Origin of the sequence: Thermoflexus hugenholtzii JAD2, from assembly GCF_900187885.1 — a bacterium.
Lineage (GTDB): Bacteria > Chloroflexota > Anaerolineae > Thermoflexales > Thermoflexaceae > Thermoflexus > Thermoflexus hugenholtzii.
Window position 1 is genome coordinate 1 of record NZ_FYEK01000002.1, and the last position, 57,671, is coordinate 57,671.

Here is a 57,671-nt window from a genome sequence, read left to right on the forward strand (position 1 = left end):
CTGGGGGCCGGCGTGGGCGGCGGGGCGGCGGTCGGGGTGGGCGTCGGCGTGGCCGCCGGCGCGCACGCGGCGATCAGGAGGACCACAACAGCCATCCACGACAGGGCGGAACCGATTGCGCGTTTCATGGCGACCTCCTCTTTCACAGGATATCCGCTCGCCAGCATATCGGGAACCGATCAACGGGATGGGAAAGGGATCCCAAGGCCCGGCGAAGGGAACGCGAAAGATCTTTAAAGCGGTGGCCCACAGGATTCGCGCTCGATCAGCGTCCCCTGGAGCAGGATATGTTTCGGGGAGGGACGGCCCTCCAGGATCTCGAGCAGCATCTCCGCCGCCAGCCGCCCCAGCTGCCGGCGGGGCTGGGCCACGGTGGTCAGCGTCGGGGTCACGTATGTGCCTTCCTCCAGCCCATCGAAGCCGATGATGGAGAGGTCCCCGGGCACCCGCAGGCCGGCCCGCAGCGCCGCCTTCAGGGCGCCGATGGCCGTGAGGTCGTTGTAGCAGAACACCGCCGTGGGGCGGGGATCGGCCTCCAACAGCCGGCGCATGGCCGCCTCCCCGCCCTCCACCCGCCCGTCCCCTTTCACTATCCATTCCGGGCGGACGGATAGCCCGGCCTCCCGCAACGCCTGCCGGTAGCCGCGGTAACGGTCCTGGTTGCTGCGGCCGCCCCGGCGGCTGCCGATGTAGGCGATGGCCCGGTGGCCCAGGCGGATCAGGTAAGCCGCGGCCAGGTAGCCGCCGTGGACGTTGTCGGTGGCCACCGAGTAGATGTAGGGACCGGTCTGGTGGCTGTTGATCAGCACGATAGGGATCCGCAGGGCCTCCAGCATGGGGAGGTAGCGGCTGCCCAGGCGGGAGGCGGCCACGATGATGCCGTCCACCTGCTTGGCCGCCAAGAGCTCCACGATGGCGCGCTCCTTCTCCGGGTCCTCGTGGGAGAGGCTGAGGAGGATCCCGTAGCCGCGGGCCTGGGCGACCATCTCGATGCCCTGGACCACCTCCGTATGGAAGGGGTCGCTGAGGCGGGTGACCACCACGCCAAGGGTCTGGGTGCGGCGGCCCTGGAGGGCCCGGGCCACGGGGTTCGGCCGGTAGCCCATGGCCTCGGCGATCGCCTGGATCCGCGCCCGGGTCTCCGGGCGGATCTCCTCGCTGCCCCGCAGGGCCCGGGAGACCGTGGTGTGGCTCACCCCCGCCGCCCGGGCGATGTCCTTGATCGTCACGCGCATGGCGGGCGCACACGTGTGCGAAATTTAGCCCGATTATAAAGAGATCGTGTTCGCCTGTCAAGGGGGCGAATTCCCACCCCGGGGCTTTTCGGTTCTCCGGATGGGGGCCAATCTGGGCGCTGGGGATCGATCCTGGATCAAGGGCTTCCGGGTATGTGTGCCTGATTCAGGAGGATTCGACGGGCTATTCCTAAACTCTAAGGGGCATCGCCGGAGACTCCACTCCCTACCCACTGAACCTCCCGCCCCCTGAGGCCCACGCCGTCGACCCCTTCGCCCTCTTCCCCGAGCAGCCCTGGAAAACCTTCATCCCCTCCCTATGAATCCTCCCTCCGCGCATTTTGACAGCCGCGCGCGGCGCGCTATCATGAGCCCAGAAGCGACGTGGGGAGTCCGCGGGCAAGCGGGCTGAGAGGGCGCCTTGCCGGAGGTCATCCGGCCCCGGCGCCGACCCATCGAACCTGATCCGGGTCATACCGGCGGAGGGACTGTCGCTGCCTGGCCCCCTGCCCGCCCGTCCGTCGGCGGGCGTTTGGCATCCCCCACGCCGCTTCTCCCAACTCCATCCTTCTCAGGAGGCCTGCCATGCTGCTGCGCAAGCCGTGGACGGAGCTCCTCCCCCGTATCCAGGCGCCCCCCGAGTGGGGCATCGAGCCGGTGCCGGCAGAGGCGCGCCGGCTGGGCTTCCTCGACTACGCCGTGCTGTGGGGAGACCTCGGCGTGGGGTTGCTGGTGATGGCCGCCGGCGCGCTGCTGGTGCCCGGGCTGGGGCTGCCCCAGGCGCTGCTGGCCATCGTCGTCGGGACCCTGCTGGGGAACCTGCTGCTGGCGGCGACGGGCTACATCGGCAGCCGCACCGGCGCCCCCACGATGGTGCTGCTCCGCCCCGCCCTGGGACGCCTCGGCTCCTATCTCCCCACCGCCCTCAACGTGCTGCAGCTGATCGGCTGGGGAGCCTTCGAGATCCTCATCATGGCCCAGGCCGCCAACTTCATCAGCGCCCGCTTCCTCGGCTTCTCCAGCTACCCCTTCTGGGCCATCGCCTTCGCCCTCTGGTGCACCCTGATGGCCGTCGGGGGGCCGCTGGTGGTGGTGCGCCAGTGGCTGGAGAAGTTCGCCGTCTGGCTGGTGCTGCTGACCACCCTCTGGCTCACCGCTCACCTGCTGACCCGGGGGACCTCGCGGCGCTGTGGCGGCAGCCCGGGACCGGGGAGATGCCCTTCTGGCGCGCCGTGGACCTGGTGGCGGCGATGCCCATCTCCTGGATGCCCCTGGTGGCGGATTACAACCGCTTCGCCCGGCGGGCCGGCCCCGCCTTCTGGGGCACCTACATCGGGTATTTCATCGCCAACGTCTGGTTCTACGGCCTCGGCGCCTGGCTCCTCCTGACCGCCCAGACCCACGACCTCGTCCAGGCCATCGGGGTCTTGGCCATCGGCTGGATCGTGCTGCCCATCATCCTGGTGGACGAGACGGACAACGCCTTCGCGGACATCTATTCGGCGGCGGTCTCCCTGCAGAACATCTGGCCTCGGGTTCGGCAGGCCCTCTTCGCGGTCCTCATCGGCGCGATCTGCCTGATCCTAGCCCTCACGGTGCCCCTGGCCCAATATGAGAACTTCCTGCTCCTCATCGGCACCTTCTTCGTGCCCCTCTTCGGGGTCCTGGCGGCGGACTACTTCGTCCTCCGCCGGTCCTACACGGAGGCCGACCTGTATCAGCCCCTCACCTTCCGATGGGAGGGTGTGATTGCCTGGGCGCTGGGCGTGGTCACCTATCAGGCCCTCACCCATCTCGCCCCCTCCATCGGCGCCACCTTCCCCGCCTTCGGGGTTTCCTTCCTGGCTTACCTGGGGATCGCGGGGGCGCTCCGCGGGATCGGCCGCGTCCGGCCGGAGCGCGCGTGAGACATCGAATCCGGGGGAGGGAATGGCCTCTATGGCAACATGGCCTGCTGTTTCCTCCCCCTTCCGAATCTGCACTCACGTTTGGATCGCGAAAGGGGAAGGAGGACTCGATGACACGAGCCCGCGCGTTGTGGGAAGCCCATCTGGACCTGGTTCGGCGCTGCGAGGCGCATCCCTTCGTGCAGGGGATCGCCTCGGGGGAGCTGCCGCGGGAGCGTTTCGTCTTCTACGTGGAGCAGGACGCCTTCTTCCTGGAGGCCTTCGCCCGGGCTTACGCCCTGGGTTTGGCCAAGGCCCCGGATCGGGAGACGATGGACGCCTTCCGCGAGCTGCTCCAGGGCGTCTTTGAGGAGCTGCGGCTGCATGAGGGCTACGCCGCGCGCTGGGGGGCGAACCTCCGCCCGGAGCCGGCGCCGGCCACCCAAGCCTACACGGATTTCCTGCTGCGGGTGGCGGCCCTGGAGCCGGTGGGGCATCTGGTGGCGGCGATGACCCCGTGCATGCGCCTCTACGCCCATCTGGGAACCTTCCTCCGGCCGCGGACGAACCCGAACAGCCCCTACCGGGAGTGGGTGGAGACGTATTCCAGCGCGGAGTTCGAAGCGCTGGCCCGTCGCCTGGAGGCACTGTTGGACCGGCTGCCCGGCGAAGAGAAAGCGCAGCGCGCCCTTTACCGGGCCGCGCTGCGCTTCGAGCTGGCCTTCTTCGAGGCCGCTTGGCAGGCAACCGATCGCTCCGGGTGAGGCCTGTGGGCTACGGGTTCAGCAGATACCGCCGCCGGATCCAGGCGCTGAGGCCGTCCATGGCCAGGACCAGGAACAGCACGGTGAGCAGCACGGTGGTCAGGCGGGCGTAGGCCATGGTGCTGAGGTAGATCTGCATGTAGAACCCGATGCCCCCCGCCCCCACCAGGCCCAGCACCGTGGAGGCGCGGATGTTGTATTCCAGCATGAAGAGCAGCTGGCTGAGGATGGCGTTGGCGCTCTCCGGCCACAACACGTAGCGGATCAGATGCCGGCGCTTCGCCCCCACGCCGCGCATCGCCTCCAGGATCTCCGGGTCGATCCCTTCGAAGAGCTCGGCGTAGAGCTTGGCCAGGTAACCCACCGTGTAGAAGGCCAGCGCCAGGGTCCCGGCCAGGGGGCCCAGGCCGACCACGATGACCATCAGCACTGCCCACAAGAGCGAGGGCACGGTGCGGATGGCGGCCATCAGCAGGCGGGCCGCGGCCACCACCGCGGCTGGGAACAGGGTGCGGGAGCCCAAAGCCCCCAGCGGGAACGAAAACAGGAACCCCAGCAACGTCCCCGCCAGGGCCATCTCCAGGGTCTCCAGCAGGCCCCCCCCGATCGTCGGCAGGATCCCCAGGTCCGGCGGGAACATCTCCCGCGCGAAGCGGGCCAGGTTCAGGCCGCCCTGGAGCAGACGGCCGGCCTCAAAGAAGCCCATGCGGTAAAGCAGCGCGGCCAGCACCGCCAGCATCCCTAGCCCGAACCCGAACTCCCGCCACGGGCCCATCGCCCAGCCCACCGTCATCCGTCGCTCCATCCGCTCCGCCTTCATCCCCATCGGTTCACGACCTCCTCCTTCCAAATAGGGCGCGGGTTCACGCCCGCGGATCGACGGCGATGAGGGAAGGGACAGCGGGAACCGGCGATGGCTCCGAGGGGGCTTCGATGAGCTCCCGGAGGGCCGGCCAGGAGAGGGCTGCGGCGGCGCTCTCGTGGACGATGCGGCCCTCTTTGAGCACCGCCACGTGATCAGCGAACTCCTGGACCAGCTGGATCTCATGGAGGTTCAGGATCACCGTGAGGCCGCGCTCCCGGGCCAGCTCCCGCACCCGCCCCAGCACCTGGGCCGCCCGCGGCAGATCCAGGTCGGAGACGAACTCGTCCGCCAGGATCACCTGGGGGTCCTGCATCAGGGTGCGGGCGATGGCCACCCGCTGGCGCTCGCCGCCGCTGAGGCGGATCACTTTCTCGCCGGCTTTCTCCGCCAGCCCCAGGGCGTCTAAGAGGGCATACGCCCGCTCAATCTCAGCCCGGGGGAAGAAGCCCAGGGCCGTCCTCCATCCGTCGTGGCGGGCCAGGGCCCCCATCAGCACGTTCTCCAGGGCGGTCAGGCCGCGCACCAGGCCGAGCTGCTGGGGGATGTACCCCACCATCCGCCGCATCGCGGGGGGCAGGCTTTCATGCAGGGGATGGCCCAGCACGAAGACCCGGCCGCGCGGGATCGGGAGCAGGCCGGCCAGGATCCGCATCAAGGTGGTCTTCCCCGCCCCCGAGGGGCCCATGATGGCCCAGAACCCTCCCGGGGGCACCCGCAGGGACACCCCCCTCAGGATCCAGGCCCCCGGTCGATAGGCGAACCAGAGGTCCTCCGCGGCGATGGCCGGGGCCTCCAGTGGGGCTTCCCCAGGCAAAGAGGACCGGGATGGCGTCATCGGCGTCACCTCGCTTCGGGATGGCAGGAACCCGCAGGGCACCCTCTCACTTTCCTCCGCCCTTACCGACCTCCACGCGCTCTGAGAAGGCGATATGCGTGCGCTGCAGATACGCCCGCAGCGCGCCCAGATGGGTCTGGGCGTCGGTCTTCTGGAAGCCCACGAAGAGGCCGGAGATGAACCGGCGCATGAGGCTGCGGTGCTCCGGCGCGCCCAACCCCATCAAGGCCTCCACCACGCGGGTCCGCAACGGCTCGGAGAGGGCCGAGCTCACCACCACCACGTGGGAGGGAAGCGGCCCTTGTTCCTCCAAGATCCGCGTGTGGTCAAGGACTTCATGATACAGTTTCTCGGGCACATCGCCGGCGATCACCGTGACATCCACCTGGCCGGCCTTTAAAGCCTCCCAGCACTGGCCGTAGCCCCCGGCGAACAGCACCTGGCCGAAGAACGCCTTGGGATCCACCTCCTGTCCCTCCGCCGGTTCGGGGAGGAGGCCCCGCTCGATCAACCGGGCCATAGGCCCGATGTAGCCGGAGGTGGAGATCGGGCTGGGGAAGCACGCCCGCTTCCCCTTGAGCTCCGCTAAGGATTGATAAGGGCTGTCCTGGGGGACCACCCAGTAGGAGTAATAATACGTGGCCTCGGTCTTCTGAGCGCCGTGGAACACCTCTCGCACCTCCGCCAGGACCACCTGGGCGCCGGCGCGCTCGACGGCGAGCAGGCCCGCGAAGGGCCCCATGAAGGCCACGTGGGCCTGACCGAACCGCAGGGCCTCCACCACCCCGGCCTGGCTCAGCGGGACATAGATCTCCACATCCACATCCGGGCCCAGCCGCTGCTCCAGATCCTGCTCCAGCGGACGAGCCTGCTCCAGCATCTCGGAGACGGCAAAGGTCGGTTGCACCGCCACCACCAGCCGCGTCCGGGCCGCCGGCCGCGGTGCGCAGGCCATCAGGAACAGGCCGATCAGCCATGCCCATCGAAGCGCTGTCCGCATGTTATTTACCCCCCCCCAGAATGGGATGACCAGCGAAACTTTACCCCGCATCCCATCCCGCTGTCAATAGAAAAGGGTTTATCAACGAATTTTCAGGATTATTTTCACGCAAAATAACCTGGGTTAACCTCCGGACAGAGGGGGTCGGGTTTCCTGGACGGAGGGTGCAGGATATGATGTAGGGAAATCGATGCGCAGGTATTCCGGAAGCCGATTGAGGGACGAATGGGCCCATCCGCGGAGGCCTCGAGGGATCGCGGGGGGATCGCCCGTCAGGTCGTGCGGGGATCAGCCTACAGCGTGGCGGCCTCCCTGGCCACCATGTCCCTGGGGTTCCTCCGGACCTTGTTGCTCTTGCGCTTCCTGGGGCCGGAGGCTTTCGGGGTGATGGGGATGGCCATGGTCTACGCCGCCGCGGCCCTCCAGCTGGTGGACTGGGGGCTGGACCAGGGGGTGTTGCACCGGCAGGCGCGGGATCGGCCCACGCTGGCGACCTATGGATGGCTCCGGATGGGCACGGTGGCGACGGCGGCGCTGGCCCTCTTCCTCGCCGCCCCGATCCTGGGCGCCCTCTACCCTCGGATGCCGGAGCTGCCCGCGGTCCTGCGGGGGATGAGCCTGGTGGTGCTGCTCCAGGGCCTCTCTTTCATCCAGGAGACGATGATGAGCCGGGACATGCGGTTCGACCGGCGGGCGCTGGTGGATGTGGCGGCCGCGGCAACGATGACCGTGGTGGCCCCCTACCTGGCCTGGCGGGGATGGGGCGTCTGGGCGCTGGTGGCTGAACAGGCCAGCGGCATCGGGGTGCGGGCGTTGCTCACCTGGGGGCCCCTCCGGATGTGGCGCCCGCACCGGGGCTGGGATCCAGAGATCGCCCGCTGGTTTGTGCGGTTCGGCGGGCCCCTCTGGCTCTCCGGGAACATTCAATTCCTGCTGGAGCGCTTCGATGACTTCTGGGTGGGCACCGCGTTAGGGCAGGAGGCGCTGGGGTTGTATGCCCGGGCCTTTGAGTTCGCCCAATATCCGAGGCGGGTGGTGGCTGGCCCCCTGGTCCTGGTGCTCACCCCGGCCTTCGCGCGCCTCCAGGGCGATCGCCGTCGGCTCTCCCAGGCCTTTTACCGCGGCGCGTATGTGTTGCTGCGAGCCAGCCTGCTGCTCAGCGGGGCGATGGCCATCGCGTTGCCCGAGCTGTTGCAGCTGCTGAACCCCCGGTGGCTGCCGATGGTGCGGACCTTCCGCCTGATGCTGGTGTATGCGATGCTGGAGGGATGGGTGGCCCTGGCCGGCGGGCTGCTGGTGGCCACGGGGCATCCGGCGGCGATGGGTCGCATGGCCCTCGCCCGCCTGGCCTTCTTCCTGCCGGGCGTGGTGGTCGGGGCGTGGGCCGGAGGGATCGACGGCGTGGCCCTCGCCGCCGACGGCATGATGGCGCTAAGCGCCCTCATGCTCCACCGCCCCCTCCGGGAAACCGTGGACTTCTCCATATGGCCCCTGATGGGTGGGCCTTTGTTGGCATGGGCAAGCGCCGGCGGCATTGGATTGCTCATCGAAGCGTTATCGGTCCCTTCCTCGCCGCTGGTGCGCATGCTTTTAAAGGGCATGCTCTTTATCGGGATCTACGTCGGATGGCTGCTGGCCTTCGAGAAAGGAACATGGCGTGAGGCGGCCTCGTGGATACTGATGACCCGACAGCGTTCAGCGGGTCTTCTCCAACGCCCGCCTCAGCACCCGGATTAAGGGGAAAGACATATGAATAAAAGGTTGAGGCGATCTCATGTTTTTGATCTCATTATCATGACCGTGGTCCTGACCTTCTGGGTTGGCCGATGGATCTGGCTGATGATCGACATCCATCGTGGGAGGCCGGACCGGTTGATGGATTTCGCGACTTACTATGTGGCCGCCCGGGCGCTGTGGGAGGGAAAGGATCTCTATCAGATAGACGGGAGCCAGTGGTTCGCCTTAGGCAAGGAAAGCGGCATCCCCACTGCGCTGGGGATCTATGTATATCCGCCTCTGTTCGCCCTTCTGATGACCCTTCTTGCGTGGCTGCCGTTTTCGGCGGCAGCGATGGTCTGGGGCGCGATTACCTGGGCCTCATTCTTGGGGAGCGCATATTTGTTCGCCCGCTGGGTCCGGTTGCCTACATGGCCCTTCCTTCTCTGCGCTCTCTTGTTTCTCCCCGTGAGCGTGACGATGAACTACGGGCAGTCCAATGGGATCCTGCTCTTCCTGATCCTTCTCGCATGGCTCTCCTTACACGCTCCCTCCGCATGGACCCAAGGCTGGGGCGCAGTGGCGCTCTCCATCGCGATTTGGGTCAAAATGTGGCCGGCGCTGCTGGGCCTCTACTTTTGTCTGAGCCGAAAATTTCTTCGACCGCTGCTCTGGACTGGGATCGCGTTTTTGGGGCTGGGGGGGCTTCAGGCGCTGATCCTGGGCTCTGAGCGCTGGATGCGTTTCCTGCGCGTCGGCTTCCCAGATTTGCTACGCCTGCTGATGTTGCAGCCTCCCCATAATCCCCTCTGGCGCTCGTTCAGCGGCCCCTTGTTCGATTCAGCTCGTCCCCACACAATGCCCCTTGCCGCACTTCCCTTCGTCCTGCTGGTGACATGGCTGCTCCTCCGCAGGTCTCACCTCGGCTCCGCCTACGACCTAAGCCTCGTCCTGAGCCCCATCCCCCTCATTGCTCGCTTCCAGGAATATCATCATCTCGTCCTGTTGCTGATCCCTCTCTGGACCTTGATCGCGGAGGGAGCCAAGGGAACACTCCCCAGGCTTTCGTGGGTGTTGGCCATGGGAGGAGGAATGATCGTGAACGCCCACTGGATCCTCGGATGGTTGGTCGTCCGGCGGGGCTTGGGAATAGGGGCCCCTCTTTACACATCCTATACCCTCCCCTTGTTGGGAACCTTCCTGATCTGGATGGCGCTCACGTGGTCCCGCCTCGCACGGCAGATGGAGGCACCTATCATAAAGAGGATCCGTGATGAAGCCGATGCGCCCGCGTCTGGCGATGGTGAGTGAGGAGATCCGAGGAGATCTGATCGAGCCGCTGCGGTGGGTGACCCGGGTGGAGCTCCTTCACTTCTACCGTCACGCTTCCTATGGGGACCTGGATCCGGAGGCGCTGGCGGATCCCTCCTTGCGCCGCTACCGGGGTCCGGCGGACCTGCTTCGGGCCCTGGCCCGGGCCCGCCCGGACCTCCTGCAGGGGGTGGACCCCTTCGCGCTGCGCCTGATGCCCATCCTGTATACGGTCTTCGCCGTCTCCCGGATCCTCGGACGCCCCCTCCTCCTGGTGACCCTGGAGAACCGTCCCCTCCCGATCAAATACGGCCAGGGCGCTCGCCTCCTGCGTCCGCTGCTGCGCCCGGTCTTCCGATGGGCCCGCCGCATCGTGGTGCTCAACGAGGGTGCCCGCGCCAACGTGCGGTGGATCGGTCCTTTCGAAGGGAAGACCGAGCGGCGCATGTATGGGACATGGGGCGTGGACCTCGAGCGGTTCACCCCGGAGCGCGATGGTCGGGAGCCCGATTTCGGCCCCGGTCCGGTCCTCCTCTTCGTGGGGCGGCTGGTGGAGGAGAAAGGGGTGCGGGATCTGATGCAGGCCTTTCCCCGGGTTCGCGCCCGCTTCCCCCAGGCCGGCTTAGTGCTGATCGGGGGCGGCCCCCTGCGGGCGGAGCTGGAGGCCCTGAGCCGGCGCCCGCCGTGGGCCGGCGCGGTGCGCATGCTGGGCCCGGTGCGACATCAGGAGCTCCCCCCTTATTTCCGGGCAGCCGACCTCGTGATCAGCCCCTCTCGGACCACCCGCAAGTGGGCGGAGCAGGTAGGGATGGTCAACCTGCAGGCGATGGCCTGCGGGGTGCCGGTCATCACCACCCGCAGCGGGGCGATCCCGGAGTATGTCCCTGATGGAGTGGCCGGTCGGCTGGTCCCGGAGGGGGATCCGGAGGCCCTGGCCGACGCGATCCTCGCTTTGCTGGAAGACGACGCGTTGCGGCATCGTCTGGGTCGCCAGGGACGGACCTACGCCCTGGCCCATTACGACGCGCGCCAACACGTCGCCGCCGCGGAGGCGCTATGGCTGGCGCTGGCCTCTCCCGAAGCGATGCCCTGAAAGCAGAGCGCCGGCGGGAGCAAGGCCTCCTGCTCCTCTTCGCCCTGTGCGTGCTCACCTTCGTCGCCTCCATCCCGCTGCCCCGGGCCGATGGCCATCTCATCGGCTCCGATGGGGCTTTCTATTACGCTTACCTCCCCTCGCTCCTTCTGGACGGCGATCTGGACTTCCGGAACCAGTATGAGCGGTCGTTGCCCCCCGATCATCCGGCCCGCTCCCGGATCAGCCCCACCGGGATCGTCCCCAACCCGTATCCGATGGGCCCTGCCCTCCTCTGGAGCCCCTTCTTTCTCGTCGCCCACGGCCTGACGCAGGCGCTGCGCGCTGGAGGGACGTCGCTGCCCGCCGACGGCTACGGCCCGCTCTATGAGGGGGTGACGCTGCTCGCCAGCATGTTGTATGGCTTTATGGCCCTTTGGATGCTGTATCGCCTCGCCGCCCGCTGGTTCGATCCCTCCGCGGCATGGGCCGCAGTGGTTCTCCTGTGGTTTGCCGGCAACGCGGTCTACTACATGGTCGCCGAGCCGTCCATGGCGCACATGACGGCCATGTTCGCCGCCGCGCTCTTTTTCCGCTGCTGGCTGATCGCCCGGGCGCGGGATCGCGGGGGAGACTGGCTCGGGCTGGGGGCGGCGGGGGGACTGATGCTCCTGGTGCGCCCGGCGGACGCGATCTTCCTCATTGGCCCCTTCGTGGACCGTCTCCTCGGGCGGCCGCTCCGGGAGGCGCTGCGCGGGCTCCCGGCGCGCGCCCTCGCCTTCGCCGGGGCCGCCATCCTGGTCTTCCTTCCCCAGGCCCTGGCATGGGGATGGATGTATGGAGATCTGCGGCAGAGCAGCTATCTTTACGGGGCGACGGAGCCGCTGTTCCGCTGGACCTCGCCGCGCATGCTGGAGGTCTTGTTCTCCAGCTGGCACGGCCTCTTCACCTGGCATCCCATCTACGCCTTCGCCGTGCTGGGGCTGGCGTGGGCCGCGCGGCGGGATCGCCCCCTGGCCCTCGCGCTGGCCGCCGGCTTCCTCGCCCAGGTCTACCTGATCGGGGCCTGGCGCGACTGGACCCAGGGGGACGCCTTCGGGGGGCGGATGTTCCTGAGCGCGATGCCCGCCTTCGTGTTCGGGCTCTCGGCCTTGCTGGAGGCCCTGCGGCGCCGCGGTTGGCTTCGGCCAGCGCTGGCGATTGGGCTGCTCCTCATCCTCTGGAATGGCCTGTTCATGGTGCAGTATCGCTTCGGCTTCATCCCGATGTCCGCCTCTCTGACCTTCCGCCAGCTGGTGATCGAGAAGTTCCTCCTCCCCCTGGAGCTCCTGCGGCGTCTGCGCTGAGGCGGCCTACGCCAGCTCGAACTCCATCGTGACCTCCCAGCTCTCCCCCGGCGAGAGCGCCAGATCCCAGAGGGCGGTCAGGCTGGTCCCCTCGTAGACCCGCTCGAAGCCCGCCTCAGAGTTGGAGACGGCCTCCACGGGGAACTGCCACCAGCGGGCCGGCCGATCCAGGCGGATCAGGATCCGCCCCCACCATTCGTTCACGATGGCCAGCTCGTCTGCCTCGGGGAGCTCCTCGAGGGTGGCGAAGGGCCGCAGCTCCCCATCCGGCCACACCGTGTAGGCCTTGTCGCTGTCCCCGCCGGACATCCCCCAGTTGATCTCCACGCCGAAGCGGGCGCGGATGGCGGAAAGGCCCCGGGGCGTCGCCCGATAGGTGACGCGGAGGAGCGGCCGGTCGGGGAGGACCTCCAGGGTCTTCTCCAGGCGCAACGGCCTCGCCCCCCCCGGCTCCCACACGTGGCCGTCCCGGCGCAGAACGATGCGAGGGACGGGTTCCGTCTCCAGGGCGATCCGCTCGTAGGGCTGGTTCACGAAGTCTCCCCACTCCGCATGCTGCGCGCGGTAGAAGTCCATCAGGGAAGTCTCCGGGGCCACCACGTGATCGATCAGCCCGGTCCGCCGATACCAGTCCACGATCAGGCGCTCCTCCAGGCCGTATTCCTTCACCCGAACCCGATGGGTGTGAATGCTTTCCAGACGGCCCTCCTCTCCGGTTCGGACGATCTCCCCCCGGGCGGCCGCCTCCAGGAGCACCTGATGGTAGCCCTCGCGATGCCGGGTCATCCCGTTGAGCAGGTTCAGGGCGGCGTCCCGCCGGTCCCACTCCAGCAGCTGTCCGCCCAGATGAGGGCTGATCAGCAACCACTGGTGGGGCGTGCCGATCACCACCTCCTCCCGGGTGTCGGCGTCGAAATCCACCGGCTCCACATACGCCCAGGGACCCGGCCCGTAACGGACCTCATCGGCGATGGCCTCGGCGGTGATCAGATGCTGATAGTTGGCCTCCCGGATGTGGAACAGGTAGATCCCTCCGAACACCCCGTGCCAGTAGGGGCAGTTGCACTGACCCGCCCAGACATGATCGAGGGCCTCCGCCCGCCGCTCTGGGTCCGGGATGCGGTGGGCCTTCCGGCTGACCCAGAGCATCTTCTTGTGCATCTGGTTGACTTCGGGATATTTGGCCAGGAAGACCCGCCAGAACCCGCCCCGGATGAAGCGCAGCAGATCGTCGCGCCCCTCCGCCTGCAGCTGATGCTTAAGGGCGGTGAGGGCGGCGGAGGCTTCGGGGGGCAGGGCCCATTCGGTCATCTCATCGTAAGAGGCGGTGGGCAGATAGACCCGGCCCAAGGGAGGGAAGCGGGCGGCGTATTCGCCCGGCGGGATGGGGATCAGCCAGTCGGCGTTCTCCTCCAGAGCGGTGAAGAACTCTTCGATCCATCCCCGATCCCAGCAATGGATATCGGTCCCCGGCCAGAGCCCGAATTTCTCCCCATCGTCCCCCATCACGGCGACGCGGGGCGGGGCGCCAGGGGGCAGGGGCCGCTCCGCCTGCTCCCGCAGCCAGGCGATCACCTCCCGAACCGGCGCCCAGGGGATGGTGTAGCGCAGGTGTTTGGAGGTGCCGAAGATCTTGAGGGGGAAGCCCAGCTCCTCCGTGATGTAATATCCGAACAGATCGTCATCGCTCAGCCCCACCCATTTGAAGTGGGTGTCATCCACAATGGTGTAGGCGATGCCGGCCTGGGCCAGAGCGCGAGGAAGGTGGGGCTCCCAGACCCGCTCCGCCAGCCAGAACCCGGTGGGCTCCGCCCCGAAATCGGCCCGCACGGATTCGATGTGCTTGCGGATCTGCCCCTCTTTGTCTTCATCGGGGATCACCGCCAGGATCGGCTCGTAATAGGCCCCGGCCATGATCTCCACCTGCCCCCGGGCCACCAGGCGACGGATCCGGAGAAGGAGCTCCGGCCGGTGCTCCTGCAGCCAGTCTCGCAGCGGGCCAGTGTAATGCAGGGCCACCCGGACCCCTGGGTGGCGCTCCAGGGCGGCGATCATAGGCTCATACGCCCGGCGATAGGCCTCCTCGAACACCCAGTCGAAGTTCCCCACCGGTTGGTGGTTGTGGAACGCCAGCGCAAGGTAGATCGTCCCCATTGTGTATCCCTCCGCCGTCGGGACGGGCTCCCCGCTCCAGGGCCCGACGCCGCTGCCTCCGCCCCCGCCGCACAGTCCCGGAAAGCCCTATCCCGATCGGAATGAGATGGATAAAGCGCTTTACTAAATGCGATAGATTAAATCCGGCGGGGATGTTTGGCAAAGGGGGTGGGGAAGCTTCACAGGGGGGCGATGACCCCGACGGTGGTCCCGCTGGGGAGGTGGAGGTCGGGGAAGTCCTCGGGGGTGACGTCGCCGGCGATGATGCAGTTGCGGCCGATGCGGGCGTTCGGGGGGATGATCGCGTTCTTGCCCACCAGGGTCAGCCCGGAGGAGAGGTCCCCCAGGCGGTTGGGGCTGTAATCCATCCCGTAGCCCAGGTGGGCCTCGGCGCCCACCACCACGTTCTTGTCCACAATGCAGCGGTCTACCACCGCCCCGGGCTCGATGACCGTGTCGGTCATGATCACCGAGTAGCGGACCACGGCGCCGCGTTTGACCCGCACGCCCGGGGAGAGGACGCTGTATTCCACCGTGCCCTCAATGATACAGCCGTCGGAGATCAGGCTGTGGGCGACGTGGGCGCCGGTGCGGATGTTGACCGGCGGCCGCTCCTCGCTGCGGGTGTGGATCACCCATTCCCGATCGTGGAGATCCAAGGGTGGGTTGTCCGCCAGCAAATCCATGTGGGCCTCCCAGTAGGCCTGCACGGTCCCCACGTCCACCCAGTAGCCGCTGAACCGATAAGCGTAAACCCGGTAGGCCTCGATCATGCGGGGGATGATGTCCTTGCCGAAGTCGTGGGTGCTCTCCGGGTTGCGGGCGTCCTCCGTGAGCACCTCGCGCAGCACCTCCGGCCGGAAGACGTAGATCCCCATGGAAGCCAGGGTGCTCCGGGGACGGATGGGTTTCTCCTCGAAACGGATCACCCGTCCCTCCTCATCGGTCTCCAGGATGCCGAAGCGGGAGGCCTCCTCCAGAGGCACGGGGAGGACGGCGATGGTGAGATCGGCGTTCTTCTCCGTGTGGAGGCGGAGCATGGGGTTGTAGTTCATCTTGTAAACGTGGTCGCCGGCCAGGATCAACACGTGGGTGGGCCGGTGGTGCTCGATGAAATCCAGGTTCTGATAGATCGCGTCCGCCGTCCCCTGATACCAGTCGGAGTCCGCCCGCCCCAGATAGGGGGTGAGGATCCAGACCCCGCGATGGAACCCGTTGAGATCCCATGGGGCGCCGCTGCCGATGTGCTCGTGGAGGGAGCGGGGTCGGAACTGGGTGCAGACACCCACCAGGTAGATGCCAGAGTTCACGCAATTGGAGAGGGTGAAATCGATGATGCGGTATTTTCCGGCGAACGGAACCGCGGGCTTGGCCCGCTTCTGGGTGAGAATGCTCAGGCGGGTGCCCTTGCCCCCCGCCAGGATCATCGCCACCGTGCGCATCCCCTATCCCCTTGATCCGAATCCTGACCGGAGTCCGCCGCGATCTCCCCGCTCGCGACGCGAGGCAACCGCTTCATCTGCAGCCCGGAGCGACCTGCTCCCTCCTGCCCAACAAACCTCCCTGGCATTAGGGATTATGCCACGCGAGCGCCCGCCGGTAAAGGTCCTCGTAGGCCCGGGCGGAGGCGGACCAGGAGAAATCCCGATTCATGGCCCGCCGCTGGGCTGCCCGCCAAGCCGGGCGATCCGCGTAAAGAGCCAGGGCGCGGTCCACCGCGGTGAGGAAGGCCTCCACCGAGAACGGCGAGAACACGAAGCCCGTGCCGGCTTCTTGATCGATGTCCAGGACGGTGTCGGCCAAGCCGCCCACCGCGTGGACCAGGGGGAGGGCGCCGTAGCGCATGGCGATCATCTGGCCCAGGCCGCAGGGCTCGAACTTCGAGGGCATCAGGAACACATCCGCGCCGCCGTAGAGCAGGCGGGCCAGACGCTCGTCGTGGGCCAGCCGCACCCCGGCCTGTCCGGGGAATCGATCGGGCCACGCCGCGAGGGCCGCCTCATATTCCGGCATCCCGGTCCCCAGGACCGCCATCTGGATCCCACGGGCGAACAGGGCCTCGGCGGCCTCCAGGAGCAAGGGGAGGCCCTTCTGTTCGATCAGACGCCCGATGAAAGCGAAGAGCGCGGTCTCCTCCCGCACGGGCAAACCGAAGGCCTCCTGGGCGGCCCGTTTGTTCTCCATCCGCCGCTCCAGGGTCTCCGCGTCGAACCGAGCGGCCAGGGCCGGATCCGTGCGGGGATCCCAGGCCTCCGGGTCCAGGCCGTTCAGGATGCCGACCAAGCGATCAGCCCGTCGCCGGAGCAGGGGCTCCAGGCCGAAGCCGAACTCGGGGGTGAGGATCTCCCGGGCGTAGCGGGGGCTCACGGTGTTGACCGCGTCGGCGTGGGCGATGCCCCGGGCCAGCCAGTTGATGTGGCCGGGCGGCTCCACCTCCAGCCGATCCACATGTTCGGAGATCCCTCCGAAGGCCAGCAGGGCATCCCCGGTGATCCCCTGATACGCCATGTTGTGGATGGTGAAGACCGTAGCGATGGGGCGGTAGAAGCGATCCCGTCGGCCGACGGTGGCCAGCCAGAGGAACAGGAACCCGGTGTGCCAGTCGTTGCCGTGGAGGATCTCCGGCTGCCAGTCGAGGTGGCGCAGCAGGGCCAGGGCCGCCCGGCAGAAGAAGATGAACCGCTGGGGATCATCCGGGTATCCATACACCCGGTCCCGGCCGAAATATCCCTCATCCCAGAGGAAGTATGTGGGGACTCCTGTGGTCTCACTCACCTCGACCTCGACCACCCGGATCTCCCCGGCGAGGCCCAGGGGGACCGGGAGGGGGGGGCGCAGGGGACGAAGGTCGTAAGCGGATCCCGGGATGGCCCGGTAGCGAGGGAGGACCACCCGGACGTCGTGGCCCATCGCCCGCAACGCCCGGGGAAGTCCATATCCGACATCGGCCAGCCCGCCGACTTTGATGAAGGGAGCCGCCTCCGCGATCACGTACAGGATGCGCATGTCGGCCTCCCGGCGCGCGAGCGGGAGAAGCCCGCGAAGGAGGGTTCTGTCGCTTTCATTATGCCACAAGCCATAAGCGGATCCGCGGGCTTCCGCTCCGTTCGACCGCGGTAGGGCTGAACGCAGCTCCCTGCCCGGAGCGCTGGAAAACCCTGTCCCCTCCCCTCTGGGCGGGAAACGTCCCAGGCCGATCGATTTGGACGGATTCAGCGCTTGAAATAGAATAAAAAGCAACCGTCAAGACCCCGCCCTCGCCACCATCGCCGCCCATCGGATCCGGACCGAAGGGGGTTCCCGATGCGCGTGGTTTTCCCATTTACGGCGATCGTCGACCAGGAACGGATGAAGCGGGCCCTGGTGCTCTGCGCCATCTATCCCCAGATCGGCGGGGTGCTGATCCGGGGGGAGCGGGGCACTGCCAAGTCCACCGCCGCCCGCGCCCTGGCCGCCCTCCTGCCTGAGATCGACGTGGTCGCGGATTGCCCTTTCTCCTGCGACCCGCACCAGCCTGCCGCCTGGTGCACCCTCTGCCGGGAGCGGGTGGAGCGCGGCGAGACCCTCCCGGTGGCTCGGCGCAAAACCCGCTTCGTGGACCTGCCGGTGAGCGCCACGGAGGATCGCGTGGTGGGCACCCTGGACATCGAGCGGGCGATTCAGAAGGGGGAGCGCCGCTTCGAGCCCGGGGTGCTGGCCATGGCCAACCGGGGCCTGCTGTATGTCGATGAGGTAAACCTGTTGGACGATCACATCGTGGACGTGCTGCTGGACGCGGCGGCGATGGGGGTGAATATCGTCGAGCGGGAGGGCATCTCCTTCCAACATCCGGCTCGCTTCATCCTGGTGGGCACGATGAACCCTGAGGAGGGAGACCTGCGGCCCCAGCTGCTGGACCGCTTCGCTCTGTGCGTGAACGTGGAGGGAGTGCGGGATCCCGCCCAGCGGGCGGAGATCCTACGGCGCAACCTCGCCTTTGAGCAGGACCCCGAGGGGTTCCGGGCGGAGTGGGAGCCTTACGAGCGGCAGCTTTCGGAGGAGATCGCCGCCGCCCGGGAGCAGCTCCCCCATGTGGTGCACACCCCGCGGGATCTGCTGCTGATCGCCGGGCTGGTCTCCAGCCTGGGAGTGGACGGCCATCGGGCGGATCTGGTGATCCTCAAGACAGCACGGGCCCATGCCGCCTTCAAGGGCCGGGATCAGATCACCGAGGAGGACATCCTGCTGGCGGCCGAGCTGGCGTTGCCCCATCGCCTCAAGCGCCGGCCCTTCGACGAGGATGGGCACCTCACTCTGGAGCAGCTGGCCGAGCGCATGGAGCAGGTCCGGCGCCAGATCGAAGGCAACGCCCCCTCTCAGCCCGCCTCCTCCCCGGAGGGAGGAACCCCAAAAAAAGCGCAACGCATCGACGGGGAGCTTCGTGATCTAAGCCGACCCATGGGGGAGGAATCCGCGCCGTTGCAGCGCCAGACGGTCACGCGTCAGGAAGGCGTGTGGTGGGAGGGAGGGAAGCCGGTCCCGATTGGGGAGACGTTTCGGGTGAAGCGCCTGGACACGCCGAAGGATCGGCGGGAGCGACGAGTCGGAGGCCGTCGCAGCGTCACCCGCTCCGCCCGCAAGCGGGGCCGTTACATCTGGGCGCGCCCCTCTCCGGGCCAGGCGGATGATCTGGCCTTTGATGCCACCTTCCGGGCGGCTGCCCCCCACCAGATCGAGCGGGATCGTTCCCAAACTGCTCTGGCCATCCATCCGGAGGACTACCATCGCAAGGTGCGGGTCCGCCGGGCCGCCAACCTGATCCTGTTCGTGGTGGACGCTTCGTGGAGCATGGCGGTGGCGGAGCGGATGGAGGCCACCAAGGGGGCGATCCTCTCCCTGTTGACGGATGCCTATCAACGGCGGGATCGGGTGGGGCTGATCGTTTTTCAGAAGGATCGGGCTCGTCTGGTGCTGCCGCCCACCTCCAGCGTGGACCTGGCCAAGAAGGCGCTGGAGGACATCCCGGTGGGGGGCAAGACGCCGCTGTCGGCGGGCCTGCTTCTGGCGTATGAGGTGCTCTGCCGGGAGATGCTCCTGCGCCCGGAGGTGCGTCCGCTGATGATCTTGCTGACCGATGGGGCGGGGAACGTCTCCATGAGCGAGCTGCCGCCGCAGGAGGAGGCTCATCGCATTGCCGATCTCTTCCGGGAGCGGGGAATCCCGTGCGTGGTCATCAACATGGAGCACGCGGCCTTCGATCAGGGCCTCGCCCAGGCCCTGGCCGATCACCTGGGCGCCCCCTGCTATACGCTTCACGAGCTGAAAGCCGAATCCCTCTACTCCACGGTCCGGTCGGCATTGGGATAGAGGGGCTGGTGGAAGCCGCACGGCGGCGCTCTGGATATCTACCCTGATGCGCACATAAGCCCATGCTGTCTGAAGCCGCGCGATCTTGTCCCCTCCTTCGCACCCATCGCCAGAGGGATTCCCTTACCCTGGCCCTGTTAGGGGTGGGCTGGGCACTCCGGATGCATGGTCTGACATACCACAGCATCTGGTTGGATGAGGGAGCGGCCATCTGGATCGCCGGCCTCCCCCTAAGGGTGCTGATCGAACGCACCATGGCCTTCCGGGAGGAGGTCAGCCCACCCCTATACTTCCTCCTGCTCAAAGGATGGATGACCATAACTGGAGACAGCGATTTCACGCTGCGGTTCTTCTCGGCATGGTGGATAATGGTTGGGCTTGCTGTGCTGTTCTCGATTGGCCGGATCGCCTTTGGCCAACCGGTGGGCCGGCTGGCGCTGGCGCTGGGCGCGCTGCAGCCCTACCTGGTCTGGTTCTCTCAGGAGGTCCGCTTCTACGGCCTGCTCTTCGCCTTGAGCAGTCTGGCCACGCTGGGGCTGCTGCGTGCGCTCCGATGAAACCACGCTACTGGATGAGCCTCACCCCCCTGTTCCTGATCGGGCTGGCCGCCCTGATCGCCTGCGGGGGCCACTCCGCCTGGAGTCGGGCGTGGAGGGTCGTGGCCCTGGCGGGCTGGGTCGGGCTCAGTTTCCTTGGCTTGCGGGAGCTCTGGTCTCCCCGCAGCGCGAAGGAGGACTGGCGCGGGGCGGCCGCTTGGATCTCCGCGTATGTAGGACCCGGGGATGGAGCACTCTTCTTCGCGGAATACATTCGATTTCCGTTCTTTCATTACTACCGGAAGCCTCTGGATCATCGAGCGTTCGCGCATCCCATCCCGGATCGCTCCGCAGCCGAGGGGACGCTAAACGCCCTGGGGCTGGAGCGGTATGAGACCCTCTGGTATATCCGGGCCCATGCCGATTGGGCGGATCCCCAGGATTGGGTAGATCAGGTGTTGAGATCCCGATATCCGGTGCGGATGGAAATCTTCCCGGAGAAAATCCGGATCCGGGCCTACGCGATCCGCTGGCAACGCGCCGATTTGCCACCGGAGGCGCGACCGACCGCGGTCGCCCTCCCGGGCGGATGGTTCCTGTGGGGGCTTCAGCACGCCGGCGGGCGCGGCGTGCGTCCCCGGTCCTGGGGGGTTTTCCCACCGACCCGCCAGCTCCATCTGGTCCTCTACTGGCAGCGCGCCTCCACCGGAGGTCCGGAGGTCCGCCTGCGCGCCGCCCTGATGGATCGGGAAGGCCACATCCGCGTGGAGGCGCTCCCTCCGCGAGATGGCTTGATCTCCCGCCAGCCGCCATCCCGGTGGCCAGCCGGCCCGATCATCGCGGACGACCGAGATCTGTTCCTGCCGGAGGATCTCCCCTCCGGCCGATACTATCTGGCCGTCTGGATTGAGGGATCCGATGGAGCATCTGTCCCGCAGACGGTGGACGAGATCGACGTCCTTCCATAAAGGAGGCGTGGACGTGCTTGACCGTCGGGATGTGGGGATCGCCACGGGGATCTATCTCCTGGCGTTCTCCGTTTACTTTCTGACCTACGCAGGTTATCCGATCAGCGATGACGAGCGGGCGATGTTCGCCTCCGCTTCGAGCTTTCAGAGAATCGGCGCCTTCACCATCCACCCGCTTTACCATCTGGATGTGAAGCCAGGCAGCGCCAACGTGGGGATGTTCACCACAAGCGGGGAGATGGTTCCTAACTACGAGCCCGGTCAGATCGCCGCCATTGTGCCCTGGCTCTGGCTGAGCGACCGGCTAGGGACCGGCCGTTTCCAGACCGCGATGCTGCTGAACCCGATGGTGATCGCCGGCTCGGCCGCGCTGCTCTATCTGATTGTGCGCAGCCTGCCTTTCCCTCCGGGGGTGGCCGTCCTCACCACGTTGTTTTACGCCTTCGGCACCGCCATGTGGCCTTACAGCCAGCGCCTCTTCCGCGAACCCTTGACCGGCGCATGGCTGCTTCTGGCTTTCGGGGCACCTTTTCTTTTCCGGAACCATCCAGATCGGGGGTTTTTCCTGATGGGCCTTGCGCTGGGCGGGGCTGTGGCGACCAAACAGTCCGCCCTGATCGCCCTGCCCGGCCTGCTCTGGCTTTCTTTCTCCGCGCTTCGGAGCCATTCCATTCAGGAAATGATCCTCCGGTATCTGATCGCCCTCCTCGGCTTCGGGCTGGTCATGATCCCTGCGCACATCTATTACCGCATGACGCTCTCCAGCATACCTGCCTTCTCGCGCAACGTAGTGGAATACGCGCAGTCGCCGGAGCTGGCCCTTTCGGATCCGTGGCATATGGTGCAGCGGGCGCTGGCGTTAACCATCAGCCCGGGAAAGGGATTGCTGTTTTATTCCCCTGCCCTGGTCCTGGCCGGGATCGGAATGTGGGGACTCCTTCGCGCGCATCGAGATCTGGCGCTTGGGATCTTCGGGTTCGCAGCGCTGCACACCCTGGGATACAGTCGGCAGATCATTTGGTGGGGAGGGTTGAACTGGGGACCCCGATATATGATCCCCCTTCTCCCAGTGATGATGCTGGCCGCCGCCCCTGGGATCGCGGCCATCCTTCGGTGGCCCCCTCGACGAGCGAAGGCGACCCTCCTCTTCCTGGCCCTGATCGCCCTCTTTCCTCAGCTGGCCGGGACTCTGGTGGACATCCGGCTGTTCGAAGGGGAGCTGGACCGCGCCCTCTACCAAGTCCTCCAAGATTACCACCGGGCGATGGAACAGGTGGCCTGGAACCCGGCTTACAACCCGCTGCTGGGGCAGTGGAAGATGCTGGGCCAAGCCGACCCAGCCCCTGCCTGGATCCGGGACCACCAGCTGATCCTGGCGCCGATTGGGATCGGGGTGATCGGTGCGATCCTCGGTCTGGTCATTATCGAGCGCATGAGGCGTCACGCTGATCCTCCCTTATGGACACTGTGGATCATCGGAGGGTCAGCCCTGGCCATGTCCCTGCTGGCGGTCGTGTCCCTTCGGCAGATCCCCGATGACCCGCGCCTGGACTTCCATGAAAACGCCCGATTCCTCCGACCGATGATCGAGGATCTAAATCGGGAGGCCCGTCCCGGAGATGTCTTGCTGATGACTTATCCTTACTTCGGCGATTACTTCCTGAACTGGCTGCGAGCCCCCATCGACTGGTATGGGATCTTCTCCGCTCCCTCTCCGCTGCCAGAGCCCCGGCGGGCCCTGCTGGATCGATTGCTTGCCCGTCATTCCCGCATTTGGCTGATGCGGCCGTGGAACCGTTGGCATGAACAGGAGCCCGGCCTGGAGCTTTACCTGCTGGACCATGCTTACAAAGTGAATGAACGCCATTACGAGGACTGGATGCGGCTGGTCCTCTATTTAAGCCCGCGGGGAAGCTGGGAACCCGTGAAAGGCTCCATTCGCTGGGAGAACGACGTCGCGTTGATCCAGGCTGCTCTACAGGGCGGGGAGATTCAAGCCGGGGAGAAGCTTCCCGTCCTGCAGGCTCGGCCTGGGGATCCCCTCCGCCTGACACTGATTTGGCGTGGGCCCCTGAAGGCCTTGCGCGCCACCAAAGTGTTCGTCCATATTGGAGACCCAGATCAGCCCCCCCGGCTGCAGCAGGATCGCCTGCCCCGGGATGGCTGGCTCCCGAACGGGCAGGACGATGAGGAAGTGGAAATCTTGGATCGTTATGGGTTCGTGCTGGAGCTCCCCCCTGGCGTTTACCGGGTGCGCATCGGCCTCTACGACGAGGCCGGCGGAAAGCGCTGGCCCTCCGAATCAGGGGAGGCGATCGATCTCACGATGGTGGAGATCCGTTGAAGATGGGACCTCAAACGCAGATGGGAGATGGAATCCGGGCTCACATCTTGGCCATCGTGTTCTTCCTCATTTTGGCAGTGCTGCTGACCTGGCCAGTAGCCATCACGGCAGGATCCGCTCTGGAGAACGAAGGGGACGCCGTCCTGAACGCCTGGACGCTGGGCTGGGACGTAAAACATCTCCTGAGCCCGCGGGCCCTTCCGCACGCGCCAAATTTTTATCCTTACCCTTACACGTTGTATTTTTCAGAGAATTTGCTGGGGGCAGCGCTGCTGGCGGCCCCCGTGATCGCAGCCACCGGGAATCCAATCCTGGCCTACAATATCCTTTTCATCGGCGCGTTTGCGCTGGCCGCCGCGGCCACGTATCTGCTGGTCTGGAGCCTCACTCGGGACCCGGAGGCCGCTGTCCTCGCCGGGGTTCTGTTCGCTGGCATGACCCTGCGGTTCGGCCCTTCCCCTCAGCTCCAGGTGCTGCTGAACTTTGGCATTCCCCTTTCGCTGTTCTTTCTCTTCCGCCTCTTCCAGAACGGGCGGGCCCGTGAGGCGGTCGGGCTGGGCCTGAGCTTCGCCCTACAGGCTTCGATCTCGGTCTACCACGGCCTTTTCCTTTTGTTCGGGTTGCTCGTCCTCGGCGTAGAGCGGCTGGTTCATTCCCGCACCCCTCGTCGCGCGGCCGGATCCAGGCTGTTGCTGGCGATGGCGCTGGCGGGCGGGATCTTAATCCCCATCCTCTGGCCTTATGTGGAGGCGCGCCGGTATGTGGGGGGGAGAAGTTTAGGGGATCAGGCGGCGTTTGGGCTGCTCAGCTTCCTGCTGGTGCCACACGGCCACCTCTATGCTCGCCTGCCGGTGTTCGGAGAGATCCATCGCTATGCCCATGTGGAGACGCTGTTCCCAGGATGGGTGACCCTGGGGCTGGCCGCGGTAGGGCTGCTCCGCCGCCGGAGCCCATGGCGGCGCCCTTTCGCGCTCCTCACCCTCCTGGGCTTCACGCTCTCCATTGGGCCCGCCCTCCGCCTGCGGCTCGAGGATCCGCCGCTCCTGACCGGCATGCCCTATCTGTTCCTTTGGATGGCCTTCCCCGCCTTCCAGGCGATCCGCGTTCCCGCCCGCATGTTCGTGCTGGCCCAGCTGGGACTGGCAGTGCTGGCCGGGCTGGGCTGGCGGGCGTGCAGGTCATCCCTTCCGCGCGCGCGGAGGGTATTCGGGGCGTTGCTGCTTCTGGCCGTCCTGGAGGCCTACCGGGGGCCCTTTCCACGCTTCCCGATGCCAACGTCCGCATCCGCCCTGGACACCTGGCTGTCCCAACAGACCCGCGAGACTCCTTTCGTGGAATTCCCTACCCTGCGCACCCTGGATCTAACAGCGGATCCGATCAGTCTGAGCCGTCTGGCCCATCAACAGTTCTCTACCCTCTACCGATGTCAACCGACTCCCATCGGCTACAGCGGCTTCTTCCCCCCGCTGTTCTGGGAGGTGGCGGACCGCCTGCTCATGTTCCCTTCGCGGGAGGGCATCGCCTTCCTGTCCGATCTGGGTGTCCGCGCCGTCCTCATCCGCTCCGAGGGCTGGCTGACCGGGGAACGGGAAGCCTTCGAAGCCCGCTGGGCACTGTTCTCCCACGTTCTCGAGCTGGTGCAGGAAGGCCCGGAGGGGCGTCTTTACCTCCTGAAGCCTCCTCGTCCGGGGAACGGCAGCCTTCCCCAGCTGATCGGGAAGGCGGAAGGCGAACGGCTCTGGCTCTTCCTGCGCTGGCCTCGGGGGTCCAGGCTGGGACGGATCGCTTTGACCCCGCCGCGTTATATCCTTCGCTGGCGCGGGGAGGGCCGGGATGGGCTTATTGAGCGGACTGTTCAGGGTGCCCTCCCCCAGGCGCTTCCCGCCTACGTGACCCTCTTGCCCCTCACGGCTATTCCCATGCCGAGTGGGATCTCCCGGTGGGAGGCCGTCCTGCACCTAGAGCCTGGGGAGATAGGACGACGGTCGTTCCCTCCCCTGCCTCCGCTGGAGCTGCGTAGGATCTCAGAGCCGGAGGAGATAGCGGCCACGCTTCCAGTGGCCTCCGGCTTTGAAGAGCTCGGGCTGGAGTTCGATAATGGAGGGTTGCTGATCGCCCTGGTGCGAAGCGGCCATGCCTTCTGTCCGGGGGAGGTCCTGGAGTTCACTTTGTTCTGGACAGTGACGGACGCTGCTCGCTGGCGGACCCAGGAGGCGACACCGGTTGTCTTCGTCCACCTGCACGACGCCCACGGCCGCATGGCTGCGGGACGGGACCTGCCCGTGGATTTCGGCAGCCGACCGTTTCGGGAGTGGAAGGAAGGGGAGATCGTGATGCAATCCTACCGTCTGCCCCTCCCGACGGATTTGAGTCCGGGTCCCGCGGATCTGGTGCTGGGTCTTTATCCCATCGGACGGCCTGACGCTGCGTCCCGCTGGGCGATCCGCTCCGGCCACATCCCGCTCCGGGAGCCCGGGGCGGCCCAGATCGCTCGGGTCGAGATCCTCCCGACACCATGTCAAGCGCCAGAGGAGCCTTTTCCATGAAGGAGCGGGGATTGGTTCTGCTGTTGCTGGGAATGGTTTTTCTGGCCCTGCCCATGGCCCGGCCGGGGCTTCCTCCCACTCACGATGGCATCATCCACGCCTATCGAGTGGTGGAGATGGCCCGTTTGTGGCAGGCCGGGGTTTTTTATCCCCGCTGGGCGCCGGACCTCGCCTTCGGCCTTGGATATCCGCTCTTCCACTATAATGCTCCGCTTTTCCCCTGGCTGGCCACTGTCGGGGTGTGGGCAGGTCTGGCAACCGAGGACGCGATCAAGTTGGTGCTGATCGGGGCCGCTGCCCTCGGCAGCGTCGGCGTCTACGGGCTGGCCCGCTGGTGGGGGCTCAGCGAGGGGGGCGCCGCGATCGCCGGCCTAGCCTACGCCTATGCGCCCTTCCGGGTGCGGGAGCTTTACTGGCAAGGGGACTTCCCCCAATACCTGGCCCTCAGCGTGTTGCCCTGGGTCTTGTGGGCCACCGGAGCATATATCCACCGTGGCGGATGGCCCTGCGGTGGGGGAGCAGGTGCGGCCTACGGGCTGCTCCTGTTAAGCCATAACATCACGGCCATGTTGGGGACACCGGTCATCCTAGGCCATGGCCTTCTGGTAATCGTCACGAAAGGCCATCCGGCCCGGGGAGTTGTGCGGCTGGCGCGATCCCTCGCCCTAGGGCTTGGCCTAGCCGCCTTCTTCGCCGTCCCGGCGCTGATGGATCGCCCGCTGGTCCACTTGGATCGCCTCACTCAGGGCGAATATGACTTCCGCAAACACTTCATCGGGTTGGGGGAGATCTTCTCGATGCCGCCGTTGCGGGACGACCGCCTGGGGAACCGGCGGGAGTTCCTCACGCTGGGGCTACCCCTGGTTCTGCTGGCCATGCCGGCCCTGGGGGAGATGGTTGCCCGCCACCGCCATCGCGCGCTGGCCCTCGGATGCGCTGTTGGGCTTGCGGCGATGATCGGGATGATGACCTCCGCCTCCCGCCCTCTCTGGGAGGCTGTCCCCTTGCTGGCCTTCGCTGAGTTCCCCTGGCGCTGGCTGGGGCTTGCCGCTCTCCCATTAGCCCTCCTGATCGGGCTGGCTGCAGAGATCGGGATGGCCCGCTGGCCGCTCCTGATCCCCCTGGGGTTCTCATGGACGCTGATCCTCAGCGCAAACGGCCTGATGCACAACGGTGGCACCTGGATCCCTCTGCGGGACGCGGGCCTCCGCGATCTTCATCGCTACGAGCGAGACCATCGCTACCCTGGCCTGACTAGCATAGGGGAGCTGTTCCCTCGTTGGGTCGAAGGGGAGATCGAGGGCTCCCCGCTGGAGGAAGCGTATCGGCGGGGGGAAGAGCCCTCCCGCCTGGACGAGAGATCTCTCCCGCCCGGAGCCTGGTCAACCCCTCTGGATCGGAGTCCCCTGGACCAGCGCTACTGGGTTCATCTGCCGATGACCGCCCCAGTCCGTTTTTACACCCTCGCCTTCCCTGGGTGGGAGGTGCGGGTGGACGGCCGCCGGGTCCCCACGTGGGCCGAGGCGGGGACTGGATGGCTGTGGGCGGAGGTGCCAGCGGGAGCCCACGAGATCACGCTGCGCTTTCGTCCGCTGTGGTGGTGGAGGTTCCTGGAGGGATTCTCCCTTGGCCTATGGGGAATGGTCATCGCCCGCGGAGGATGGGGCCTGCGGGCCCTTCGTATCCCCTCCATCTGGATCCATCGTCCATGGACCTTGACGGAGAGGAGCCTGGCCGTGAGCTTCCTGCTGGGCGCGCTATTGCGCTTCCCCGATCAGCTCTGGTCTCTCACCCGCGTCCCGTTGGATCGGCCTGAGGGGCCTGCGGCGTATCTGCAGGTGGATTATCAACGCCAGATCCGGCTGCTGGGCTACCAGCTGGATCCCTCGATCGCCTTTCCCGGCGGCGAGGCGCGGCTGACGCTTTGGTGGCGGGCGCTGACCCCGATCTCAGATCAATACAGCGTGTATGTGCACGCTATGCCCTGGGAGGATCCCGCCACCCTCGCCTTCCAGAGCGACCATATGCACCCTGCGGAGATCCCCACGAACGCATGGGATCCGCAGCGGATCTACCGGGACGAGCACCGCCTTCGCATCCCCCTTCAGGCCCATCCGGGGGTTTACCGGTTGCGGGTGGGGCTCTACCACCGCCTAGAGCCGACGCGGCGTCTGCAGGTGGATGAGACCGGCGCCGATGGACTCGATCTGCCCCTCGCTTTCGTCGTCGCTCGACCGGTCCTACCGCTCCCTCGGCCCATCGCGTTCAGCGGGAAGATCCGCCTCCTTGGAGCAGAGACACCGGCCGCGCTGCCAGCCGGGCAGCCATGGACGCTCTGGCTGTCTTTCGAAGCCCTGGCCCCTCTCGATGCAGACTACACGCTCTTCGTGCACATCGTAGATGCCGCTGGGCAGCTCCGGGCACAGCGGGATCTCTACCAGCCCACCCGGCACTGGCCGGTGGGGGCATCGATCCCAGTGGAGGTGCCTCTCCCTGGGCTTTCCCAACCCGGGCGGTACACGATCCGAGTTGGATGGTATCGATGGCCCAGCATGGAGCACCTGCTTCCGGACCCGCAGCCGGAGCAGGGCCTGTATGGGATTCTGCCGATCTCCCTTGAGGTAGGAGGACCTTAGCCCATATGCTGCGTGAGCGTGGCTTCTGGCTGATGATCCCCGGCCTCCTGCTGGTGATCAGCCCGTTGTGGTGGGCAGGCTTCCCGCCCTCCCACGACGGCGTGCTGCATGTCTACCGGGTGCTGGAGATGCATCGGATGTGGCGCGCAGGGGTGCTCTTCCCCCGCTGGGCCCCCGACCTGGTCGACGGCCTAGGATATCCTCTCTTCCACTTTCTGGGCCCCTTGTTCCCCTGGCTCGGAGCCCTGGGGATGACCCTCGGGCTGGATCTGGAGAGCAGCGTCAAAGTCGTCTTGGCCCTGTTAACGCTGCTGGGCAGCGCAGGGGTGTATCGACTGGCCCGCCGATGGGGAATCGGGGAGGGCGGTGCGATGGCGGCCGGCCTGGCCTACGCCTTCGCCCCCTTCCGGGTGCGGGAGCTCTACTGGCAGGGGGATTTCCCTCAGTATCTGGGGCTGTGCCTGCTGCCGTGGACCCTGGATACCTTTCACAACTATCTTCGCGCAGGTGGATGGGCCCGCTGGTGGAAGGCCGGGCTCACCTACGCCCTGCTGCTGCTCAGCCACAACATCACGGCGATGCTCGGCACCGGGGTGTTGATCGGCTATGGGGGGCTGGCGATCTGGGTGGAGCGCCCGCCCCGAGCGCGATGGGGGAAGGCGCTTATGGCGCTGGGGCTGGGCCTGGGGCTTGCCGCCTTCTTTGTGATCCCCGCCCTGTGGGATCGCTCCCTGGTGCATCTGGACCGCCTGCTCCGGGGACACTTCGATTTCCGCAAGCATTTCCTGGGGCTGGATCGCCTGCTTTCTTTCGTCCCGGTCCAGGATCAGAGCCTGGGCAATCCTCAAGAGGTACTGACCCTGGGCGGTCATCAGGTCGTCCTCGCCCTGCCGGGGCTTCTGGCCCTCCGTCGGCCCGGCCGATCCCGCCCCCTGGCCCTCGGGGCAGGGATCGGGGTCATCGGGATGATCGCGCTGATGACCTCGATCTCGCGTCCCCTCTGGGAACACATGCCTCTTCTGGCCTATGCGGAGTTCCCCTGGCGCTGGCTGGGCCCTGCTGCCCTTCCCGTGGCCCTGCTCATCGGCCTCTCCGTGGAGGAAATCCACCGGGCCCGGGGGCTGGCCCTCGCAGGGATCTTGCTGGCAGTGATCCTGGGCGCGGCTCCCCTGTTGTACCCCTTTGGGCAGTTTACGGTGATGCGCGGGGCCAGTCTGGCCGACCTTCAAGCCTTCGATCGCCAGGCGGGGCTGATCGGCCTGACCAGCGTGGGGGAGCTACTCCCGCGTTGGGTGACCCGGGAGATCCGGGGCTCCCCGCTGGAGGAAGATTACCGGGAGGGACGGGAGCCCGTTCGGCTGCGAGAGGAGGACCTGCCCCCCGGCTCCCGAATGGAGGTCCGCTCCCTCCACCCGCTGGATCAGCGCTTCCGGGTGGATCTCCCTCGCGAGGCTACGGTTTCCTTCTGGGTTTTCGCCTTCCCGGGCTGGAATGTTCAGGTGGATGGACGGCCGGTAGCCATCTGGCCGGAGGAGGGAACCGGGCGGCTACAGGCGCGCCTGCCGGCGGGCCGGCATGAAGTCCGCTTGCATTTCGCCGGGCGATGGGACTGGCGCCTGCTGGAGCTGTTCTCCCTTGGGTTATGGGGGGCCGGCCTCAGCCGCTGGCTTCTGGAGCGCCGGCGCGCCCGGCAGACCCTTGTCAGGCGGGCCCGCTTTGAAGGACCCACTCTCTCTCCCCGGGAGGCAGCCATTGCCGGGGCATTGGGGGCGCTGCTCCTGATCGGGAAACTCATCTATGTGGATCCCCACACCGGCTGGTTCCGCCCTCGTTCGGATCCGAACCATCCTCCCGGAATGAGCGAGCGGGCGGACGTGGATTTCGGCGGCCGCGTCCGCCTGCTGGGGTATCATCTCTCCTCCTGGGTCGTCGAGCCGGGGGAGACCCTGCGCCTCATCCTCTGGTGGCGGGGGCTGCGTCCGATGGAGACCCAATACAGCGTGTATGTCCACGGGCTGGAGGCGCTTCCCCCGAATCAGCTGCGTTTCCAGAGTGATCACATGCACCCGGGGGACATGCCGACGACGGCGCTGCCATGGCGGGAGGAACGCTACATCCGGGATGCGCACACCCTCCGGATCCCGGCTGACCTTCCCCCCGGTCCCTATCGGCTGAAGATAGGATTGTATGAAAAAGACTCCCCTTGGAAGACTGTTCCGGTCGATTCGACGGGGGAAAACGGATATATGCTCCCGCGCATCCTGCTGGTGAACCGCCGGATGCCTCCGTCCGCCCGCTTGCCGGAGCCGATCTCCTTCGGCGGGGCCCTTCGCCTAGTCGGCGTGGAGCGGCCGACGCGGATCCCCCCGGGTCAGCCGTGGAAGCTCTGGTTTTACTGGGAGGTCCAGCGTCCCATCGACCGCTCCTATACGTTCTTCGTGCATCGGCTGGATGAGAACGGAGCGATGCGTGGACAACAGGACAGACCGCCTTATTTCGATACCTCGCAATGGCCCGTGGGGATGACCGTTGCGGTCCCGGTCGAACTGGATGCGATTGATCAGCCAGGAACCTACCGCCTGCGGATCGGCTGGTATGAGTGGCCATCGATGACGCACCTCGTCCTCCCTTCCGGGGAGTCGGCCTATATCCTCCCTCAGACGATCGAGGTGGGACCATGAGGCGGTGGCGCGCTTTCCTGCGGGATGGGATTATGGCTCTCGCCTATGCCCTTGGGGCCATCCTGTTCACCGCCCCGCTGATCTTCCGCCTGGCGGACACCCTCCCGCAGGATCTGGGGGACCCGCTGCTCAACACCTGGATCCTGGCCTGGGAGACTCGCGCGTTAACCGAGCGCCCCGGCACCTTCTTCGATGCGCCGATCTTCTACCCGCACCGCGGAACCCTGGCTTACTCGGAGCCGCTGCTGGGGATCCTGCCCTTCGCCTTTCCGTTCATCCTGGGCACCGGGATCCCGGCCCTGGGTTACAACGTCGCCTTCCTCGCCTCGTTCTGGGTCGCCGCGCTGGGGATGGCCCGGCTGGTGCGGGCGTGGGGAGGAAGCCGCCGAGCGGCCTTCCTTGCCGGATGGCTGTTCGCCGGAGCCCCGTATCGCTTCGCCCACCTGATGCACCTGCAGCTGCTCTATATGGGCTGGATCCCCCTGGCCATGGCCGCGCTGCTGCGATACCGGCGGCGGCCCACCGGGCGACGGGCCCTGGACCTGCTGCTCTCCCTCCTGTTGATGACCCTCTCTACCTGGCACCTGGCGGTGTTCGGAGGGATCATCCTCGTCCTCCTGGGCTTCTGGAGCCTGCGGGAGAAATCCCTCTCCCGACCGGCTGCAGGGCAGCTAGGCCTCGTGCTCTTGGTGTGGGGGCTGGTCACAGGAGGGGTCGCGATCCCGTATCTACAGGTGGCCCCGGAGCTGGCCCGCCACCGGGATCTCCGGCTGGCGCAGGCGTTCTCGGCATGGCCTGTCGACGGGCTGGCCGCTGCCCCCACCCTGCGGATCCTGGGTCCCCTCACGGCGCCCTTCCGCATCCCCGGCCACACCACTCATGAAGTCCAGCTCTACCCGGGGCTTGCGCCGCTTCTGATGGCTGCTTGGGCCTGGCGGGGGCGCAGGGAGAAGCCTGTTCGCGCGGTCTGGCGCACCGCCTGGATGGGCATAGGCCTAGGGATGCTGATGGCCCTGGGCCCCCGCTGGGACATCGGCCCGATCTCCGTTCCAGGGCTCTACGCCGGCCTCGCCGCCTTGTTCCCCGCCGTCACGTTGATTCGAGCCGTTGCACGCTGGTTCCTGCTCTCCTTGGTCGGCCTGCATGCGCTGGCAGGGATCGGCCTAGAGAACAGCCTCTCCTCTACTCGGCGGCGCGTGCCCCTCGCCCTCGGGATCCTGAGCCTGGGGACGCTGGAGGCATGGGCGGTCCCCCTTCCCCTCGCCGCTCTTCCTCAGCCCTCGGCGCTGCCGCCGGTTTACCGCTGGCTCGCCCAGCAGCCGGGAGAGTTCGCCATTGTGGAGTTGCCGGTCTTCCTCCCCCTGGATGCGGGTGAAACCCGGCGCATGTATGCCGCTCTAGTCCACCGCAAGCCCCTGGTGATCGCCTACAGCGGCTACATTCCACCGGACATCCAGGATCTACGGGAACGGGTACGGGCTTTCCCGCGTCCAGAAGCTCGCGAGGCCCTCGCCACCCTGAGGGTGATAGGCGTGCGCTATGTGCTGGTCGATGAAAGCCAGCCGGAGCTCCATGGGTTCTCCACGAAAGGGATTTGTGAGATCGCCCGGGATCCCCGATTCCTACCCACCATTCGCATGGAGCCCTATTGGGTATTCGAGCTGGTGCCCCCCTCCCGAAAGTCGGCGGAGCCCCCGCCGCGGCGTCCGGTTCGTATCCCCTTCGGGGAGGTCGCCGTTCTGCGGGGCTACGCTATACGTTGGCTCTCCGAAACCGAGGCGGAGGTCTGGCTGGAGTGGGAGGCTGGCGCGCGACCTCATGGTAGCTACTCGATTACCGCTCAGATGCTTGATGAACGGAAAGAGAAAGTTGCTCAGTATGATGGACCTCCGTACAACGGTGGTTATCCATTCCTCTGCTGGCAACCCGGCGAGCGGATCCTGGATCGCCGGGTGTTATCCGCCCAGGGACTGAAGCAGGCCCGATGGTTGGGCGTGGGGATCTACGAGTGGCCTTCGCTGCAACATCTCCCGACCCCACCGGAAACGGAGCGGAGCGGCGCCCTCATCCTGTTGTCGCTACTCGCTACGCCGTGAGCGATCCTTAGTGTGTAAGCCTCAAAGCAATCGAAAGACAAATCTTCATGGTCCTGCTGCCTCGCCATCTACCGGACAGATCGGAGCAAGATGTGGAGGCAGGCATGAGACGCTGGGGAATGATCGGACTGATCCTGTGGCTGGGCTTCAGCGTTCGGATCACAGGCTTGCCGGCTCTCCGGCATAACTACGATCATTCGTTCCCCATCGCCCAGGCAGCCCTCTGGCGGGAGCAGGGGATCTGGCCTCTCATTGGGCAGCGATCCACGCTGGGGATCCCGGCCTCACCTCTGGCAAGCCTGCTGATCGTTCCCGTCTTGGCCCTCGGCCCAGGACCCTGGCTTCCGCACTACGCAGCGGTAGCTCTGGATATGCTGGCGCTGGCTCTGGCGTATCGGACAGCCCGGTCAATGGCGCCCCCCTGGCTCGCGCGGGTGGCTTTGCTCATGGCGGCCTTCTCGCCCTGGCATGTTTACTTCACCCGAGGCACCTGGCTGCCGGGATGGTTCCCCTTTTTCGTGGCCCTGGCCCTCTGGGCCTGGAGCCCTTTCCTGATCCAAGGGGGATCCCCCTCGCCGGCCCGCATCGGATGGGGCTGGGTCGGGGTCGCGCTGGCCGTCTTGGTGCACCCGGTGGGACTGCTCCTGATCCCGCCCGCGCTCCTCTCCGCGGGGCTGATGCCCGGCAACCGGTGGGTTCGGGGGGTCGGCGCTGGGTTGATGTTGGCAAGCACCCTGGCGTATGGAGGGATCGCATGGCATGCCTGGGAGGGCCCGCGAACGCTCCGGCTGCCTGCTCGCCTCTGGCCCTGGCAGGAGGTGGCCTTCGCCCACGCCCTACGTATGGTCTCCGGGAAAGACTTCGCCGAGGTGTGGATGGGCGCAGCCTCTCCACCGGATTGGCTGCTCGTCCGTCTGGCCCGCATCGGCGCGGGGCTGATCGAAGCTTCCATCGCTCTGGCAGTGCTGGAGTCCGTGGCGAGGGGGCTGCGGCAGCGACATGGGCATTCGCCGCTGCTCCCCATCTGGTGGGGCTTCCCCGCCGTGTGGCTGGCCCTCCCCTGGCCGTATCCCATCCATATCCATTACCTGGTCCCCACGTTGCCCGCCGGGGTCCTTCTGGCCGTCCAGCCATGGCGGAAGCTCCCAGCGCGCTCCTGGGGACGCTATCTCATCGAAGCAGGAACGTGGGGGATTGCCTTCGTATGGGTTCTGATCCTGCTCGCGGCAGACCGGAACGCTCGCCTCCATCCATGGACCGGCAACCCCGAGGAGCTGCCCATGGTCGAATCCGCCGCCCTGGCCCGGCGCCTGCTTTATGGGCTGGAGGAGGATCCCCAGACGCAGATCTGGCTGCCATGGGAATGCGCGGAGACCACGCCGACTTGGCTTTCGGGGGTGGTGGGGCGGGCCCTGGAGGTCCGCTGTGGCTTCCGGCCCGACCGATTGGCCGTCGCGCACACCACCCATCGGACTCTCATGGTGCTCTTCGGAACCGGCACTCCCCCTCCGCTGGAGCCCCTGAGCCGGCCGCCCTCATGGCTTCATCGGATGCCGGATGGTGCATGGATAGCCCTCTACGAGATCCACCCCGGGGAGCTCCGACCCGCCATCCCCCTGGGTATCCTGACCGATTTAGGTTGGCGGCTCCTGGGGTATGATCTCGAAGAGAAGGGGAATCGCCTTCGCATCACCACCTACTGGCAGGTGGAAAGGATCCCTGAGGACCCCGCACGGTGGGCATGGCATTATCAGCCGTTCCACCACCTGCTGGATTCGGAAGGGCATCAACTGCAGAACCCCAGCGGCTGGGGTGTTCCGGGGCATCTCTGGCGGATCGGCGACGTCTATATCGATCATACCGAGCTGGTCTTCCCGAAGGAGATCTCACACCGCCCCCTTCGCCTGGAGCTGGGTCTGTTTGATCCGAACCGCGTCGTCCGGGCGCGATTTCTTCTACCGATCGGAGAGACGGAGACCTTGATCTTGAAGGTTTGGAACTGAGAGGGATCCTGGCGATGCGGGGAGAGCGGTGGATTGTCCTTTTCCTGTTGCTGGCGGCCAGCGGGCTTGCCTGGCGGGATCTCCACCGGCCCGCTATCTGGTTCGATGAGGGATGGAGCGGGTGGGTGGCCCGCATGTCTCTGGAGGAGGGGCTCAGGAAAGCGGCACAGGATCGCCATCCTCCTCTTCGCCCGCTCCTCGATCATATGTGGATCCGCATCGCAGGGGAAACGGAGTTTGCCTTGCGCTGGCCCTCCAGCGCCTTCGCGCTGCTTGCCCTGGCCCTGGCGTGGCGGGCATATTATCGGCTCCGATTCGAGCCGCCCGGAGGATGCATCGGGATGGGAGCGATTCTGCTCTCCTCCCTGTGGCTGGAGCAAACCAGACAGGCCCGTATGTATACACAGGCCGCCTTTCTGGCCCTTCTCTCGTGGTGGACGATGGAAGATTGGCTGCGTCGTCCGGGCTCCTGGAACCGGTGGGGGCTATGGCTCCTCTCGAGCTTCACCTTCTTGATGACCCACTACTACACCGTCTTCTTCCTAGCTGTGGAGATGGGGCTGCTGCTGAGCTATACGCGGGGCTGGATGAGAGCGAAGGCCCTCTTGGCGCTGGGGCTGTGGGGGCTCGGCACAGGAGCCTGGATGGCCCTCGGCGGCATATCTACGGGCCTCTTTATGCCCCAGTCCCAGGACCTGGCCGATCACCCGCTTCAGGGGATCCAGACCATGGGTCTTGCTCTCCGATCGCTGATGGAGGCCCATGCCCCGGGGTCCTCTCCCCCAGAGGTCGCCCTGATGCTGGGCCTGTGGCTCATCGGAATGCGTCCTACAGGGCACGCGGTGGCCTCCCGCTGGCGCTGGCTGACTGTGGGAAGCCTAACCATCGCCTTGATTGTGATGGCAGGGATCCGAAGCAATCTCCTCAACTTCGCCCCGCGGCACGTTCTCTACGTCCTCCCCTTCATGGGGATCGGTGTCGGACGTGGGATCGCTCTCCTATGGCGATGGAGCGCCCGGGTCCGCCCGGCAGGAGCAAGAAAGGCGCTGGCTTACCTGGGGCCGCTGTTGCCGATCGCCTTATCCGTCAACCGACTGCAAGCGGCACTCTCTCAATGGGATGCGGCAGTGAAAGGCGTCCATGCAGAAAGGGATTTGGTCGCCTTGTTAAAGAAGCAGGCTCAAGAAGGCGATCTCCTGTTCACCTTGCGCGGCCATTATGGGATTCGATATTACTGGGCTCAGAGCTCGCTCGCGCTGCCCCTCATCGATGGGCCGCAGACGATGGTCACCAACGATGAGATCGTATCCGGCTGGCTTTCACCCCTTCTTTCAGCGTGCACCGGCGAGCGAAGGCTGTGGCTGATCGCCTGGCAGGACGACATCGTGGATCCCTTGGCGCTGTTCCCGCGCTGGCTGCTCTGGAACGGCTTCGAGGAGGAACGAGATGCCGTGGGGGGCCTGCGCCTCTATCGCTATCGCATATCCTGCCCTCCCCAATCCCCACCGGCTCCCGCCCTCGAACGCCCTGTGGATTTTGCGCCGGGCATCCGGTTACGAGGCATCCAGATTTGGCCCCCCCACTCCCGAGACCGCATCCTTCGGATCACAACAGTGTGGGAACGCACAGGGCCGATCCGGGAACCGGTCAAAATCTCCCATCACATGCATGACCGCTTCGGCCGGCTGATCGCCCAGGAGGATGTGCCGCTGGCGCGGGGCCTATACCCGATCGCCGACTGGCCTACCGGCGTTCCCATCATGCCCTTCGCAGGTATCCGACTGCCCTCCGAGATGCCTCCCGGCCTTCAGCAGGTCGCCATCGGGTTATACCATCCCATGACGATGGCCCGATATCCCATTCGGAGCCCCGCGTCCGGAGAGGACACAATTCGTGTGGCGACCGTGGACATCCCATCGCTCTTAGGGCGCTGGCAGAGTCTACTGATCCCGGGCCCCCTGGTCTGGGATGACGGCATCGCCTTAACCGGTGTGTGGTTAGATCCGGGGCCACAGGTTCGCCCTGGGGAGACGCTTCGCGTATTGACCTCCTGGGTTCGGATGCACGCGGACACGCGGGAGAACCCAGGACCCGTTGTCACCTTCATCCATCTATGGGGAGAAGATGAACATCTTATCGCCCAGGATGACCATCCTCTGTTGGAAGAACGCCATCCTCCCTCACAATGGGAGCCTTGGGAATCGGTTTGGGATCGCTTCGATCTCCGCATCCCGGAGGATTTGCCTGCGGGCGCTTATCGCCTGGTGATCGGACGCTATGAATGGCCTGCTTTGGAGCGGATCCACGTCCATGAGCAGGATCACTACCCGCTCGCCACAGTGGGTGTTCTGCCATAAGCCGGGCCGATCCCCATCGCTGGGAGGTTCCAGATGCCTATTCGTCGCCTTTCGAACCATCTAAAGATAGGCCTCGCCCTGCTCTGGATCACCGCGCTCTGGTGGCTGTTCGTGTGGCGGTATCTGACCCCTGTGCCGGCCGACCGGCTCATGCTGGCCTTAGGAGATTTCACCCACACTTACTACGTGTTCCGAGACCTGGCCTACCGGGCCCTCCGGGTCGGCGAGTTCCCTCTCCGCGTCCTCTGCCTCTTCAGCGGCTATCCCTACCAGGCCTACCCTCAGTCCGCCCTCTTCTATCCGGGGACCTGGATCACCCTGATCCCGTCGCTGCTGGGGGGAGCTTCCCACGCCTCCCTGGACGCCTTCCATCTCGAATCCCTGATCCACTTGTGGATCGCAGGGGTGACCGCTTATGCCCTCTTCGCCCGGGAAACGGGGAGCCCGTGGGGCGGCCTGATGGGAGCGATCGGCTTCGCTTTCGGAGGATATCTGACCGGCTATCCGATCCTGCAAGTCTCTATCGTCCAGGCTTCCGCTTGGGCGCCGTTGCTCCTGCTGGGGCTGCGCGCCCTGGCTGAGGGCCGAACGGTCGCGGGAGCCCTCGCGACCGGAGCCGCGGGGATCTTCATCCTGATGATCGGCCACCCCCAAATGACCCTTTACATCTTCCTCCTAGGCCTCGCCTACTTCATCTTCTGTCTCTCGCTTCCCGGAGGCCTTGCAGACCGAAAGGCCCTCCGGCACGCGGCATGGATCGGCGTGCTGATCCTCGGCACCTCCGCGATCCAGCTCCTCCCCACCCTGGAATATTACCGGCACTCCAATCGCGTGCGCCTGCCCTTCCCGGAATCCGGCACCGGCTTCCCGGTCCAGGATGTCCTCCAGCTCCTCCAGCCCGGCCTGGTGAGCCACTGGCAGCCTCTGTATTCGGGTTTCCTTCCCCTCACCCTTCTCATCCCGGCTCTGGCCCGGGGCGGGCGAGAGGCTCGTTTCTGGGCTGGGATCGGGCTGGCCGGCCTCCTCCTCTCCTTCGGGGCCAACTTCCCGCTTTATGAGGTATTCTTCCAGCTCGTCCCCTTCTACGCCACCACCCGCAGCCAAGAGCGGCACGCCCTCTGGGTCTCCCTCGCTCTCGCCGCCCTGAGCGCCCACGGGCTGGCGGCCCTGCTGCGCGGCCTCCCCCGCGCGCGCCGCTGGATCCTCTCCGCAGGGACCCGCATCAGCGGGGCGATGGCGCTGACCTTCGCCCTCAGCTTGCCTGTGGTCACCTTTCTGGCCCGCCAGGGGATCGACCCCAGCGACCACCGGCGCTTGCCCCAGGAGGTCGGCCTGAGCCTCCTGTTCGCCCTGGGAACATGGGGATGGTGGCAGGCCCGCGCTCGGGGCTGGCGCAACCGACGCGGGCTGGCCCTCGCAGCCCTTGGACTGGCCAGCCTCAACCTCGCCGCCTTCAACCGCTATCTGGATGCCGTGCCTCCTGCCTCAATCTATCCGGATCACCCGGCCGCCGCCTGGATGGCCCAGGACCCCCACCGGCCCTTTCGCTTCTTCGATGAATACCGGCTTCCAGATCACTACGGCTGCTGGCTGGGGGAAGAGGACATCCGGGGGGCGACCTCCATCCATCCGGAACCGTATTTCAGTTTTCTGAAGCAAACCCCGGAGCCCATGCAGTGGTGGCTGCTGGGGGTGCGTTACGTGATCACCTGGGGACGAGAGCTCCCGGACATGCACGCCCTGGGGCGCACCGCCACCCTGCTTCAGGAGATCCCCCAGGGGAACGAGGTCACCCGCATCTACCGGCTGGACCCTCCTCTCCCATGGGCCTGGGTGGTGCGTGCGGTCCGCCCGGTGAAAACAGTGGAGGAGATGCTGGCCGCGCTCCGGGATCCTGCGTTCCGCCCGGCGGAGGAGGCGGTGGTGCTGGGCCCCGCCGAGCCGCTGGATGCCACCGCCATCGAAGGGCCGGACGAGGTCCAGCTCCTGCACCGGACCGCCACCGAGGCTCGCTATCGGGCGCGTCTGAGCCGCCCGGGGCTGCTCATCACCCGCGACCCGTGGTATCCCGGATGGACGGTGACGATCAACGGCCGCCCCGCCCCGCTGCGGCGCGCGGACGGCGTGCTGATGGCCGTGTATCTGCCCGCAGGGGAGAACGAGGTCGTCTTCCGGTTCCGGCCCATCTCGTTTTACATCGGGACGGGGATCAGCGGCCTCACCGTGTTCTTCCTGTGGCCGCTCACGCTCTGGAGGATGAGGCGTCGCGTCGGCCATCCAGCGCAATCATGAGGAGTTCCCGCGGATGTCGCGCACCCCCGTCGGGATGATCCACGCCTTTCTCCTCGTCGCCTGGGCTCTGGCCCTGGCCCTCTGGCGGCCCGTCCCGGCCCACAACGATGAGGCCTACGTCCTCTGGGCCATCCGCACCCACGATCTCCCCGGCCTCATCGCCACCGGGCTGCGCCTGGACGGCCAGCCCCCCCTTTATCCCGTTCTCCTCTGGGCGATCCAGCAGCTCCCCCTCTTCCGCTCCGTTCCCATGCTTTACCTCATCGGTCTCCTCCTCGCTTTCCCTTTCTATCCGGTGATGTTCCGGCTGGCCCGCTCGCTTGGGGGGGAACGAGCCGGGATATCGCTTCTGGCCCTCTTGGCTTTCAACCCCTTCCTGGCCGGTCTGATGATGTTCCTGCGCGCTTACCCCCTCACGCTGATGCTGAGCGCCCTGACCCTCTGGCTTGCCGCGAAAGCCGACCGCCGTCCAACCCTTGCCCGCGGGCTGGCGTGGGGGCTGGCGGGCCTCGCCCTGCTTTTCACGTTCTATTACGGGGTCTTCCTGATCGCTGCCGCTTTCATCTGGCTCCTGCGACGGCCCGGAGCGGGTCGACGCAGGCAGGCGGCCTGGCCCGGTGTGATCCTGCCCGGGCTGGCCGGCGCGCTATGGGCTTACTTCGCCCTGGCCCCTGCCCTGGCCATCGTGATCCGCCATCAAGGGAACCCCGGCATCCATCCCAGCCCGCTGGAGATGGTGGGGAACCTCTGGCTCACCCTCTGGAGCGGATGGGCCGCGGATGCCCGCTTCGCCCTCGCGGCCGGCAGCGCGATGCTCCTCATCCTGGCTTGGGCGCTAAGCATCGCGATCCGCCGCGGGCTCCCCGCTTTGGGTTTCCCGCTCCTGACGGGAAGCCTCGCGCTGGCCGGCTTCCTTCTGGTCGGCTGGCGCTACAACTTCTTCGCCGCGCGCTACGGGGTGGTGGCCCTGCCCTCGCTCCTTCTGGCCCTCGCCCTCATCCTGGTCCACTCCCCCCGCCGGGTCCAAGCCCTCGCCGTCGGATGTGCCGGGCTGCTCGGGCTGATCGGCCTCTCCCGGACCATCCTCGCTTACACCGCTCTGCCCGAAAACAACCCCTGGTATGCGGAGGTCGTGACGGCGCTCCTCGAACGCGTCGCCCCGGGGGAGGTCGTGGTGGTCCAGGCCCCCTGGCACTATCAAGCCTTGCTAATGTATGCGCCCGACGCGCCATGGCATCTCTTCGATCTCAACGAGGAAGCCCGCTGGCGGGAGGCCCTCCGCGACCGTCCGGTCGTCTGGCTCCTCGGCGTCCCGGCCTATCGCGGGAACTGGGAGGTCCTCGAGGGGGCCCTGGCCGGCTGGATCCGAACCGTGGAGAAAGAATGGCCCGCGCCGGCGGACGCCGCCCTCGTGCGCTACGTCCCTCCGCCGGAGGCCCCCTCGTGGCAACCGCTCTCCGTCTCCTTCGAGGGCGGGCTGGTCCTCGAGGCGGCGGCCCTGGAGCTCCAGGGCCCGCCGGGGATCCTGCGGGTGGGCCTGCGATTGCGCGCCGCCGCCCCCATCTCGCAGCCCTACACCCTGTTCGTTCACCTGCTGGATCCCGCCGGCCGGTGGATCGCCGGCAGCGACGCGGAGCCGCCCATCCCCACCCCGGCGATGCAGCCGGGAGCTTCTGTCACCTTCTGGCACGCCCTCCAGGTCCCCACCTGGCTGCCGGCAGGGGTTTATCCGGTGACCGCCGGGGCCTATCCGACGGGGTCCAATGGATGGCCCCGCCTGCGCACCCGAACCGGCGAGGACGTGGCCCGGCTGGGAACTGTGTCCATCACCCCCCGCCCGGCCTGGCTCGACAGCCGGGACGGGTGGCGGTGCGGGGACCTGCTCCTGAGCCGCCTCACAGTGATGCGCTTGACGTCTTACCGGCAGGAGGGGCCGGACATCTTCCCGGAGTCGGGCCGGCCGGATCGCCTCTGGGTTCAGGCGGCCTGGCGGGTGGAAGCCGCAGGGGCGGGGCTGCCGGAGGTGATCGTGGAGACCGACAGAGGCGTGCAACAACTGGCGTGGCAGACATCCTCCGCCCTCGACGTCCGGTATGCTGCGGGTGAGGCCGTTGTCGGAGTCTGGGAGGGAGAGATCCCGCCGGATCTTCGCACACGCCGGCTGATCGTGCGGTGCCCCCGCGGAGAGGCTGAGATCCCCGCCTACACCCTGTCCCGCCAGCGCTGGCGCTGGAACTACAGCTGGGTTTTCTGGAATCGAATGCCATAATTGCAAAGGCTCATCCTATGGAGGGAACGGTTTTATGAGCATGCGCTGGGGAGTGCTGGCAACTATACCGCTGACATTCTGGGTTACGCTGGCCTTGATGCCTCCTGAGCTCGCTCAGATCGATGAGAAGCATGTGCTCTGGCAGGCTTCCTCTTATGGGGTGATCGAGATCGCCCGCAATCTGACGCGGGACAGCCATCCCCCACTTTATTACTGGCTGGTCCATTTATGGTGGGAGATGAGCGGCTTTGACCGGCCTTATGCCTATCGGGTGCTTTCTATCCTCCTGGGACTGACTGCGCTCCCGTTGGCTTTCCAACTCGGCAAGCAAGCGGCGGGGCCCCGCGTCGGGATGTGGGCCGCTATTCTGCTCGCTTTAAATCCCTTTTTCATCTTCCAGCTTTTCCTGATCCGTATGTATGGGAGCGTGATCGCCCTGGGCGCTGCATCGACATGGGTATGGTTGCTCTTGCTGCGGCGCCCCTCCCCCCGCCGGTGGTTGATATGGATCATCCTTCAGGGGGCTCTGCTGTTCATCCACTATTACAGCGTTCTGCTGCTTCTTGCACAGATCTTGATCCTCGGGCTTTACCGCCCCCGGGGCTGGCAGGTCGGGCTGACGCTCTCCACGCTGTTGTGGAGCGCCTTCGGGTTCTGGCTCCTTTGGGCCTATCCTGGAAGCCTGGAAAACACGGTGCGCAACCTTTCGGCGATCCCGGTGCGACCTCGGCCCTGGGAGGTCCTTGAGCACTTCTGGGCCAGCTGGCTAACCGGCCCTCTGAGCGATGGACACTTCGCCCGAGCAGCGGGGCTGGCCACCGCGCTGGGAGCTCTCGCCGTGTGGATATGCAAAGAGCCTCGGAAACGAGCTCCTCTCCCTGTTCAATGGCGACTGATCGGGATGGTTTCGTGGTTGCCCCTGGCGATGGGAGCCGGAATCGCATTGCGATGGCCCTTCTTCGGTGCAAGATACTTCGCGATGGTCCTTATCCCTTTCCTCGTGTGGGTCATCACCCCGATTGCGCTTCGAGCGCGGTGGTTTGTCATAACCTTCCTCGTGCCGGGCCTGATCAGTTTGCCTGCAATGCCCCTTATCCAGAGCTTCCCGGATGCCGGGGATACGAAAGAGATCGCAGCCATGCAAATCCTTGGGGGCGAGGACCCCATTCTGATCCAGGCCTGGTGGCATTCTCTTTGGCCAGAGTATCCAAGATTCCGCTCTTACGACTGGAATGATCCCCGTCAGCGTGCCATCGTCCTTTCACAACACCCATCCTTCTGGTTCATCGGGGTAACCCTCTACCGAGGTAATTGGGAGGAGTGGGTCACCGATCTCCAGCGGACTCACACCGTTGACTTTTACACGGAGATCGACCACTTCGTCCCCGAGCGTCGAGCGACCGTCATTCACTTCACCCGAAAAGCCCAGCCCGTCCGTTGGGATCCATTCACTGTCAGATGGGAAAACGGATTACAGCTCCAAGCGATCGGCCGGATCGATGAAAGCGCCAAACCCGGTCATCCGCTCCGCATCGCCCTTCGCATGAGCACAGATCGTCCCCTCACAAGCCGATGGACGCTCTTTCTGCACCTGGTGGATGAGCATGGCCAGCTTTGGTCAAATTGGGATGCAGAGCCGGAGCCTGGAGTCCAGCACTGGGCTCCCGGTCAAACCATTGAAGTGCATCGCAGCCTGTTGATCCCTCTTTACACACCTCCCGGCAGGTATCGGCTTCAGATCGGCTGGTATCCGACCGGAGCTCCCGGATTTCCCAGGCTTCCTCTGGAGGGAGGTGCCAGCGATTCTCTGATCATCGGAGAGATAGAGGTCCACCCGCGCGTTGATCCCGCGCGTGTCGGGAGCCTCTCTGCCGGCCCCGTAGAAGTAGAACCTCCTGTAGCCCGCATGGTCCAAGGTATCGATGGGTGGCGGCTGGAAGTTCAGGTGCGCTGGCGCAGTCGGAGCTATGCCCGCGTCTCAGGATGGCAAGTGATGCTGCGCACCCCTGATGGATCCATACCTCTGCAACGCGCATATCGAATTCCAGATGCCACAGTGGTAACGCCGGGATGGCTTACAGAGATCTGGATCAGTCCCCCGCTTTCGGGCACCCGACCTGCTTTGAGCGTTTTAGAGATTCTCTACGAAGGCCATCGCATTATAGGGCGCCCTGTATGGATTTTCCCGGCTGACACGGGCTGGGTTTATGGATGGGTGTTCCTGAATCGCTTTCCACGCTGAGTTGTTAGAACGTCGAGATCCCGTTAAAATTTAGGGAAAGACCAGAAGGGGTCTGACATGCATTTGCGAGAAGAGGAGCGGATGATGAGGAGAGAATCCCCGCGGTCGGGGGCCTGAGGCCCCCCCGACTGCCGGGTGGGTTTCGCCCGCCGACCGCCGGCCTCGGCCGGCGGTTTTTGTTTCAGGGTTCCGGAACGAGAGACGCCAAGACCCTTCACGCGATCCGGAGGTGCTCAATGGCGGAGAAGGTGCTGGTGTGCGTGGCTTGGCCCTACGCTAACGGCCCCCTGCATCTCGGGCATATCGCCGGCGCTTACCTGCCGGCGGACATCTTCGCCCGCTACCACCGCCTGAAAGGAAACCAGGTCCTCATGGTCTCCGGTTCGGATTCCCACGGGACCCCCATCACCGTCCAGGCGGATCGGGAGGGGATCTCGCCCCGGGAGCTGTTCGAGCGCTATCATCGGGTCTTCCTGGAGACCTGGCAGAAGTACGGCATCTCCTTCGATCTTTTCACCCACACTGACACGGAGAACCATCATCGGGTCTCCCAGGACATGTTCCTGCGCCTGTTGGAGAACGGCTATCTGTTCCGGCAGACCCAGCGCCAGTTCTACTCGGAGGTCTCCCGTCGCTTCCTTCCTGATCGCTACATTGAGGGCACGTGCCCGATCTGCGGCTACGAGCGGGCCCGGGGGGACCAGTGCGAGCGATGCGGGACGTTGCTGGAGGCCACCCAGCTCATCCATCCCCGCAGCCGAATCGACGGCAGCACCCCGGTGCTGCGGGAGACGGAGCACTATTTCTTCAACCTGCCGGCTTTCACCGAGCCGCTCCTGAACTACCTCCGGGACAAAGGCTACTGGCGCCCCAACGTCCTGACCTTCACCCTGAACTACATCCGCCAGGGCCTCCAGCCCCGTCCCATCACCCGCGACCTGGACTGGGGCATCCCGGTCCCCCTGGAGGGATTCGAGGGGAAGGTCCTCTACGTCTGGTTCGAGGCCGTCATCGGCTACCTCTCCGCCACCATCGAGTGGGCCGCCCTGCAGGGCCGCCCTGAGGCCTGGAAGGACTGGTGGTATGATCCGGCGGCGAAGATCGTCTATTTCATCGGAAAGGACAACATCCCCTTCCACACCATCATCTGGCCGGCCCAGCTGATCGGCACCGGCCGCCTCTATGAGGAGGACCCGTCCCGGCGCTTCACCCTCCCCTACGACGTCCCGGCCAACGAGTTCCTCAACCTGGAGGGGGACAAGTTCTCCACCAGCCGCAACTGGGCTGTGTGGGCCCTGGACGCCGCATCCCGCTACGCCGTGGACGCCCTGCGGTATTACCTGACGGCGATCATGCCGGAAACCCAGGATTCGGAGTTCCGGTGGATCGATTTCATCCGCCACAACAACGAGGAACTCCTCTCCATCTGGGGTAACCTGGTCCATCGGGTGCTCACTTTCGCCGCCCGCCATTTCGACGGCCAGGTGCCCATGCCCGGCCGGATGGAACCGCGCGACGCCGAGGTCCTGGCCCGGGTGGACGTCTCCTTCGAAACCGTGGGGCGCCTGATCGAGGGCTGTCGCTTCCGACAGGCCCTGGAGACGGTGATGGGACTGGCCGCCGAGGTGAACCGCTACCTGAACGAGCGGGAGCCCTGGAAGGAGATCCGCGAGGATCGAAACCGGGCGGCCACCACCCTCTACGTGGCCATGCGGGCCATCGACAGCCTGAAGATCATGTTCGCGCCCTTCCTTCCCTTCTCCAGCCAGCGGGTCCACGAGATGCTCGGCTACGAGGGAGACCTGGTGGGGCGGCTGACGGTGCGCGCGGTGGCCGAGCGGACCCGGGAGCACCTCGTCCTCACATACGAGGCCGACCCGCGGATCCGCTGGGAGCCCAGCCGGCTGACACCCGGCCAGCGCCTGAGGGAGATCCGCCCGCTGTTCGAGAAGATCGATGAGGGACGCGCCGAGGAGGAACGGGCTCGCCTGGGCCAGCCGACGGCATAGGCTCCCTCGCTCGCCGGTTCCGGGTCAGGCGCCCCCCATTCAACCTAAGGGCAGGAGCGAATCGATGCGACGGGAGATCCTCTCATGGGGAGATGTCGAGGCGCTGATCGACCACTTGCTGCCCCAGCTGCGGGGGCCCTTCGATGCCCTGCTCATGATCACCCGGGGCGGCATCGTCCCCGGAGGGATGATCGCCGAGGCCCTGGACATCAAATACATCCTGACCGCCGCGGTCCGCTTCCCGGAGGCCCAGGACCTGAGCCGGGTCAAGTTGTTCACATGGCCGACCTTCCTGCAGTTCCCGGAGGATGAGCTGCTGCGGGGCCGACGGGTGCTCATCGTGGATGACGTGTGGGCCAGCGGCCGCACCATCAACACCGTCCGCAGCCGCGTGGAGGCCGCTGGAGGATATCCGGAGACCGCCGTGCTGCATTACAAGCCCCGGGAGTCCCTCTTCCGCCACGGGCCAACGTATTACGCGGCCGTGACCGACGCCTACATCATTTATCCCTGGGAGCTGCGCCGCGGCACCGAGGGGGTCCGTCCGATGGAGCCTCTCGGTTAGCCCCCTTCGGATCCGGCCACGCGCCCCCATCCGCGCTGCCGGGCCACCTCGTAGAGCAGGAGCGCCGCGGCCACCGCCACGTTCAGGGACTCCATCCCCCGGGCCATGGGGATGCGCACGGTGCGATGGGGAAGGCTCCGGACCTGCGGGCCGGGGCCGGCGGCCTCGCCGCCCAGGACCAGGGTCACGGGCTCCCGCCAGTCCACCTCCCAGTAGGTGCGCTCCCCCTCTGGGGTGGCCAGCCAGAGGGCCGTGCCCTCGACCTGCTGGGGGAGCTCCGGCCACGAGATCCGACGCACCGGCAGGACGAAGTGGGCTCCCGCTCCCGCCCGCACCGCCTTCGGATGCCACGGGTCTGCCGTCCCCGGGGGGATGAGCACTCCCTCCGCCCCGGCGGCCGCGGCGCTTCGCAATACCGCGCCGACGTTGCCCGGCTCCTGAACCCGATCCAGCAGCAGGAGGAAGGTCGGAGCGGCCGGCCACGGCAGCTCCGGGATGGGGGCCACTGCGATCAGGCCCTGGGGGGTCTCGGCGTCCGTGCACATCCGGAGGATGGCCGGGGTGACCTCATAACAGGGGACCCCTGCTGCCTGCAGGCGGGCAAGGGTCTCCTGAGCCCGGGGGGTGGGCTCAGCGTAGAAGGCGAACGCCAGACGGTAGTCCGGGTGCCGAAGGGCGAAGCGAAGGGCCTCGTCGATCAGACGCGGGCTTTCCAGAACCATCTGACGGTAAGCCTGGCGGGCCTTCCGCTGTTCCAGAAGCGCCCGCACCCGCTTCACCTTCTCGTTGGCGGGGCTGGTGATCCGAAGCATCCTCGCCGCCCTCGGGCATCTCCTCCGGAAAAACCGATGCCGGCACCCTGTCGGCGCCGGCATCGAAGGAGGCGAGGCCCAAACCCGTTCAGGCGAGGCCCAGGGCCTGACGGGCCGTCTCCACCAGGCGGGCAAAGGCCGCCGCGTCCCGCACCGCCAGATCCGCCAGGACCTTGCGATTGAGCGAGATCCCGGCCGCCCGCAGGCCGGCGATGAACCGGCTATAAGAGAGCCCGTTCTGGCGGGCGGCAGCGTTGATGCGCATGATCCAGAGCCGACGGAAATCCCGCTTGCGCTCCCGCCGATGCTGGTAAGCATAAGCCAGGGACTTGATCATCGCCTCATGGGCCCGCCGGTAATGCCGGCTGCGGGATCCCCGCTGGCCTTCCACCATCTTGAGCACTTTCTTGTGGCGACGACGGTTGGTGACGCTGCTCTTAACCCGGGTCATTCGAACTCCCCCCGATCCGATCAAAAGATGTCCGCATCGTCCTTCAATCTTTCCGATCCAGATAGGGTGCCAGCCGCTTCACCATCTTATAGACGAAGGGCTCGGTCACCGTGAGCATCTCATCGTAGAGCCGCTTAGTGCGCTTGGCGCGCTTACGGCGCAAGTGGCTGCGGCCGATCTTGGCCCGCACCAGCTTGCCGCTCCCGGTATAACGCAGCCGCTTAGCGGTCGCCTTATGGGTTCGAATCTTGGGCACCTTCCATCACCTCCGGGCTGGATTCGGTCTTCCGCTCCGCCGGCTGGCTCCCCTTCCGACGCAGGGGGGCCAGCACCATCACCATGCTCTGGCCCTCCATGTTCGGGGGGATCTCCACCATCCCCACGTCGGCCACCTGCTCGGCAAAACGTTGCAACATATCCGTGGCCAGCTGCAGGTGCGTCATCTCCCGCCCGCGCATCCGAACCTGGACCTTCACCTTGTTGCCGTCGGTGAGGAAGCGACGAGCGTCCCGCACCTTGAACCCCACGTGATGGGGATCGGTGGTCGGCCGCAGGCGGATCTCCTTAACCACAATCTGCTTGAGGGCCTTGCGCGCCTCCCGTTCCTTCTTCGCCTGCTCATACATGAACTTGCCGTAGTCCATGATCCGGCAGACCGGGGGATCCGCCTGGGGGGCCACCTCCACCAGGTCCAGGCCGTGCTGGCGGGCCAGGGCCAGGGCCTCCACCAGGGAAACCACACCGATCTGCTTCCCATCCGGGCCGATCAACCGGACCTGACGGGCCCGGATGGCCTCATTCACGCGATACTTTCGGGCGGAAATATGCGCCTCCTTCCCCGGAACAGGATGCCGGGAAGATGATAACATGGGGCCGCCCGGACGTCAACCGGGGCCGAACCCGAGTCTCATCCTTCGAAGCCTTCCGGTTCCGACAGCACCCGACGGGCCGCCTCCGCCCAGGCCGGCGGCACTTGCACCTCCACCGGGCTGAAGACGGGAGCGATCACCGCGTGGAGGGCTTCATACCGCAGCCGCGCCGGGATCCCTTCTCCCTGAAGCCGGGCCTGGATCATTTGGCCTTCGATCAGGCTCCCGGCCTCATAGACGATGATCCACTCGGCCTCTGTCAACCGGCCCTCCTCAGGCCGAAGGGCCTTCCGTGGGGGATCCCCCGGCGGGAGCGGAAGGGGCACCCCGGGCCTGGGCGAGCATCTGCTCCATCTGCGCCCGGCTCTCCTCCAGCCACTTCCGCATCTCCTCCGCTCGCCGGCGGGCCTCCGCGGCGGCCTCCTCAGCCCGGCGCCGGGCTTCCAGGAGGGCCGCTTCAATCTGGGAGCGGGTCTGGCTCGCCACCTCCTCCGCCTGGCTCTTCAGCTCGATCCCCCGCTCCTGCAGCAGCCGCCGGGTCTCCTCACCCGAGCGAGGGGCGAACAGCAAGGCCACCACCGCTCCGACCAGAGCCCCCGTCAGAAATCCAGCAAGGAACGCGCCGAACTCCCCACCGCTCTCCCGCGCTGCCATGATAGACCTCCTCGTTCATCAGGATGGGCACCCCTGCGTCAGGAGGCCCGGCCTCGCAACAGACGGACAAAGGTCCTCAGCGCATGGGCAACCCCGGCCGCCATGCCGGCGGCCTCGATGACCGGCCGGGCCAGACGCCGGCTCAGGAAGGCGCTGGTGCCGTGCACCGTGTTCACCGTCTCCTGCGCGCGGCTCAGGATCGGCCGGACCTCCTCCTGCAGCCAGTCGACCAGACGGATCAGGCGGTAGATCAGGAACGTCGTCACCGCAGCGAGCAACGTCAATTGCATCGCCAAGGCAATGATCAAGATGTCCCGGAGGACGGCGGCGGCCGCCGGATGGGTGTAAAGGAAAACGAGAACGGCTCCCATCGCGCTGGCGACCGCCAGGCCGATCAGGATCCAGAACCAGCGGGGCATCGCACGCATAGGTTCCCCACGCTGCAGGATGATCTCGGGAAGGAGCCTGCCGCCTCTCCACCCGAACTGCCACCCGGCTTCATTATACCTGATCCGCGCAGGAATCCGCTCGAATGAACAGGCCTCCGACTCACTCGAACCCGGCAAGGTCGGTGGGGAGGCCCCCGGCTCCATCGGGCATGCAGCGGGGGCGCCGGATTTGACAAAATGCGGGCCCCTGCGTATAGTTAGGTTTAGCCTCATGAAGACCCGATCTCTCCATCCCAACCGTTCACGAGAACCGCGGCCCTGGCCCCGGAAGGTCAGGGTAGGTTCTCTTGTTGTCTTTTACAGAACATGGGTGGAAGCGGACGGCGGGAGAAGGTGAGCGCGGTGCGCCTCTTTCCCGAATCCTGCCCGACATGAATCCGGACTTCCCGTCCACGGGAGCAGACGCCGGGGTCCAGAGCGGACCATCCCCATTCGAGTCGATCTTCGCTTGCGGAGCGCGCCAACGACGGGGTGCTTTTGCCTGCGCCCGGGCAAGGGCTGGATGGTCTGGACTGCTCGGGTGGCTCCAGAGGCAGAAAGCTTCCTGGGGATCCCTGATCGATCGGAATCGTCCGTGATGCCGTGATGAAGGAGGCACCTGTGGAGGCCAAGGAGTTTCGTGCGCTGCGGATCTCGCTGGCCTCGCCGGAACAGATCCTGTCGTGGTCTTACGGCGAGGTGACCAAGCCAGAGACCATCAACTACCGCCGGCTGCGCCCGGAGAAAGACGGGCTGTTCTGCGAGGTCATCTTCGGCCCGACCCGGGATTATCAGTGCTATTGCGGGAAATATAAGGGCCCCCGTTACAAAGGCATCGTCTGTGAGAAGTGCGGGGTCGAAGTCACCCGCGCCTCCGTGCGCCGGGAGCGCATGGGCCATATCACCCTGGCCGCCCCGGTCGCCCATATCTGGTATACCCGTCGAGTTCCCTCCTACCTGGGGTTGCTGCTGGATATCTCCCGCCGCAACCTGGATCGGGTTCTCTACTTCGCCCAGTATGTGATCACCTCGGTGGATGAGGAAGCGCGGCAGCGCGCCCTCAAGCGGCTGGAAGAGGAGTTCGAGCGAGAGCGTCGCGCCATCGAAGCCAAATACCAGAAGGAGATCGAGACCCTTCTGGCCAAGGTCCAGAAGCTGGAAGAGAAGGAGCGCCAGAAGCTGGCGGACCGAGAGGCTCGCATCGAGGAGAAGTGGGACGCGGAGGTTGAGGCGTTGATGCGGGAGGCGCAGCGCACCCAGGCCCGCCTGGAGGAGCGGCTGGGGAAGACCATCCGCGTCCCCATCGTCTTCGAGCCCACCGGCGAGGTGATCGCCGACGCCGGGGAGACGGTGGGCCGGGAGCATCTCTCCGCCCTGAAGCGCATCCTGGAGGAACAGCTGAACCGGATCAAGGAGAGGGAAGCGGCGGAGCGCTCCCGTGCCCTGGCCCGGACGGAGGAGACGCTGAAGGCGCTGCGGGAGGCGGCGGAGGAGAAGATCGCCGCCCTTAAGGATCAGGCCGCCCGGGAGATCGAGGCGCTGCGCCAGCGCATCCAGGCGGACCGGGACGAGCTGGTGAGCCTGGCCCCCCTGCAGTTTCTGGGTGAGAACAAGTATCGCGAGCTGAAGAGCAAATGGGGTCAGGTCTTCAAGGCGGAGATGGGGGCGGAGGCCTTCCTGGAGATCCTCCAGCGCCTGGACCTCGAACAGATGGCCAAGGAGCTGTGGCAGGAGATCCGCCAGGCCAAGTCCAAGCAGCGCCGCAAGAAGGCCATCAAGCGCCTCCAGATCGTCCGCGCCTTCCTTCGCAGCGGCAACCGACCCGAATGGATGATCCTGCGGGTCCTGCCGGTGCTCCCGCCGGACCTTCGGCCCATGGTCCAGCTGGACGGCGGGCGCTTCGCGACCTCGGACCTGAACGATCTCTACCGGCGGGTGATCAATCGAAACAACCGGCTGAAGCGCCTGCTGGAGCTGGGGGCGCCGGACGTGATCATCCGCAACGAGAAACGCATGCTCCAGGAGGCCGTGGACGCCCTCATCGACAACTCCCAGCGGGGCAAGGCCATGTCCCGCCGCGGGCGCCGGGAGCTCAAGTCCCTGAGCGACATGCTGCGAGGGAAGAAGGGGCGCTTCCGCCGCAACCTGTTGGGCAAGCGGGTGGACTACTCCGGGCGCTCGGTGATCGTGGTGGGGCCGCAGCTGAAGCTCCACCAGTGCGGCCTTCCCAAGACCATGGCCCTTGAGCTCTATAAGCCCTTCGTCATCGCCCGGCTGATCCAGTATAACTACGCCACCAACATCAAGGGGGCCAAGCGGCTGATCGAGCGCCAGCGGCCCGAGGTCTGGGAGGTGCTGGAGGAAGTCATCAAGGAGCGGCCGGTGCTGCTCAACCGCGCCCCTACCCTCCACCGCCTGGGCATCCAAGCCTTCGAGCCCGTGCTGGTGGAGGGCAAGGCCATCCAGATCCACCCCTTGGTCTGCGCCGCCTTCAACGCCGACTTCGACGGGGACCAGATGGCCGTCCACGTCCCCCTCTCCGAGAAGGCCGTCTGGGAGGCCCGAAACCTGATGCTCTCCAGCAAGAACCTCCTGCTACCGGCCAACGGCGAGCCGGTGGTCGGGCCCACCAAGGACATGGTGCTGGGTTGCTACTACCTGACGATGAGCCCGCCCAACGGAGCTGCCGGCCCGACCCGCGTCTTCGCCAGTCTGGAGGAGGTGGAGCTGGTCTACCAGCTGGGGAAGATCTCCCTGCACACCCCCATCCGGGTCTACACCCGGACGGTGTATGACGAGAACGGGCAGCGCTATCCGGACGGCCAGCCCCGCCCGCGGCTGATCGAGACCACCGTCGGCCGGGTCCTCTTCAACCTGGCCCTGCCCGAGGCGCTGCGCTTCGTGAACGAGACAATGGACAAGGGCCGGCTGAAGGATCTAGTGGCCCAGTGCTTCCAGTGGCTGGGGCCGGAGGCCACGGTGGAGATGGTGGACCGGCTGAAGGACATCGGCTTCCAGTATGCCACCCGCTCGGGCGTCACCATCGCCGTGGCCGACCTGGAGATCCCGCCCACCAAGCGGGAGGTGCTGGCCCGCTACGAGGCCATGGTGGCCGAGGTGGAGCGCCAGTATCGACGCGGCCTCCTCACGGATGAGGAGCGCTACAACCGCGTCGTCGACCTCTGGCAGCGGGCCACCAATGAGATCGCCGAGGCCGTCAAGCAGACCATGAGCCCGGATAACAACGTGACCATCATGGCTGTCTCCGGCGCCACCAAGGGTGGCTTCCAGCCGGTCGCCCAGCTGGCCGGCATGCGCGGCCTGATGGCGGACCCGGCGGGGCGGATCATCGAGCTGCCCATCCGTTCGAACTTCCGCGAGGGCCTCACCACCATCGAGTATTTCATCTCCACCCACGGCGCCCGCAAGGGCCTGGCGGACACCGCCCTGCGCACGGCCGACGCGGGCTACCTCACCCGGCGCCTGGTGGATGTGGCCCAGGACGTCATCGTCAATGCCTACGACTGCGGCACCCGCGCCGGCATCTGGATCCGGGCGAGCGACGACGTAGGCGGGCAGACCCTCAAGGAGCGGATCTTCGGCCGCGTCCTGGCCGCCCCCGTCTTTGATCCGAAGACCGGAGCCCTCATCGCCGACACCGGCACCCTCCTCGACGAGGTGCTCTCCGAGCGCATCGAGAAGGCGGGGGTGCAGGAGGTCTACGTCCGCTCGCCGATGACCTGCCAGCTCCGCTACGGGATCTGCGCCCTCTGCTACGGGCGCGACCTGGGCACGGGCCGGTTGGTGGAGGTGGGCACCGCCGTGGGGATCATCGCCGCCCAGTCCATCGGCGAGCCGGGGACGCAGCTCACCCTGCGGACCTTCCACACCGGCGGCGTGGCCGGCGTGGCCGACATCACCCAGGGCCTGCCGCGGGTCGAGGAGCTGTTCGAGGCCCGCAAGCACCCCAAGGGCGAGGGCCTGATGGCCGACATCGACGGCGTGGTCCATATCTACCGCACCGAGGAGGGGCTGCGGCGGATCCGCCTGGTGAAGAGCGAGCTCCGTGAGGACGTCTACGAGATCCCCGGCAACTGGTCCATCAAGGTGGAGGACGGCCAGACCGTCAGCGAGGGCCAGGTGCTGGCCAGCCGGGGTGACCAGCAGATCGTCGCCCAGCATGGCGGCCGGGTGGTCTACCGGAAGGGCGAGCCCCTCAAGGTGGTCTATGAGGTCCGGGAGGAACGGGAATACGATGTGCCGGCCACGGCGCGCCTCCTGGTAGAGGAGGGCCAGAAGGTGAAGGCTGGCGACGCCCTCACCGAGGGGCCCAAGAATCCACATCGCATCCTCAACCTGCTCGGGCGGGAGGCCGTGCAGCTCTACTTGCTCAGCGAGATCCAGAAGGTCTACCGCTCCCAGGGCGTGAACATCAACGACAAACACTTCGAGATCATCATCCGCAAGATGCTGAGCAAGGTCCAGATCATCAACCCGGGCGACACGGACTTCCTGCCCGGCGACCTGGTGGACCGCCTGATCCTCCAGGACATCAACGCGCGCCTGGTCGCGGAGGGCAAGCGCCCGGCCACCGCCCGTCAGGTCCTGCTGGGCATCACCAAGGCTGCCCTGGCCACGGACTCCTTCCTCTCGGCGGCCTCCTTCCAGCACACCATCCGGGTGCTGGCTGGGACGGCCCTGGAGGGCAAGATCGACGAGCTGCGCGGCCTGAAGGAGAATGTGATCATCGGGCGCCTGATCCCGGCCGGGACCGGCTTCAAGTATTACGCCGAGAAGCGCGGGATGGAGGACATGTCCCGCGGCGGCACCGGCCCCACCCTGGCCGAGGCGGTTACCACCGCCATCGACCTGTGATGAGCGCGGAAGTCCATACCACGGGGGGCAGGCCGGAACGCCTGCCCCCCGTGTTGTTCCGCCGGAGGGGATGATCCCTGCGTCATGCATTCTGCGAGAGGCCGACCGGGATGCGCTCCGTTTTCGTGGCCCTCGATCTGGAAACCACCGGCCTGGATCCGGAGACCGACGCCATCATCGAGATCGGCGTGGTGAAGTTCCGGGGGGAGACGGTCCTGGACGAGTGGGGAACGCTGGTCCGCCCTGAGCGCCCCATCCCGCCCGCCGTTGTGGAGCTCACCGGCATCCGCCCGGAGGAGGCTGAGCAGGCGCCGCCGTTGCGGGCCCTGCTCCCTCGCCTCCGGGCGCTGGTGGGAGACGCCGTCCTGGTGGGGCATTCCATCGATCAGGACCTGGCCTTTCTGCGCCGCTACGGTCTCTTCCGGGAGAACGAAGCCCTGGACACCTATGAGCTGGCGGCCATCCTGGTCCCTTACGCCGGTGGCCACAGCCTCTCCACCCTGGCCCGCGACCTGGGGATCCCGGTGGAGGTGGTGCACCGGGCCCTGGAGGACGCCCGGCTGACCCACCGGCTGTTCCAAGCGTTGTTCGAGCGGGCTTGCCAGCTCCCCGAGCCCATCCTGGAGGAGATCATCCGGCACGCGGCCCGCTTCCCGTGGCCCCCGCGCCGCTTCTTCGAGGAAGCCCTGCGGGCCGTGCAGCGGGGCCGGTTCGCGGACCAGAGCATCGGGGCCCAGCTGCGGGCGAAGGGCCGGGCCACCGCCGAGGCCTATCTGGCCCCGCCCCCCGTGCGGGCCCGCCCCCTCCGCCCCCGCCGCGAGCCTCAGCCGCTGGATGAGGAGGCGTTGGCCCGGCTGCTGGAGCCGGGAGGCGCCCTCTCTCGCATCTTCCCGGACTATGAACACCGTCCCCAGCAGGTCGAGATGCTCCGGGCCGTGGCCGCCTCCTTCAATGAAGGAACCCACCGGATGATCGAGGCGGGGACCGGGGTGGGCAAGAGCCTGGCCTATCTGATCCCCGCCGCCGTCTGGGCCCTGCAAAACGGCGAGCGGGTGGTGATCTCCACTTACACGATCCCTCTCCAGGAGCAACTGCTTCAGAAGGACATCCCCGTCCTCCAGCGCCTGTTCTCCGAGTCCGGGCTGGCGGATGGATCGGCGCTGCGGGTGGCGCTCCTCAAGGGGCGAGCCCATTACCTCTGCCCGGCGCGGGTGATGCAGCTGCGGCACGCCGGGCCCTCCAGCATCGACGAGCTGCGCATGCTGGTCAAAATCCTGGTGTGGCTGCCCACTACCCGCACCGGTGATGGGGATGAGCTGTATCTGCCCACACCCGCGGAGCGCGCGCTGTGGGCCCGTCTCTCCGCCGACAACGAGGCCTGCACGGCCGAGGTCTGCGCCGCATGGGGCGAGGGAGGCTGCTTCCTTCACCGCGCCCGCAAGGCCGCCGAGGCCGCCCACCTGATCATCGTCAACCACGCCCTCCTCTTCGCCGACGTGACGACCCAGAACATGGTGCTCCCGGAGCACCGCCACCTGATCATCGATGAGGCCCACCACCTGGAGGAAGCGGCCACCCGGCAGCTTACGGTGGAGATCGATCGCTTCGGGCTGCTGCGTCTGCTCCAGGAAGCCGGCGGGGCTCGGGATCACCGGACCGGGGGGCTGGCCGGCGCGTTGACCACCTTGAGCCGGGGCCTGCCCCCTGCCCTCCGCGGCCCCCTGACCGGCCTGACGCGCCGGTTGAGCGAGGCCGTAGAGGCCGCCCGCACCGGCGTGGATGTCCTGATGGACGCCCTCGTGGCCTTCCTGGAGGCCGCTGCGCCGGGGCGGGGGGAACACGCCCGCAAGGTCCTCCTCCAGGGGGCCGAGCGCCAGCGCCCGGCCTGGGCCGCGGTGGAGCAGGCATGGGAGTTGCTCTCGGCCCGCTGGCGGGCCGTCCAGGAGGCGCTGGCAAGCATCCGTGCCGCGCTGACAGAGTTGCTGGAGCATGGCTTCGCCGAGGTGGAGGAGCCGCTGGGCCTGGTTCAGGTCTTAAGCCATGACTTCGAAAGGGCCCGTCAGGTCCTGGAGGCGGCCATCCGCAATCCCTCGCCGGACACCGTCTACTGGCTGGAAGGCCAGGGGGAAGGGGGGAGCTGGCCTCATGTCCGTCTGCACGCGGCCCCCCTGGAAGTGGGCCCGCTGGTGCGGCGGCACCTGCTGGGGTCCCGGCGCTGCGTGATCATGACCTCGGCCACCCTGCAGACGGTGGACCGGGAACGCCAGGCTCCTTCCTTCGCGTTTCTGAAAGAGCGGTTGGGGGCCTGGGAGATGGAGGAGCTGGCCCTGGATTCCCCCTTTGATTACCGGCGGAACGCCCTGGTGTATCTGGTGACGGACATCCCGGAGCCGGGGCAGGCGGGCTACCAGCGAGCGGTGGAGCAGGCGGTGCTGGAGGCGGCCCGGGCCATCGGCGGACGCACCATGGTGCTCTTCACCGCTTACGCGCCCCTGCGGCGGGCCGCCC

Annotated in this window: 37 protein-coding genes, 1 pseudogene and 1 riboswitch (1 of these 39 running past the window's edge); of the genes and pseudogenes, 24 read left to right on the plus strand and 14 right to left on the minus strand. The window is 66.5% G+C overall.

Going from position 1 to position 57,671, the window contains the following annotated elements; genetic code table 11:
• Positions 1-233 precede the first annotated feature (233 nt).
• Positions 234-1,235, minus strand: coding sequence for a LacI family DNA-binding transcriptional regulator (locus CFB18_RS00005; protein WP_088569761.1), 1,002 nt, complete (start codon positions 1,233-1,235; stop codon positions 234-236).
• Between the two features lie 375 nt (positions 1,236-1,610).
• Positions 1,611-1,741: riboswitch (TPP riboswitch) on the plus strand.
• Positions 1,742-1,820: 79 nt separating this feature from the next.
• Between CFB18_RS00005 and CFB18_RS15705 the strand changes: the two are divergent.
• From CFB18_RS15705 to CFB18_RS00015, 3 genes and pseudogenes are all read left to right on the plus strand, one after another.
• Positions 1,821-2,249 (plus strand): annotated as a pseudogene (locus CFB18_RS15705) (cytosine permease); the annotation flags it as partial.
• A 236-nt stretch (positions 2,250-2,485) separates the two neighbouring features.
• Positions 2,486-3,142, plus strand: a complete 657-nt coding sequence (locus CFB18_RS15500; protein WP_234976981.1) for a cytosine permease — start codon at positions 2,486-2,488, stop codon at positions 3,140-3,142.
• 110 nt (positions 3,143-3,252) lie between these two features.
• On the plus strand, positions 3,253-3,885 hold the full coding sequence (locus CFB18_RS00015) for a TenA family protein (protein ID WP_088569762.1): 633 nt from the start codon (positions 3,253-3,255) through the stop codon (positions 3,883-3,885).
• A 10-nt stretch (positions 3,886-3,895) separates the two neighbouring features.
• Here the strand turns inward: CFB18_RS00015 and phnE are convergent, their stop codons facing one another.
• The 3 genes from phnE to CFB18_RS00030 are packed head-to-tail and all read right to left on the minus strand — an operon-like array spanning position 3,896 to position 6,585.
• Positions 3,896-4,711 carry a phosphonate ABC transporter, permease protein PhnE gene (gene phnE, locus CFB18_RS00020; protein ID WP_159461481.1) on the minus strand — a complete coding sequence of 272 codons (816 nt, stop codon included), beginning with the start codon at positions 4,709-4,711 and terminating at the stop codon, positions 3,896-3,898.
• Between the two features lie 37 nt (positions 4,712-4,748).
• Positions 4,749-5,585, minus strand: a complete 837-nt coding sequence (locus CFB18_RS00025) for a phosphonate ABC transporter ATP-binding protein (RefSeq protein ID WP_143597434.1) — start codon at positions 5,583-5,585, stop codon at positions 4,749-4,751.
• A gap of 46 nt (positions 5,586-5,631) precedes the next feature.
• On the minus strand, positions 5,632-6,585 hold the full coding sequence (locus CFB18_RS00030; RefSeq protein ID WP_159461482.1) for a phosphate/phosphite/phosphonate ABC transporter substrate-binding protein: 954 nt from the start codon (positions 6,583-6,585) through the stop codon (positions 5,632-5,634).
• 225 nt (positions 6,586-6,810) lie between these two features.
• On the opposite strand from CFB18_RS00030, the gene CFB18_RS00035 reads away from it, so the two are divergent.
• The 4 genes from CFB18_RS00035 to CFB18_RS00050 all read left to right on the plus strand — a co-directional run bounded on the left by CFB18_RS00035 (position 6,811) and on the right by CFB18_RS00050 (position 12,030).
• The gene (locus tag CFB18_RS00035) at positions 6,811-8,322 is read left to right on the plus strand and encodes an oligosaccharide flippase family protein (RefSeq protein WP_088569766.1); all 1,512 of its coding nucleotides are present in this window, start codon (positions 6,811-6,813) and stop codon (positions 8,320-8,322) included.
• Between the two features lie 138 nt (positions 8,323-8,460).
• Entirely contained in the window at positions 8,461-9,612 is a 1,152-nt protein-coding gene (locus CFB18_RS00040) for a glycosyltransferase family 87 protein (RefSeq protein ID WP_159461483.1), read from the plus strand.
• Positions 9,575-10,705 (plus strand): glycosyltransferase family 4 protein, encoded by a 1,131-nt coding sequence (locus CFB18_RS00045; protein ID WP_088569768.1) that lies wholly within the window; start codon positions 9,575-9,577, stop codon positions 10,703-10,705. Before CFB18_RS00040 ends, CFB18_RS00045 begins: the two co-directional genes overlap by 38 nt.
• Positions 10,669-12,030, plus strand: coding sequence for a glycosyltransferase family 39 protein (locus CFB18_RS00050; protein WP_088569769.1), 1,362 nt, complete (start codon positions 10,669-10,671; stop codon positions 12,028-12,030). The genes CFB18_RS00045 and CFB18_RS00050 overlap by 37 nt, the downstream gene beginning before the upstream one ends.
• Before the next feature lie 6 nt (positions 12,031-12,036).
• Here CFB18_RS00050 and CFB18_RS00055 read toward each other — a convergent pair whose 3' ends face one another.
• The 3 genes from CFB18_RS00055 to CFB18_RS00065 all read right to left on the minus strand — a co-directional run bounded on the left by CFB18_RS00055 (position 12,037) and on the right by CFB18_RS00065 (position 17,190).
• A complete protein-coding gene (locus CFB18_RS00055; protein ID WP_088569770.1) occupies positions 12,037-14,184 on the minus strand; it encodes an alpha-amylase/4-alpha-glucanotransferase domain-containing protein in 2,148 nt (715 codons plus the stop codon).
• A 179-nt stretch (positions 14,185-14,363) separates the two neighbouring features.
• Positions 14,364-15,626, minus strand: coding sequence for a glucose-1-phosphate adenylyltransferase (locus tag CFB18_RS00060; protein ID WP_088569771.1), 1,263 nt, complete (start codon positions 15,624-15,626; stop codon positions 14,364-14,366).
• Between the two features lie 127 nt (positions 15,627-15,753).
• Positions 15,754-17,190, minus strand: a complete 1,437-nt coding sequence (locus CFB18_RS00065; RefSeq protein ID WP_088569772.1) for a glycogen synthase — start codon at positions 17,188-17,190, stop codon at positions 15,754-15,756.
• Between the two features lie 297 nt (positions 17,191-17,487).
• Here CFB18_RS00065 and CFB18_RS00070 point away from each other — a divergent pair, with 297 nt between their 5' ends.
• The 15 genes from CFB18_RS00070 to CFB18_RS00140 all read left to right on the plus strand — a co-directional run bounded on the left by CFB18_RS00070 (position 17,488) and on the right by CFB18_RS00140 (position 47,074).
• A complete protein-coding gene (locus tag CFB18_RS00070; RefSeq protein WP_088569773.1) occupies positions 17,488-19,530 on the plus strand; it encodes a putative cobaltochelatase in 2,043 nt (680 codons plus the stop codon).
• Positions 19,531-19,691: 161 nt separating this feature from the next.
• Complete coding sequence (locus tag CFB18_RS00075; protein ID WP_159461484.1) at positions 19,692-20,087, plus strand: glycosyltransferase family 39 protein; 396 nt, start codon at positions 19,692-19,694, stop codon at positions 20,085-20,087.
• Positions 20,084-21,034 carry a hypothetical protein gene (locus CFB18_RS00080; protein ID WP_143597436.1) on the plus strand — a complete coding sequence of 317 codons (951 nt, stop codon included), beginning with the start codon at positions 20,084-20,086 and terminating at the stop codon, positions 21,032-21,034. The genes CFB18_RS00075 and CFB18_RS00080 overlap by 4 nt, the downstream gene beginning before the upstream one ends.
• Positions 21,035-21,047: 13 nt before the next feature.
• The gene (locus CFB18_RS00085) at positions 21,048-23,378 is read left to right on the plus strand and encodes an ArnT family glycosyltransferase (protein ID WP_088569776.1); all 2,331 of its coding nucleotides are present in this window, start codon (positions 21,048-21,050) and stop codon (positions 23,376-23,378) included.
• Between the two features lie 2 nt (positions 23,379-23,380).
• Positions 23,381-25,924, plus strand: a complete 2,544-nt coding sequence (locus CFB18_RS00090) for a hypothetical protein (protein ID WP_088569777.1) — start codon at positions 23,381-23,383, stop codon at positions 25,922-25,924.
• Positions 25,921-28,560, plus strand: a complete 2,640-nt coding sequence (locus CFB18_RS00095) for a 6-pyruvoyl-tetrahydropterin synthase-related protein (RefSeq protein WP_088569778.1) — start codon at positions 25,921-25,923, stop codon at positions 28,558-28,560. The genes CFB18_RS00090 and CFB18_RS00095 overlap by 4 nt, the downstream gene beginning before the upstream one ends.
• A gap of 5 nt (positions 28,561-28,565) precedes the next feature.
• Positions 28,566-31,241, plus strand: coding sequence for a 6-pyruvoyl-tetrahydropterin synthase-related protein (locus CFB18_RS00100; protein WP_088569779.1), 2,676 nt, complete (start codon positions 28,566-28,568; stop codon positions 31,239-31,241).
• Positions 31,238-33,337, plus strand: a complete 2,100-nt coding sequence (locus CFB18_RS00105) for a hypothetical protein (protein ID WP_143597440.1) — start codon at positions 31,238-31,240, stop codon at positions 33,335-33,337. The genes CFB18_RS00100 and CFB18_RS00105 overlap by 4 nt, the downstream gene beginning before the upstream one ends.
• A 104-nt stretch (positions 33,338-33,441) precedes the next feature.
• Positions 33,442-35,340, plus strand: a complete 1,899-nt coding sequence (locus CFB18_RS00110; RefSeq protein ID WP_143597442.1) for a hypothetical protein — start codon at positions 33,442-33,444, stop codon at positions 35,338-35,340.
• A 14-nt stretch (positions 35,341-35,354) separates the two neighbouring features.
• The gene (locus tag CFB18_RS00115; RefSeq protein ID WP_088569782.1) at positions 35,355-37,697 is read left to right on the plus strand and encodes a glycosyltransferase family protein; all 2,343 of its coding nucleotides are present in this window, start codon (positions 35,355-35,357) and stop codon (positions 37,695-37,697) included.
• A gap of 33 nt (positions 37,698-37,730) precedes the next feature.
• A complete protein-coding gene (locus tag CFB18_RS00120; protein ID WP_088569783.1) occupies positions 37,731-39,989 on the plus strand; it encodes a YfhO family protein in 2,259 nt (752 codons plus the stop codon).
• Between the two features lie 13 nt (positions 39,990-40,002).
• Complete coding sequence (locus CFB18_RS00125) at positions 40,003-42,258, plus strand: glycosyltransferase family protein (protein ID WP_088569784.1); 2,256 nt, start codon at positions 40,003-40,005, stop codon at positions 42,256-42,258.
• Between the two features lie 34 nt (positions 42,259-42,292).
• Positions 42,293-44,500 (plus strand): glycosyltransferase family 39 protein, encoded by a 2,208-nt coding sequence (locus CFB18_RS00130; RefSeq protein ID WP_088569785.1) that lies wholly within the window; start codon positions 42,293-42,295, stop codon positions 44,498-44,500.
• Between the two features lie 236 nt (positions 44,501-44,736).
• A complete protein-coding gene (gene metG / locus CFB18_RS00135; protein WP_088569786.1) occupies positions 44,737-46,509 on the plus strand; it encodes a methionine--tRNA ligase in 1,773 nt (590 codons plus the stop codon).
• Positions 46,510-46,573: 64 nt separating this feature from the next.
• Entirely contained in the window at positions 46,574-47,074 is a 501-nt protein-coding gene (locus CFB18_RS00140) for a phosphoribosyltransferase (protein WP_088569787.1), read from the plus strand.
• Here CFB18_RS00140 and CFB18_RS00145 read toward each other — a convergent pair.
• The 7 genes from CFB18_RS00145 to CFB18_RS00175 all read right to left on the minus strand — a co-directional run bounded on the left by CFB18_RS00145 (position 47,071) and on the right by CFB18_RS00175 (position 50,279).
• Entirely contained in the window at positions 47,071-47,886 is an 816-nt protein-coding gene (locus CFB18_RS00145) for a TrmH family RNA methyltransferase (protein ID WP_159461485.1), read from the minus strand. The two genes, CFB18_RS00140 and CFB18_RS00145, sit on opposite strands and share 4 nt — an antisense overlap.
• Positions 47,887-47,974: 88 nt before the next feature.
• Complete coding sequence (gene rplT, locus CFB18_RS00150) at positions 47,975-48,337, minus strand: 50S ribosomal protein L20 (protein WP_088569789.1); 363 nt, start codon at positions 48,335-48,337, stop codon at positions 47,975-47,977.
• A gap of 43 nt (positions 48,338-48,380) precedes the next feature.
• On the minus strand, positions 48,381-48,593 hold the full coding sequence (locus CFB18_RS00155) for a large ribosomal subunit protein bL35 (RefSeq protein WP_088569790.1): 213 nt from the start codon (positions 48,591-48,593) through the stop codon (positions 48,381-48,383).
• A complete protein-coding gene (gene infC, locus CFB18_RS00160; RefSeq protein WP_088569791.1) occupies positions 48,571-49,206 on the minus strand; it encodes a translation initiation factor IF-3 in 636 nt (211 codons plus the stop codon). The genes CFB18_RS00155 and infC overlap by 23 nt, the downstream gene beginning before the upstream one ends.
• Before the next feature lie 38 nt (positions 49,207-49,244).
• A complete protein-coding gene (locus CFB18_RS00165; protein WP_088569792.1) occupies positions 49,245-49,469 on the minus strand; it encodes a putative signal transducing protein in 225 nt (74 codons plus the stop codon).
• A 10-nt stretch (positions 49,470-49,479) separates the two neighbouring features.
• Positions 49,480-49,860, minus strand: coding sequence for a YtxH domain-containing protein (locus CFB18_RS00170; RefSeq protein WP_088569793.1), 381 nt, complete (start codon positions 49,858-49,860; stop codon positions 49,480-49,482).
• A 38-nt stretch (positions 49,861-49,898) separates the two neighbouring features.
• Positions 49,899-50,279 (minus strand): hypothetical protein, encoded by a 381-nt coding sequence (locus CFB18_RS00175; protein WP_088569794.1) that lies wholly within the window; start codon positions 50,277-50,279, stop codon positions 49,899-49,901.
• Between the two features lie 615 nt (positions 50,280-50,894).
• On the opposite strand from CFB18_RS00175, the gene rpoC reads away from it, so the two are divergent.
• Both rpoC and CFB18_RS00185 read left to right on the plus strand, forming a co-directional pair.
• Positions 50,895-55,163 carry a DNA-directed RNA polymerase subunit beta' gene (gene rpoC, locus CFB18_RS00180; protein ID WP_088569795.1) on the plus strand — a complete coding sequence of 1,423 codons (4,269 nt, stop codon included), beginning with the start codon at positions 50,895-50,897 and terminating at the stop codon, positions 55,161-55,163.
• 110 nt (positions 55,164-55,273) lie between these two features.
• On the plus strand, positions 55,274-57,671 hold the 5' portion of the coding sequence (locus CFB18_RS00185; protein WP_088569796.1) for a helicase C-terminal domain-containing protein. The gene runs 482 nt beyond the window's last position; 2,398 of the gene's 2,880 nt are visible here — the first part of the coding sequence; the start codon lies at positions 55,274-55,276; the stop codon falls past the right edge of the window.

Excerpts from the sequence above, each read along its gene's own strand:
- CFB18_RS00005 (WP_088569761.1), bottom strand. The coding sequence starts at position 1,235 with ATGCGCGTGACGATCAAGGACATCGCCCGGGCGGCGGGGGTGAGCCAC.
- CFB18_RS15500 (WP_234976981.1), top strand. The coding sequence starts at position 2,486 with ATGCCCATCTCCTGGATGCCCCTGGTGGCGGATTACAACCGCTTCGCC.
- CFB18_RS00015 (WP_088569762.1), top strand. The coding sequence starts at position 3,253 with ATGACACGAGCCCGCGCGTTGTGGGAAGCCCATCTGGACCTGGTTCGG.
- phnE (WP_159461481.1), bottom strand. The coding sequence starts at position 4,711 with ATGGGGATGAAGGCGGAGCGGATGGAGCGACGGATGACGGTGGGCTGG.
- CFB18_RS00025 (WP_143597434.1), bottom strand. The coding sequence starts at position 5,585 with ATGACGCCATCCCGGTCCTCTTTGCCTGGGGAAGCCCCACTGGAGGCC.
- CFB18_RS00030 (WP_159461482.1), bottom strand. The coding sequence starts at position 6,585 with ATGCGGACAGCGCTTCGATGGGCATGGCTGATCGGCCTGTTCCTGATG.
- CFB18_RS00035 (WP_088569766.1), top strand. The coding sequence starts at position 6,811 with ATGGGCCCATCCGCGGAGGCCTCGAGGGATCGCGGGGGGATCGCCCGT.
- CFB18_RS00040 (WP_159461483.1), top strand. The coding sequence starts at position 8,461 with ATGGATTTCGCGACTTACTATGTGGCCGCCCGGGCGCTGTGGGAGGGA.
- CFB18_RS00045 (WP_088569768.1), top strand. The coding sequence starts at position 9,575 with ATGAAGCCGATGCGCCCGCGTCTGGCGATGGTGAGTGAGGAGATCCGA.
- CFB18_RS00050 (WP_088569769.1), top strand. The coding sequence starts at position 10,669 with ATGGCTGGCGCTGGCCTCTCCCGAAGCGATGCCCTGAAAGCAGAGCGC.
- CFB18_RS00055 (WP_088569770.1), bottom strand. The coding sequence starts at position 14,184 with ATGGGGACGATCTACCTTGCGCTGGCGTTCCACAACCACCAACCGGTG.
- CFB18_RS00060 (WP_088569771.1), bottom strand. The coding sequence starts at position 15,626 with ATGCGCACGGTGGCGATGATCCTGGCGGGGGGCAAGGGCACCCGCCTG.
- CFB18_RS00065 (WP_088569772.1), bottom strand. The coding sequence starts at position 17,190 with ATGCGCATCCTGTACGTGATCGCGGAGGCGGCTCCCTTCATCAAAGTC.
- CFB18_RS00070 (WP_088569773.1), top strand. The coding sequence starts at position 17,488 with ATGCGCGTGGTTTTCCCATTTACGGCGATCGTCGACCAGGAACGGATG.
- CFB18_RS00075 (WP_159461484.1), top strand. The coding sequence starts at position 19,692 with ATGCATGGTCTGACATACCACAGCATCTGGTTGGATGAGGGAGCGGCC.
- CFB18_RS00080 (WP_143597436.1), top strand. The coding sequence starts at position 20,084 with ATGAAACCACGCTACTGGATGAGCCTCACCCCCCTGTTCCTGATCGGG.
- CFB18_RS00090 (WP_088569777.1), top strand. The coding sequence starts at position 23,381 with ATGGGACCTCAAACGCAGATGGGAGATGGAATCCGGGCTCACATCTTG.
- CFB18_RS00095 (WP_088569778.1), top strand. The coding sequence starts at position 25,921 with ATGAAGGAGCGGGGATTGGTTCTGCTGTTGCTGGGAATGGTTTTTCTG.
- CFB18_RS00100 (WP_088569779.1), top strand. The coding sequence starts at position 28,566 with ATGCTGCGTGAGCGTGGCTTCTGGCTGATGATCCCCGGCCTCCTGCTG.
- CFB18_RS00105 (WP_143597440.1), top strand. The coding sequence starts at position 31,238 with ATGAGGCGGTGGCGCGCTTTCCTGCGGGATGGGATTATGGCTCTCGCC.
- CFB18_RS00110 (WP_143597442.1), top strand. The coding sequence starts at position 33,442 with ATGAGACGCTGGGGAATGATCGGACTGATCCTGTGGCTGGGCTTCAGC.
- CFB18_RS00115 (WP_088569782.1), top strand. The coding sequence starts at position 35,355 with ATGCGGGGAGAGCGGTGGATTGTCCTTTTCCTGTTGCTGGCGGCCAGC.
- CFB18_RS00120 (WP_088569783.1), top strand. The coding sequence starts at position 37,731 with ATGCCTATTCGTCGCCTTTCGAACCATCTAAAGATAGGCCTCGCCCTG.
- CFB18_RS00125 (WP_088569784.1), top strand. The coding sequence starts at position 40,003 with ATGTCGCGCACCCCCGTCGGGATGATCCACGCCTTTCTCCTCGTCGCC.
- CFB18_RS00130 (WP_088569785.1), top strand. The coding sequence starts at position 42,293 with ATGAGCATGCGCTGGGGAGTGCTGGCAACTATACCGCTGACATTCTGG.
- metG (WP_088569786.1), top strand. The coding sequence starts at position 44,737 with ATGGCGGAGAAGGTGCTGGTGTGCGTGGCTTGGCCCTACGCTAACGGC.
- CFB18_RS00140 (WP_088569787.1), top strand. The coding sequence starts at position 46,574 with ATGCGACGGGAGATCCTCTCATGGGGAGATGTCGAGGCGCTGATCGAC.
- CFB18_RS00145 (WP_159461485.1), bottom strand. The coding sequence starts at position 47,886 with ATGCTTCGGATCACCAGCCCCGCCAACGAGAAGGTGAAGCGGGTGCGG.
- rplT (WP_088569789.1), bottom strand. The coding sequence starts at position 48,337 with ATGACCCGGGTTAAGAGCAGCGTCACCAACCGTCGTCGCCACAAGAAA.
- infC (WP_088569791.1), bottom strand. The coding sequence starts at position 49,206 with ATGTTATCATCTTCCCGGCATCCTGTTCCGGGGAAGGAGGCGCATATT.
- CFB18_RS00170 (WP_088569793.1), bottom strand. The coding sequence starts at position 49,860 with ATGGCAGCGCGGGAGAGCGGTGGGGAGTTCGGCGCGTTCCTTGCTGGA.
- CFB18_RS00175 (WP_088569794.1), bottom strand. The coding sequence starts at position 50,279 with ATGCCCCGCTGGTTCTGGATCCTGATCGGCCTGGCGGTCGCCAGCGCG.
- rpoC (WP_088569795.1), top strand. The coding sequence starts at position 50,895 with ATGAAGGAGGCACCTGTGGAGGCCAAGGAGTTTCGTGCGCTGCGGATC.